This is a genomic window from Pseudomonas sp. Pseu.R1, from assembly GCF_045764065.1.
GTDB lineage: Bacteria > Pseudomonadota > Gammaproteobacteria > Pseudomonadales > Pseudomonadaceae > Aquipseudomonas.
In genome coordinates this window covers 2,569,738-2,626,518 of record NZ_JBJGEE020000001.1, presented here as the reverse complement: position 1 = coordinate 2,626,518, position 56,781 = coordinate 2,569,738, and the positions used below count along the sequence as shown (strand labels likewise).

The following is a 56,781-nucleotide window of genomic DNA, read 5'->3' as shown; positions in this document are numbered from 1 at the left end:
AGTTGGCGTGGCCCGCGCTGTTGCGCAAACTCGACCAGTTCTCGCCTGGGTATTCGCAGTAATGAGGCCTGGCGAGATTCCCCTCTGCGTCTGGCGCACGCGCGGGCACGATTTTCAGTTTCGTGGCCGCACTATCCGGTACTGGGTAGCGGGGCACGGGGCGCCACTGTTGCTGATTCATGGCTTCCCCACAGCCAGTTGGGACTGGAATTACCTGTGGCAACCGCTCTCGCGCCAATACCGGGTGATCGCCTGCGACATGCTCGGGTTTGGCGATTCGGCCAAGCCTCGGCGCCATCCGTATAGCCTGATCGAACAGGCGGATTTGCAGCAGGCGTTGCTGGATCACCTGAACGTTCCGAGGCCGGTGCATGTGCTGGCGCATGATTATGGCGTCAGCGTTGCGCAAGAATTGATGGCGCGGCACGGCGAGGGTCGGTTCAAAATGGCCAGTTGTGCGTTCCTCAACGGCGGTCTGTTTCCCGAGGCGCATCGAGCGATACAAGCGCAGAAATTGTTGCTCGGTCGGGCGGGTTGGTTGGTCAGTCGTCTGTTTGACCGTGGCTGTCTGGATCGGGACTTCAGCCGCATTTTCGGGCCTGACACGCGCCCCAGTGAAAGCGAACTGGACGATTTCTGGAGCCTGATCGCGGCTCATCGAGGGCATCGAATTCTGCATCGCCTGATTCACTACGTCCCTGAGCGGAGGCTGCATCGCGAGCGTTGGGTGCAGGCCATGCAGCAGAATCACGTGCCGATGCGCTTCATCAACGGGGCCGCCGATCCGGTTTCCGGTGAGCACATGGCTGAGCGATATCGGGAGCTGATCCCCCACCCTGATGTGGTTTCCATCCCTGGCATCGGTCACTACCCGCAAACTGAAGCACCTGAGCAGGTGTTGCGCCTGTACGCCGCCTTTCGTGCCGCCGCCGCTGATTTCAGACCGGCCGTCCTTGCGCCGCGAGTGGTCCCCGGTAATGAGCCGCTCAATCATCCCTTTGTGTTATCGAACACCATTCAGCCTGCTTCGTGTTGATTGTGACTCGCAAGTGACTAGTTGAAACTCCTGTGACTGTTTAGCCGCTCCCGGCCCTGAAGAGGGCTTAGAGCGAGCATCATCATCGGGGAAAGTGGCATGAGCGAATCCGTACGTTTTGAGGACAAGGTGGTGATCGTGACCGGCGCGGGTGGTGGCCTGGGGCGCGCGCACGCCCTGTTGTTCGCCCGCCATGGTGCGCGCGTGGTGGTCAACGATCTCGGCGGCTCGGCACACGGCGAAGGTGCCAATGCTTCAGCGGCGGACCGTGTGGTCGCAGAAATCCGCGAAGGGGGCGGCGAAGCGGTGGCGAACCACGATTCCGTCACTGATGGGGACAAGATCGTACAAAACGCACTGGACGCATTTGGCCGAGTGGACGTCGTGGTCAACAACGCGGGCATCCTGCGCGACAAGAGCTTCGCCAAAATGGAAGATCCCGATTGGGACCTGGTTTACAAAGTCCATGTCGAGGGGGCCTACAAAGTAACCCGCGCCGCCTGGCCACACCTGCGCGAGCAGAATTATGGTCGAGTGATCTTCACGTCATCCACATCAGGCATCTATGGCAACTTCGGTCAGTCCAACTACGGCATGGCCAAGCTGGGACTCTACGGCCTGACCCGCACACTGGCGCTGGAAGGGCGCAAGAACAACATTCTGGTCAACGCCATCGCGCCCACCGGCGGCACCCGCATGACCGAAGGGCTGATCCCGGCCAGTGTATTCGAATTGCTCAAGCCCGAACTTGTCAGTCCGCTGGTGGTGTATCTGGGCAGCGAGCAATGCCAGGACACCTCGGGCTTGTATGAAGTGGGCGGCGGCTGGGTAGGCAAAGTGCGCTGGGAACGTAGTCTGGGCGCCGGATTCGACCCGCGTGCGGGCTTCTCTCCTGAAGACGTCGCAGCGCAGTGGGGCGTGATCAGTGATTTCAGCGATGCTGTTCATCCGGCGGATAACGTCGAAGCGCTGAAAGAGATGATGGCGAACTTGCAGAGGTTTGCGGGGTGATGGCCTGACAGTCTGCTCGGAGTGCCCGGTTCAGGGATTGAACGGGCCACTTTTGTAGGAGGGTTATTTGCGGTTTTGTAGGACTAATCTGTTTCTTCGAAAGGGAGCGTTATCGGGGTCAAGCCGCTGAAGCGCCTCCCGATAGGACGAAAGTAATCGTTCTTATCAGGAGGCAATCATGATTCAGAATTTCGTGGAAATTCGTCAGCGGTTGAGTGCGTATACCGTGGCGCCGGATGACCGATTCAGGATGCGGTCGGGGGCCACAGAGCAGGAAGAGAGCATCAAGACGAAAGTGCGTCAGTATTGGGCGGATACCAGCATTTCCAACGCCGAAAAACTGAAGGGTTTCGACATGGACCTCTCGGGGTTTGATCCGAGGAATACGACGAATCGGCAGTTGAGAGAGATAGGCAGTGTTCTTGTGGATATGGGCATTGTTGACTACGGGACATCGGGTTGGTTATCGAGTGTCGATGTTGATTTTGATGCCCAAGGCAGAGAAATTAGTCTTGATAAGAAAGTCAATATGTATGACTACTTCAAACGTGAACTTGATTTTCTGACGGCTCGTGCTTCTGAGGGTAAAGAGTATGCAAAAGACACGCTGACCAAACTTCGGACAGTGATGTCTGTCACTGAGGCTTTGGTCGAACATGCTAACCGGCCTAAACATAAATCGTGGGTCAGCATCCGGACTTAGTCGTTGGACTTAGGCCAAGGCCGTCGGATGAACGGCCTTGGTGTTTATCGTTTCAAAGTGGTACTGAGAAACTGCCTCGATAAGCGATCGGCGCCTTTCCGTTCATGTTATCCAGAATCACCCGAAAGTTTCCCCCGCCCCAATTTACCGTCGGATCATGCGCGTCTCTAGCGACAGTGACCCAACCGCCTCCGTCATTGCGTTGCACAGTAATGGGCTGTAAAGCACCTCGTTGAGTGCGAACGGTCAAATTGTGCAGTGAAGTTCCACAACTGACCCGGTAACTGTGAATGATCTTGTACTCGCCCGGGGCCGCGATCCCGGGAGCCATCTGCCCGCTGTACCTAAGACAAGGCATTGCTTTGGCTGCAGGTTCTGCCAGTGCAACGTTTGCGATGGGGGCAATACTCATCGCGAGTGCCAAGGCCATCCATTTTTTCTTGTTCATGGTGAATCTCCATTCGTCATTGAATTGTGTATCTCCACTGGACCGCATGCGCAATCCCGTTTCGATGACGGATGTTTAAACATATTCCTTGGTCGGACTGCTCCCAATAATGGTGTGGGAAATTTCTGAAGATTTGACGGTTCTTTAAAATATCAAAAAAAAGCCGCTGCAATGGCAGCGGCTAAACAAGACGTCAGATCCAGGAGCTTGAAAATCTACGCCGGGAAACCCTTTCTAAAAGTATGGAGCCGGTAAAAGCCAAACTCATAAAGCAGGTTTCCAATTCGCGGCGAGGGCGGCCGCGAAGTGAGCCAATGGTAAGTTGTTCGGGCACTTCTAAACAGAGCGGTTTGCGACATGCTGTTTTACTTGAACGGCAACAATGCTGCTGGCCGACCGACATCTTGATATCCGAATTCCTACCCGCTCTGTCGGATCAGCCGCGGTCGATCCAGCAATAGTTACCGCACATTGATCGAGCTGGCGATGTTTCATAGGCGCTCATTTCATCGCTCGTCTGCATGACCGAACGGCTGGATGCCGGGAGGGAGATCAGCGACTTACCCTTGGAGCTACACCTATGAACACTGTAACCGGCGGCCCGTCTGCGTCCGACACCGACCGCATCACGCAACACCTGGCAGCGCTCGCTGAAGCCTGTGCCGGATGCTCGAAAACACTGGCCCGCACCCTGGCGTTACGCGATATGGCCACGGCGCAACTGAGTGCACGGGTCCGTCAGCAGACTCAACTGATCGTTTCCAACCCTGATGCCATTTTTTTCAACTGGCAGGATGAGCGTGGGGTTCTGTTATCCCGGTCGATGACGGATTTGCTCATTGACCTCTTGCGTCGTGCGACACCGGTTCGGGATCTGAGCCATGCGCAGGCTTTTCTTCGACACAACACCTTGGATCCGTCGCAAAAGCTGACCGCCGAAGAGGGCCAGTCGCTGGTTGAAATCATCCGTGATGTCGCTCGGGATTTACCGGAGCGTATCCGTCTCCATTTTGACGAATTCTGGCGTGGGCCTGGCGCTCTCCAACCCCTGCTTCAGCAGCACTTCGATGCTCTGACGAACGAAATCGCGTTGCGCGGTTTTTCAGGAGAACTGTCCGAAACCGAGCAGTCTCGTTTGCTGGCGGTTGTGGATAACTCGATTCCGGCTAGCGTTTTTTCTGTTCATCTGAACATCAGTGATGACGTAGCGATACTTGTGCCGTCTGCTTATGTCGTCGGCCAGTTTGCCGAGGCGACCAACGCCCCGGAAGGCGTTGTGTTTCTACTCATTCCGGGCGCTGGCATCGAGCGCTTCGCTTCGCTGGATGCGCTGCGTGATGCCCTCACCCGACGGGTCGTCGATCCGGCAGATGTCGTGGCAAATCTGTTGCGGCTTTCGGATCAGCATTCAATGAGCGCCCACGAAAACCTAGATCCGCAGATGTGGACGTTCAAGCCCGTGAGCGAGCCGGTCGTGCTTGATCACGTTCGAGCCCTGCAACACAGGCAAATGGAAGACCTTCATTTTGTTCTGGAGGGAGAGTCACCCGTCCTGGATGCGGGTTCGTTTCTGGAGTGTCTTGAGCGTCTGAGGCGTTGTGCTCACCTGGACGACGCCATGGGCCAACGCTTTCGTTCGTTGGCGAATCATATGAGTGAACGTGCCCAGCCGCACTGGCGCAAATACGCCAGTCCCGAGGATCGGGAGCACTTGAATGTACTGGAGGGCGAGCACCGTCGACGTAAAGAAAGGGTGCAGATCGCACTTCAAGGGCTGGAGTCGATCGAGGCGTTCGCCGCCGCTGAGATGATGCGGTACTGCCGCGAACACCTGGGTTGTGAGATCGACCCCGGCGCGATTCAACTGACGCTGTCTGACACGATTCATGTCGGTGGCGGCGACGCCTTGCAGGCGAATTACAGCGGGTCGCTTTTGCATTTTGCGGTAAAAGGGCTGCCTCTTGTCGCCGGGGAAATGTCAGTCTCGCCCGAGCGGGTTCATGTTGATTGGTCCCATGACTTTGTCACCACAATGCTCGATGTGCTCAAGCTGCCTCAGCGGTACGCGGAGCAACTGCGAGATCGCTATCTGGACGAAGAAAACCTTCGTGTCATGGCCCACCATCGCGACAGTGCCATTGAACTGAGTGCGCAGGCGGCGCGAATGCAGGGCCATCTGGTTCAGGACCGTAGCCATGAACTGCTGATGTTCATCCGCGCAGACAAGGCCAAAGAAGGAGCCAGTTACAGCATTGGCAGCCTGCACCTGAAACACGGTAATACGCGCTTCAGGGACTTGATTGTTTTCAGCGAAGAAACTGAGTTCGATGAGCAATTCGTGCTCTACGCGCCCGGCGCGCCGAATGGCCAGGATTTTTATGAGTTCTCTTCGTGGCGACAACTGAGCCTGCACGTGGGTGGATGGCTGGCCAGCGAGTCCGGTCGATCGTTCGTTCACGACCAACTGGCCAGTCCTGCACAGCAGAGCATTAATACGCTCCTCAATAACATTCAGCTCAAACCTTCACTGTGGGGGCCTGATAGCTGTGTATTCGAGCGTTGCCCCAATGAAACGTACGAAGCCAACCTTGCTCTACTTGTGCTGTTGAAAGTCGTGGCGCTCGTCAAGGGCGAGAAGATCGCGTTGTGGCAAATGGACGCCGAAACATTACGTTCCACCCTGTCGGGGCTGGCAACGGTCGAGTCCCGTATCGAAGCTCTTAACACAGAGTTTGCAAGGCTTAGTCCGGGCCTTATGAACTTGAGGGATTATGTCCATCAGCAGACGTCAGCACGCCTTCAAGAGTTCTTGCGCAGTCAGGGCTACCGACGTCCTGTCGATCCGGACACGCTTTATCTGGGATTGGGCCAACCCTATTTCGACAGCCCTGACTTTGGCGAGCATTCACCGTTGCAATCGTTGACCGATTTAATGATGCACGGAGCCGAAGACATTCTGTCTTACCGGCCTGGCATTCATCTTTATTCCTCTACTGGTCTTGATGTCTCGCAACTTCCCAAGACGCTGATTCCGTTTCTGGATAAACAGATTCGAGAGGCTGACTTGGGCGCCCGTTACATGAGCCATCTGACCAATGACTTTCTGAAGAGGAATAACCCGATTTATGTTCGCCGCAAAGCGTTGATCGCCACCCGTTCCGAATACGAGATGACGCGTGGCGTCATGTTGCAGTATCTAGAGGGGGACCTGCATGACCGACAGTACTCTTGGCTCCGTGCGGCCATCCATGCATTTGGCCGTCGCACCCCAAGCGTAGGGATTGTCAAAAACACCGGAGTGTCGGCATTCAAAATAGCGGGTCAGATCATCGAGGGCGTTTTTATCTTCCGTGATTTTTCTACAAGCGATCCTGACTACAACATGCTCTATACCCCTAATGCACCGGATGGTGTGCATTTCAGACCCCTGACCGACTATGGCGCACTCCTGAATTCCGCGCCGATGCAAAGCTACTTCTACGGGCGAGTGGCATACGCCGGACAGCGCAGAGTGGGGACGTTCATCGAAAACTTCGAACGAGGTGGTAAACATGATCCGGCGTTTTTGACCATCGTCAATCGTATGGAGGACCGGATCTCCAGCTCTGAGCAGCTTTACGGCGAGATGTTCGAACGCATGATCGCGGACGTGGATGAGCGGATCGAAACGTCGGCCGAGAAACATCTTTCGCTCGCGTGGAATGTCATCAGATGGACCGGAACAATACTGCTCTTGCCTTTTCCTGGCGCAAGCTTTGGCTGGACGGCGCTGACCAGTACGGTCAATTTGATAAAAGCTTACGAGGCGTATTCATCCGGAGACCGGGCGACAGCATTGCCATTGCTGATCTTTGGTGTGATGGGGATGGTGAGCGGTGCCGATGGCGTTCGGGCGTTTATCCATGGCTCCCAGACGGTACTCAAGGGCATTGGCCTCAGCACAGGGCTATGGGCATGGCGCAAACTTGAGCTGAGTCGGGTGTATCAGGTTGCGGCCTAGTGCACCGCCCGCCCCGAGGGCAGTTGCACGAGGCGCTGGGTCAACCTGATGCGCTGCACGGGGTCATCACTCAACAGCAGCGCATGCTCAAGGTCGTAACGCTCTGCCTGCGGGCATTCCAGTGTCTGATACAGACTGGCACGGGCGAGGTAATCGCTGGTGTTGGCTTGCCCCAGTTCCAGAACCCGGTTGGCATCCTTCAAGGATGCGATGAGATCGTCGTTGATCTGATGCAAATGACGCAAATTGCGCGATAAACGCTGAAGCATGGCTTGAGGCGTGGCGGTACGCATGTGTTCGGCCTTGAGCGGCATGTCGGGGCCGAACTGGCGAAGTAACAGTTCGCGGCAATCCTTGGGGTAGAGCCTGCGGCCGTCACAGGGGTCAAGTGTGTGATCGGCGCCGGGAACACGAAGTAGAAAGTGCCCCGGAAAATTCACGCCTTCCAGCGGAATGTCCAGCCGACGCGCCAGTTCCAGCGCCACCAGCGCCAGGCCCAAAGGCTGGCCACGGCGGCGCTCGACGATCTTGTGCAGCAAGGCCACCTGAGGTTTGGGTTGGGCGACATCATCTTGCTGGAAACCGATCGTCGCCATTTGCCGTAGCAGAGGCTGGGCGAGTTCGTTGGCAGGCAGTAAAGGCAGCGCTGCGCTGAGGCGACGCTGAAGTTGATCCATCAGATCGTGGGTGTGCCGAAGGTCGGCCTGAGCGTCGTGCTCGACCGAAATCCACAGTGCCGCCTGGAAGGTCAAAGGCGGGGTGTGGTGCAGACAGTCAAGGCAGAGTTGGCGTGGATTCATCGACTTCTCCAGTAGGATCAGGCGTCTGAAACGGTGTCTTGGGAAGTTTCGTTTTAGCGCTGGCGACGATGTTCGTCCAGTGACGAATGCTCGCGGACATGTTCTGTCAGAAATCTGCCGATTTCTTGTCGAGATGTGTCCGGCGCAGCCGTCGTTTTTTTTGCCAGCGCCTATACTCGCAATACAAAAAACCGGGAGCACGACCTATGTTCGCTCTCATGCAAAGCGCGCGCGTTCAATCGTTGCATCTGATCGTCGATTCACACACCTGCCTAAAAGCCGTGATCGCGATCCACAGCAGTCAGAAAGGCCCTGCTCTGGGTGGGGTTCGCTACCTTTCCTATCCAAATGAAGAGAGCGCCGTTGAGGATGCCATTCAACTGGCGAGGAACATGAGCTACAAGGCTGTTCTGGCAGGCTTGCCGCTGGGCGGTGGGACCGCAGTCATTTTGCGGCCTGCCCATGTGCCTGATCGCGCTGCCTTGTTCGAAGCCTTTGGACGTTTCATCCAGACGCTGGATGGTCGCTACATCGCGGCCATGGACAGTGGCACGTCCGGCGAAGACATGGACTGTATTGCGCAATACACCCAACACGTCACCAGCACCACCGAATCGGGTGATCCTTCTTCTTATACCGCCATGGGCCTTTACGCTGGCATTCGTACTACGGCCATGGCGCGGCTGGGCAGCGACAATCTGGAAGGGTTGCGCGTTGCGGTTCAGGGCTTGGGCCATGTGGGCTGGGCGCTGGCCGAGCAACTGCACGCTGCGGGCGCTGAACTGCTGGTCGCCGACCTGGACAGTGGCAAGGTGCAATTGGCCATGGAGCAAATGGGCGCCAAGCCCATCGCCAGCGAAGCCTTGCTCAGCACCCCGTGCGACATCCTCGCGCCTTGCGGACTGGGCGGCGTGCTCAACAGTCACAGCGTGACCAAACTGCGTTGCGCTGCCGTGGCCGGTGGCGCCAACAACCAATTGAGCTGCGCAGCCATCGCCGATCAGCTCGAAACCCGAGGCATCCTCTACGCACCCGATTACGTCATCAATTCCGGCGGGCTGATCTACGTCGCGCTTCAGCATCGAGGAGAAAACCAGAACACCATCACCGCACATCTGTCCCAGATAGGAACACGGCTGACTGAAGTATTTGCCCATGCCCAGGCCGAGAAGCGCTCACCCGCGCGGGTAGCCGATGCATTGGCAGAACGCCTGTTGAACCTTGAGTGAGTGCCTTACCGGCGCTGCTCTATTGAAGCTCGCGACCACAAGTGGCGAGTCGAGACCATCACGCGCGGCAGCGCGTGTCAGGAGTGTGCAATGTCCAATAACAAGATCGATCTTGCGTACACCCGTTATCTGTCCCCCGACGGTCGGCTGACCGGAGCGCTTCCCAACTGGGCCGATGACTTCAACCTGCTGACCCGCCTCTATCGCCAGATGGTCCTGACCCGGCTTTTCGATCAGAAAGCCGTCGCGTTGCAGCGTACCGGTCGTATTGGCACCTACGCGCCCACACTGGGTCAGGAAGCCATCGGCGTAGCGATTGGCAGTCTGATGCACCCCGAAGACGTGCTGATTCCCTACTACCGCGACACCGCCGTGCAGCTAATGCGTGGGGTGCGCATGGAAGAAATCCTGCTGTATTGGGGCGGCGACGAGCGGGGCAGCGATTACGCCGAGCCTGCCGTCGCGCAGGATTTCCCTCTGTGTGTTCCCATCGCCACGCAGGCCCTGCATGCGTGTGGTGTGGCCAGTGCGTTCAAAATTCGCGGCGAACACCGCGTCGCTGTAACCACCTGCGGCGATGGCGCCACCAGTAAGGGAGATTTCCTCGAAGCGTTGAACGTCGCGGGGGCCTGGCAGTTGCCGGTGGTGTTCGTGATCAACAACAACCAGTGGGCGATCTCCGTGCCCCGGCGCATTCAGTGTGGTGCGCCGACGTTGGCGCAAAAGGCCATTGGCGCTGGCTTTCACGGTGAGCAAGTCGATGGCAATGACATGCTCGCCGTGTACGACCGCATGCAGGTCGCCCTGGAGCGAGCGCGCAAAGGGAAAGGCCCGGTGTTGCTGGAGTGCTTGAGTTATCGGCTCGGCGATCACACCACCGCTGACGACGCGACCCGCTATCGCGCCGCCGATGAGGTCAAGCAGGCTTGGCAGGAGGAGCCAATCAAACGCCTGCAATCGTTCATGGCCAGTCAAGGGGTGTGGGACGAAGGTCGTGAACAGGCGTTGATCGCCGAATGTCAGGGGCTGGTTCAGCAGTCTGTGGATAACTTCGAACGCGCAGGCAATCAGGCGCCGGCATCAGTGATTGATCACGTCTACGCCCGCTGGCCTGCACCATTGGCCGATCAGCGAGAGTGGTTTCTGGAGCGCGTGGCCCGTCGTCAGGGAGGTGCTCATCATGGCGAATGACCTTCCCGTCGATAAAAAGCTCAGCTTGCTTGAGGCCGTCAATCTGGCGATGCACCGGGCCATGAGTGAAGACGAACACGTCGTGGTGCTCGGTGAGGACGTCGGCGTCAACGGCGGTGTTTTTCGTGCGACCCAAGGCTTGCGCGACACCTTCGGCTTCAAGCGGGTGATCGACTCACCGCTGGCGGAAACCATGCTCGGCGGACTGGTCGTCGGCATGGCCGCGCAAGGCCTGAGACCTGTGGTTGAAATCCAGTTCATGGGTTTCATCTATGCCGCGATGGAGCATCTGGTATCCCATGCCGCGCGCATGCGCAACCGTACGCGGGGGCGGCTGAGCTGCCCGATGGTCATGCGTTCGCCCATGGGTGCGGGCATTCGCGCACCCGAGCATCACAGCGAAAGCACTGAAGCGATGTTTGCCCACGTGCCAGGATTGCGGGTGGTGATTCCGTCTTCGCCTGCGCGGGCTTACGGCCTGTTGCTGACGGCCATCGACGATCCCGATCCGGTGATCTTTCTTGAACCCACACGCCTGTATCGCATGAACCCGCAAATCCTCGTCGACGATGGCAAACGCCTGCCGCTGGACACCTGCTTCACCTTGCGCGAAGGCAGTGACATCACCCTTGTCAGTTGGGGCGCCAGCGTTCACGAAACCTTGCAAGCCGCCAGCGCCTTGGCCGAGCAAGGCGTGTCGGCGGAGGTGATCGATGTCGCCTGCGTCAAGCCGCTGGACCTCGACACGCTGGAAGCTTCGGTCCGCAAGACCGGGCGCTGCGTGATCGTTCACGAAGCGCCGCGCTCCGGTGGATTGGGCGGGGAAATCGCTGCAAGCCTGTACGAGCGCGTGTTGCTGGATTTGCAGGCGCCGATTCAGCGCGTCACCGCGCCGGACATTCCACCGCCGCTGTACCGGCTTGAGCAGCTGTACATCCCCAGCGTCGAAGACATTCTTCACGCGTGCGACAGCGCTCTGAATTTCGCCTGACGGCCGAGGAGGCTTGCGATGAAATATTTCAAACTGCCCGATCTGGGCGAAGGGTTGCAGGAAGCGGAAATCGTCGAGTGGCATGTCAAGGAAGGCGACACCGTCAAGGCTGACCAACGGGTGGTGTCCGTGGAGACAGCCAAGGCCCTCGTCGACATTCCCGCGCCCTATGATGGCGTAATTGCAAAGCTGTACGGTGGCGATGGCGACATCTTGCACGTTGGCGAACCGCTGATGGCGTTCGAAGGCGAGGGCGACGCGGGCACGGTGGTCGGGCGTCTGGAAGGCGGGGGCAGCAGTCAGGACGATCAGTTTTTCGTCGGTGCTGCGCCCTCGACCCGCGAACACATGTCGACCCGTGCAACGCCCGCAGTGCGACAGCTGGCCCGGCAATTGGGTGTGGACCTCAACGCGCTCAGCGGCACAGGCAGCGCAGGTCTGATCACCCGCGCTGACGTAGAGGCCGCTTCTCAGGCCGAGCGCGACAGGTTCGGTGGTGAGAAACTGCGCGGCGTGCGGCGCAGCATGGCGCTGAACATGGCCAAGTCCCATGCCGAAGTGGTGCCGGTGACGATCTTCGGTGATGCCGATCTGCATCGCTGGGGCGCGGCTCGGGATCCGTTGATTCGGATTGGCAAGGCCATGGCGGCGGCGTGCAAGGTGGAACCGGTGCTCAACAGTTGGTTCGACGGCAAGTCGTTGTCGATCAAACACCACGACAATCTTGATCTGGGGATTGCCGTGGACACGCCGGACGGGCTGTTCGTGCCGGTGTTGCGCGACGTGGGCAATCGCCAATCGGCAGACTTGAAAGAGGGCATGAGCCGTCTGCGGGCCGACGTGAAGGCGCGTTCGATTCCGCCAAAGGAAATGATGGGCGCGACCATTACCCTGTCCAATTTCGGCACCTTGTTCGGGCGCTATGCGAACCCGGTGGTGGTGCCGCCACAAGTAGCGATCATCGGCGCGGGGGGCATTCGTGAAGAGCCGGTGGCGATGGACGGACAGGTGGTGATTCATCCGATTCTGCCGCTGTCGTTGACCTTCGATCATCGGGCGGTCACGGGCGGTGAGGCGGCCCGGTTCTTCAAAGCGCTGGTGGAGGCCTTGGAAAAGCCAGAGTAATTGGCTTGCTGATGGTGTTGTCAGACCCATTGCCTTCGTCGGCAAGCCGGCTCCCACAGTTCAGCGTCGATCTGGATCAGACGCAACCCTTGTGGGAGCCGACTTGCTGGCGAAGGTGGCAGATCAGACACACAGGCGTTGTCTGACACTGCGCAATCGCAGGCAAGCGCGCTCCTACGACGTATCCATACGCAGCACATTCGGTTTTATTTCCTGTGACTTTGTATCGCACTGTGTATCGCCCCCCGAGAGATACATCTGCTCAGCCTTCGCCCCGCTCTGTGACACAGACGAGATACAGCCCCGCGATTAAATCTGCTCACCGAAAGGCGCTGCCGGTTTCAACGTTGAGACCTGGCAAGGATGCCGGATTCGGTCCCCATTCCGAACGAGCAGGAGTTACACATGAATCGCAAATACGCTGCCCTCGCTGCAACCCTCGCGCTGTCCCTGACGGCACTGGCCGGTACGGCTTCCGCTGCCGATCAGGTAACCCCCAAAGAGAAGTGTTACGGCGTGTCGCTGGCTGGGCAAAACGATTGCGCAGCGGGCCCTGGCACTTCGTGCGCGGCCACTGCGTCTGCGGATTATCAGGGGGACGCCTGGGTGCTGGTCGACAAAGGCACCTGCACCTCGATCAAGACACCCAAGGGCTACGGCTCGCTGACGGAACAGAAGTGATGCGCGGCTCGATGCTGGCGCCTTCGCTGCGGGCGGCGACGCCCAGTGCGTTGCTGCTGGTCGCGCGGGTCGGGATCGCGGCAGTGTTCTTCCTGTCGGGCCGTACCAAGGTCTCCGGCTGGTTGACCCTCAAGCCATCGACCCTGCAACTGTTCCAGTACGAGTACGCGTTGCCCGTTTTACCAACGGACGTGGCGGCATATCTGGCGACCTATGCAGAGCACTTGTTTCCGATCCTGCTGGTATTGGGACTCGTCACCCGACCGGCCGCCGCAGCGCTGCTGGCCATGACGGCAGTGATCGAGTTTTTCGTGTACCCGAACGCGTGGCCGACGCACCTGACCTGGGCGGGCTTGCTGCTGCCGCTGGTGGTGTACGGCGCCGGTCGCTGGTCACTGGATGAGTTGTTCTTTGGCCGGTTTCGCACCGCCCGTCGTTGACGTTTTCGTTCAACCGAACCCTTGAAACCTGAGTGGGGCCGCACCGGCCCCTGGAGAGTCATATGCGTGCTGTTTCCAAACTTGCCCTGGGCATCATGGCGGTTGCTGCGCCGATCTGGGCATCCGCTGCCACACCTGCGGCTGCACCGGTTCCGGCCATTGGGGCAAAAAACATCGTGATCGTTCACGGTTCCTTCGTCGATGGCTCGGGTTGGCGTGTCGTGCACGACATCCTGATTCACAAGGGCTACAAGGTCACTGTGGTGCAGCAGCCCGCCACCAACCTGGACGCAGATGTCGCCGCGACCCGGGAAATCCTCGATCAACAAGTCGGTCCGGTGGTGCTGGTCGGGCACAGTTCCGGCGGCGGCGTGATCAGCGCAGCGGGTGTGCGCGACAAGGTCAAGGTGCTGGTGTACGTCGCCGCGCTGCAACCGGAAGTCGGTGAAAGCATGGGCCAGTTGATTGCCTCGATGCCGTCGCCCAGCGATGACGTGCGCCCGACTCGCGACGGCCACCTGTTCTTTGATCGCAGCAAATTCGGCACTGATTTCGCCGGTGACCTCACCAGCAATCGCACCGACTTCATGGCGGCTTCCCAACCGGCCGCGACCGCCGCCACTTTCGGCACCCAGGCCTGGGCGGCCGCGTGGCACAACAAACCGAGCTACGGAATCGTTGCCACCGAAGACCACGCTTTGAGCCCTGATCTGCAGCGCTGGATGTACCAGCGTGCCGGTTCGAAAGTCACGGAAATCAAGGCCAGCCACGCCGTTTACATCTCGCAGCCTGAGGCCGTGGCCAAGGTCATCGAAGACGCCGCTCTGGCCGTCAAGTAATCCCGTTTTCACCCAAACGAATCACCTCAAAAACGCAATTGGAGAACACCCGCATGACCACTTCCAGCAAATCCCGTTTCAGCCTCGCTACCGCTGCTGCCCTGATCGCACTGGCCTCGGCGTCCTTCAGTGTTGCCGCTTCGGCCGCCGATGCGGACGCCGACGCCAACAAGCCGGGCCGCTGCTACGGCGTTAACAGCTGCAAGGGCGAAAGCCTGTGTGCCACGGCCAAGCACGACTGCAAAGGCCTGAACACTTGCAAGGGCGAGGGCGTGATCGTCAAGACCAAGGCCGAATGCCTGAAAGCGGGCGGCACCTTGACCGAGCCTAAATAAGTGAGCACGGGCCTGTCAGTTTAAGCGGCAGGCCCGTTATTGATTCCGCATGCAAGAGCAACGAGGGACAGACGATGTCAGCGGTTTTTTCAGGTTATGGGCTGGGGTTGCGCCGAGAACACTATCGCGATTTTCTTGGAACTGACGTGCCGGTGGATTTCGTCGAGGTCATCTCGGAAAACTTCATGATTGAAGGCGGACAGCCGCGCCACATTCTGCGTCAGGTGCGCGAACGTCATCCGGTGGTGTTACACGGTGTTTCGATGTCGATCGGTTCGGCGGACGGGCTGAATCCTGAATACCTCAAGCGCCTGCGCGCTCTGGTGGACGAAATCGAGCCGTTGTTTGTGTCCGACCATCTGAGCTGGTCGCGGATTGGCGGCTTCAACTCCCACGATCTGCTGCCCGTGCCGTACACCTGGGAAGCGCTGGAGCGGGTGTGCGCGAATATTTCCCGAGCGCAGGATGCACTGGGCCGTACGATGCTGTTCGAAAATCCGTCCAGTTACCTGAGCTTTCCCGACGCGGCGATGAGCGAGTGGGAATTCATTGCCGAGATGTCCCGACGCACCGGCTGCGAACTGCTGCTGGACGTCAACAACGTGTTCGTCAGCGCCAGCAACCATGGCTTCGATCCGCTGGCATTTCTCGACGGCGTTCCTGCCGAGCGCGTGCGGCAGATCCACTTGGCGGGCCACAGCCAGGGTCCCGATTTGCTGATCGACACCCACGATAGTCCGGTGTGTCCGGATGTCTGGCAGTTGTACGCCAAGGCCATTTCGCTTCTGGGGCCGGTGGCAACCATGATTGAGCGCGACGACGACATTCCGCCGTTGGCCGATTTGCTTGACGAGCTGTCCACCGCCCGTCATCTGGGCGTGGCCGAAACCCGTCGTCGCATGGGGGATGTGGCATGACACTGGCTCAGATGCAGCGCGATTTTCAATCCTGGCTGGTCGATGCGTCCGAAGATGCCGCCGATCGTCTGAGCTGTCACGACGCCGCAGGGCTGGCGGTCTACCAGAACAACTACCGTGCGCAATTGGTGAGTTGCCTGGAGCACGCTTTCCCGCAATTGCGCCAATGGCTGGGCCAGGACGAGTTTCGCCAGACCGCCATCGCCCACATCGACGGCCATCCGCCTCATGCCTGGACCCTCGATGCGTATGCCGAGTCGTTTGGCGAGACGTTGGGCAGGCGTTTTCCCGACAACCCCGATGTGCACGAATTAGCGTGGATCGAGCAGGCCTTGGGTGAGGCGTTCGTGGCCCGTGATGCCGAACCGCTGGCGCTGGACGCGCTGGCGACACTCGATTGGGACCACGCTCACTTGCGTTTCACCCCGTCGCTGCGTGTGTATACGATGACCACCAACGTCGAGGCGATCTGGTCGGCACTGTGCGAAGAACGCACGCCACCGGAGAGCGAAATGCTGGCTGAGGCAGGCGGACTGGTGGTCTGGCGGCGACAGTTCACTTCACGTCTGCGAGAGGTCGATGCACTGGAGTACGCCGCCTTGGTTCAGCTTCAGGACGACGCCAGCTTCATGGGCTTGTGTGAAAGGCTCGTTGCCCGGCTTGGGGAAGAGGAGGGCGTGGCCAAAGCGGGTGCGCTGCTGGCGAACTGGTTAGGCAGCGAGCTGATTGTCGGCGTCGAAGAGGCGTGAGGCGCTGCTCGATGGGCTTGACCGGTCCGGCAGGTTTCCAGTTTGCGTAAGTAGACTTGCCATTTGAAACATTTGCCCCCCTTTTGAATTTTCCTAGGATCCCTCTCCGGTGATCGATTCAACGTTCGCGATTTCGCACTCAACGTGACAACGGAGAAGGTAAATGTCTGATGCTACCGAGCGCCTGTGGGGGGCGCGGTTCAAGTCTGGCCCGGCTGAAGCCATGGCCAATCTTTCACGCTCACCCTCTGCGTACTTTCGTCTGACGCCCTACGACGTGGCCGGGTCTAAGGCTCACGCCAACGAGTTGCAACGCGCAGGCCTGCTCGATGCGGGCGAAACCCGACGTATCATCGAGGCGTTGTCGTCCATCGACGCTGACTTCGCCGCCGGCAAGGTCCAGCCCATTGCGGCGGACGAGGACGTGCACACCTTCATCGAGCGTTTGTTGACCGAACGTCTCGGCGCATTGGGCGGCAAGCTGCGCGCCGGTCGCTCACGCAATGACCAGTCCGCCAACGACCTGCGCTTGTACCTGCGCGATCAGGTGCGCCGCTTGACCCTGGCCATTCTTGAGCTGCAAAAAGCGCTAGTCGGGCAGGCCGAGCAACACCTCCACACCATCGCGCCGGGCTTCACCCACTTGCAGCAGGCGCAGCCCATCGTCTTCGCTCACCATCTGATGGCTCACGCCCAGGCGATTCATCGCGACATTCAGCGGCTACAGGATTTCGACAAGCGTTTCAGCCTGTCACCGTTGGGCGCGGCGGCGTTGGCAGGCTCGGCGATTGCGCGCGATCTGCAACAGTCAGCGGCTGAAATGGGTTACGCCGGGCCGTGCGAAAACTCCATTGATGCGGTCGCCAGTCGTGACCACGTTGCGGAGTTTCTGTTTTGCAGCAGCATGCTGGGCATCAACATTTCGCGCATGGCCGAGGAATTCTGTCTGTGGACCTCGCGGCAGTTTCGCTGGGTCGAGCTAGACGACGGCTACGCCACCGGCAGCTCGATCATGCCGCAGAAAAAGAACCCTGATATCGCTGAACTGGCGCGGGGCAAGTCGGGGCGCATCATCGGTTCGCTGACCGCCATTCTGGCGGTGCTCAAGGCCCAGCCGCTTTCTTATAACCGCGACTTGAGCGAAGACAAACACGCGGTCATCGACACGCTGGAAACCTTGCATTTGGTGCTTCCAGCGTTCGCGGGTATGGTCGCGACGATGAAAGTGCGTAAAGACGAGATGCTGCGCCAGGCGCCGTTGGGTTTTACGTTGGCGACCGAAGTGGCGGACTGGCTGGCGATGCGCGGCGTGCCCTTCAAGGAAGCCCATGAGATTACCGGGCAGTTGGTGCAATTGTGCGAAGCGCAAGACATCGGACTGGAACAGCTCACCCCCGAGATGCTGGCTCGCACCGATGCGCGGCTGACGCCAGACGTGCTCGATTGCCTGACACTCGAAGCGGCGTTGGCCGCGCGCAGCGGCTGGGGCGGCACCTCCCCGGTTCGCGTGGCCGAACAGATCGAGCGGTTCAAGGCGCAGTTGCAAGTGCAGGAGAAATGGGCGCTGGCGTACGCCGGGCCAAGGGGGTGATTTTCGGTGGGCGCCCATTGCAAAGAGTAGCCACTGTCAGGACGCCATTCCTTCGGGAGCTTCTATGTTGGCTGGGCAACTGCTTTCGCCAGCAAGCCGGCGCCCACAAAGGCTGCATGGGATTCAGATCTTTTGTCCGATGCTGAATCTGTGGGAGCCACCTTGGTGGCGAAGGCAGTCCGTCAGTCAGCTCATCCGTGGCTGGCCAACGGGTGGCGAATGCAAAAAACAAAAGCCCGCGAAGGATCAGAAGATCACTTCGCGGGCTTTTTCGTTACCGGATGGATCAGTTCAGGTGAGCTTTCAGTTCACCGGCCGCCTGACGCATCGCAGCCTTGACCTCTGGAATGTTGGCCAGTGGGTTCAGCAGGCCGTAGTCGTGAACCATGCCGTTGTAGCGCACGGCGGTCACATCGACACCGGCGGCATCCAGTTTGCGGGCATAAGCCTCGCCTTCGTCACGCAGCACGTCCAGTGCAGCGGTCTGTACCAGAGCAGGTGGCAAGCCTTTCAGTTGCTCGGTGGTTGCACGCAGTGGCGAGGCGTAAATCTCGGCGCGCTGTTTGGCGTCGGTGGTGTAGCTGTCCCAGAACCACGTCATCATGTTTTTGGTCAGGAAGTGGCCTTCCGCATACGCCTGATACGAACCGGTGTCGAAGTTGGCGTCCGTCACAGGCCACAGCAGCAACTGGAAGCGCAGTTTCGGTGTGCCTTGCTCCTTCGCTTTCAGAGCCACGACCGCCGCCATGTTGCCACCGACGCTGTTACCCGCTACAGCCAGACGCGAGCTGTCGACGTTGATCTCTTTACCATGTTCAGCGACCCATTTCGTTGCCGCGTACGCCTGATTGATCGCAGTCGGGTAGTGCGCTTCAGGCGATGGGGTGTAATCCACGTAGACCGCCACCGCACCGGAACCGACCACCAGATCACGGATCAGACGGGCATGAGTCGGGTAGTCGCCCAGTACCCAGCCGCCGCCGTGGAAGAACATGAACACTGGCAGCTCACCCTTGACCCCGGCTGGACGCACGATGGTCAGTTTGATGTCCTGGCCGTCAGCCTTGATCACTTTGTCGCTGACCTGAATGCCCGACATGTCCACTTTCACCGAGTTCTGCGCGCCGGTCAGAACGGCCCGAGCGTCTTTAGGGCTCAGTTGTTCCAGTGGGCGACCACCGCCAGCGGCCAGCGCATTCAGAAACGCTTGGGTCTGGTGCTCAGGCACTGCGGTTTCAGCGGCGAAAGCGCTGCCGATGGACAGGGCGAGAACGGTGGCGGTTACGGCTTTCTTGATGGTTTTCAGAGTGCGAGTAGTCATTTTCATGTTCCTTCGGATTCGATTGGGTCTTTAAATTTGGGTCGCCACTGTCAGCGTCGTCGCTGTGTCTTGGCTGGCTTGGGAGTAAATTTACGGACTTGTCGATGATGAAACAATTTAGCTAAATAGAGACTCATTGTTTCTATTTTGGGGACGATTACTGTCACTGTTATTCGCCCATAAAAAAACCTCCCGAGGGAGGTCGTTTTGAAGGGGGCAAATCAGCTCTCGCTGTCGACCTCTCCAGGATTGGAAAGCTCGTTCAGGGCCGTGGCGTTGTTCTTGAACGCTGCCGCGAACACGGCGCGGTTCTTGGCCATGTAAATACTCGCGTCTTCTGCATGCTTTTCGGACAGACCCGGCACGTTCTTCATCAGCACGTCGGTGAGGAGCTCGGCCAGCTCAAGCATTTGATCATGCGCATCGGCGAGTTTGCGGTCCACGAACGTAGTCTCCAAATCGCGGGTACTGCGGTAAAGGGTTTCAACAGCCATTTTGGCCTCGTCGTTGTATGCAGTGGTGAGGTTGGCCCTGCGAGGCGGGGCCTGGTGGCCAACAGTAAAACCATTGTGGTTACTGTGTATTTATACAGTGCGCAGCATAAGGGAATCGACGCAGTCTGAATAGTGGCAATTCACATTCATTTTCAACGCCAATGCCGTGACTTGCGACAACCGGTCACGTTCTCAACCCTAGCCGATGGCTTTATTAATGCAGCGAAAATGCAGTTCTTTTGACGAAACGACCAGTTGTGGGGAGTGAAAACGGATGAAATGGGCAGACCGGATGCGTATCAGGCTACATGCCGGAGCGAACAGTCTCGGCAACCTTGGGGTGGAGCTGTTTCACTACCTTGCCCTGTTCGGCATCGGCGCCATTACCGTCTATGCGGGTATTACAGCGTTCGTCGAAATGCTTCATCAGGACAAAATCAGCGTTGACGATATTTTGCTGCTGTTCATCTACCTGGAATTGCTGGCGATGAGCGGCATCTACTTCCGCACCAATCACATGCCCCTCAGGTTTCTGTTGTACATCGGGGTAACGGCGTTGATCCGTCTGCTGATCAGTGATGTGTCGCACCACAAGTCGCCAGATGAGGGCATTCTTTATCTGACGGGGGGCGTGGTGCTGCTTTCTGTGTCAATCCTGGTCGTGCGGTACGCCTCTGCCCGGTTTCCTTCGGTCAAAGAAAAGGCTGATTGACGGGGCCGACGTTAGAAATCTTGAGAGGGCTGCGAAGGGGAGGCGATTCATTGAGTCGCCTCCTTTCGTTTCGCGTCATGTGGGGAGCATTCGGTTTAGAGGGCTGATGTTCAGATGCCGACGTTCAACTGTGGGCGATTGATGAACGCTTCGTTGCGCGCCGGTGGCGGGGCCAGTTGTTTGAGGTCGCCATCGGTCATGGCGGCGAGAATTTTGATCGCGCTGTGACCCTGTTCGATTGCAATGCCGAATTGCACGCTTTCGATCAAGCGACGCAGACGTTTGGGTGAATTGCGTTGCTCGGGGCTGATCAAGCGTTTGGCGACCACGCCTGACTCGTTGGAGAGCGTCAGCATGATGGTGCCGTCGAGGCCCTGGATACTCAAATTGACCCGGTAGTCTGGGTGAAACGCATCAGTGATCTGTTGAAAAGGATTGTCCATGGCCTGATACCTGATTATCGATCTGCATAAGTTGACTTGGGGTTAGTCCCTTTAGTTCTTGACGCTGGATGGACGGTAGCAGTCGATCTGCATCGGGTGTATGAGTCAGCGGCCCGTCGAGCCATGAAAAGCGGGGCCTGCAGAGGTGGAGGCTCGACGCATTGATACTTGCAGGGTTCGGGCCATTTGGGACAAATGGCGCTTTTAAAAGGATCACGAATCCTTTCAGCGATAAAACTGCGAAGTGGTTTGTTGTTTTGGATTAATGCTTTAGTGCTAGCCAGATGCCGCCTTGGTAGCGGGTGAGCACCATTACTGCGCTGGCTGCCTGATTTGTGTGCGCGTTTGCGCTCCTACAGGGATCACGAGTCTGTTATCGCAGGACACAAAAAAGGGCGGGCCTGTCTCCACAGGCCCGCCCTTGTTGTTTGGATCAGTCGCTGAGGTCAGCCAGCCAAATCAGCCGTGCCGTGCCTGATCATTTTCGAGGAATTCTTCCTGTAGCAGGGCGTCGGGGTCTTCCGTAGTGCGGCTGCGGGCGTTGCTGATGGCGTACACACCACCGCGTTTGCTGCGCAGTTTGCCGAACAGGTGATCCAGCGCGTGATCGAGTTTCAGCGCGGCACCGTCTACGGCCTGATCCAGCGAATCGGCCTTGTGGGTCACGGAAATGGGTTGGTGTCCTTTTGGCCGGGCTTCCATCTGGCAGCGGATGTCATGCGGGCCGGGCTTGTCGCCGTTTTCGTCGCGGATGTGAACTTCGACGCGGGTGAGGTCTTCTTCGTAGCGGTCGAGCGTGCTTTCAACGGTGGTTCGTACCCACTCCTCCAGTCGGATGCTGCTTTCGATGTGGTTATCGCTGTTGACCTGGATTTGCATAGTTCTTCCCTTACTTTGGCTTGCTCGGGCTTGCGCTTGCTAGCGAGGGATTCGACGAAGGTGGATTTTCGTCTGCCCTCACGCACAGTGTTGGCGCCGATCGAAAAACAATTCAACCCCCAAACGAAAGAAATATTTCATTGCAGAAATCTTTTTGCAGCATCGCACGCGCCGTTGTAAGGGGGCTGGTCCCGCAGTCAGCTGCGCGGCCGTGGTGAAAGACGTCGAAGCCGGACAGCAGCGGACTCGACTCGTCGAGCACGTAAACGTCGTCGAGATGAGCCAATAAATGCTAGGGATTCGGTCAGACTCTTTTGCATATGAGAATATTTATCATTAATATTGCATTCTTTTGTTTGCAGGCTACGGACCGGGCCTGTCCGCTTGTTTGATTTCAAGAAGATCACCGCCATGCCGATTCGCTCAAGCTGCTGCGAAAACACCTGCGCTACCCTCGGGATTCGCCCGTGATGGAGGCTGCATCGGTGAGCGCGCCCGTGTCCGAGAAGCGGGCAAAGTGTGCGAAAAAGCGCGGCGGCGTTTGCTTGCGCCTGCGTTTGGCGGTGGCCTCTCGCGTGGCCGCTGCCTTGATCGGCGGTTACCTGCTGGCTGCATTGGCCAGTGTGTGCATGGCGCAATTTCTGCCGCTGCCTCGCGCTGAAGCAGCAGTATTGTCGATGACCCTGTCGTTTCTGGTTTATCTGCCCGCGGTGCTCTGGTGTTTTGCCTGCCGCACGGCGTGGCGTGCCTGGTACGGCCTGTTGTTGCCCTGCGCGGTGCTCGGTGCGGTTTACGCCAGTGCGAGGTGGCTGCTGTGAAAGAGGGCTTCCGTCAGGCGATGGCCTGGTTGCACACTTGGGCCGGGCTGGTATTTGGCTGGCTGCTGTTTGCGATTTTTCTGACCGGCACGCTTTCGTACTTCAAGAATGAAATCACCCAATGGACTCAGCCGGAAATCGTGCCCCATGAGGTCTCGGCAGCGGACAGCGTCAATCGGGCGCAGAACTGGCTGCAACAGAATGCCGCTGACGCCAAACGCTGGTTCATCCGTTTGCCGGACGAACGCACCCCAGAGCTGGGTGTGAGCTGGACCACCGCGAAAGGCGCTTTTGAAGACAAATCGCTCGACTCGCTGACCGGCGCTCCGGTTCAAGCCCGCGAAAGCATGGGTGGCGAGTTCTTCTACCGTTTCCACTTCCAGTTGCAGATGCCCTATCCCTGGGGCCGCTGGCTGGCGTCGCTGGCCGCGATGGTGATGTTCGTCGCGCTGATCAGCGGCATCATCACCCACAAGAAAATCTTCAAGGAGTTCTTCACCTTCCGCCCGCGCAAAGGCCAGCGCACCTGGCTGGACGGCCATAACGCGGTGGCGGTGCTGGTGTTGCCGTTTCACTTGATGATCACCTACAGCAGCCTGGTGATTTTCATGACGATGATTATGCCGGTGAGCATTCTCACGACGTATGGCAATAACACGCAGGGTTTTTTCGAGGATCTGTTTCCGGCGTTCAAGACCGTGCCTGCCGCCGCTGAGCGGGCGCCTATGGCACCGATCGCGCCGATGTTCGACATCGCCGCAGACAAATGGCCCGGCAGTCGCGTCGGCCTGATCACCGTGAACAATCCGGGCAGCGCCAGTGCGTCGGTCACGCTGACGCGCCATGGCGCCGATCACATCCCAAATGAGCCAGGCACCGTGCTGGTGTTCGATGGCGTCAGCGGCGCGCTGAAAGATCAGAGCACCATGAGCGCGGCTTCACTGCTGCTGGCCGGTGGGCTTTACGGATTGCACATGGGGCATTTCGCGGGGCCGTTGCTGCGCTGGTTATATTTCTTCGCGGGCATCGGCGGCACGGCGATGATCGGTACAGGGCTGGTGATTTGGCTGGGCAAACGCAAGCTCAAGCACGCCAAATCCGGAGTCATGCCCTTTGAGTTGCGGCTGGTGGAAGCATTGAACGTGTCCAGCATGTCGGGGTTGATGTTGGCGATCATCAGTTTCTTCTGGGCCAATCGGTTGTTGCCGATGAGTTTTGCCGCGCGCAGCGACTGGGAAGTGAAGGTGTTTTTCTACGTGTGGGGCGCGGCGTTGCTGCATGGCTTTGCGCGGGTGTTTTTCCGCGACGGTCGCACCGCGTGGCGCGAGCAACTGACCCTCGCCGCGTTGCTGTATTGCGCGCTGCCGATTCTGGACATGCTGACGGCAGGCAGTTATCTGCTGGCGTCGTTGAAACAGGGGTACATGACCTTGGCAGCGCTGGATGTGACGGCGTTGGCGACGGGGATTTTCCTGGCGTGGGGCGCGTTCAGGTTTCGTGGGGAGGGCAAAATCGCTATCGCGAGCAAGCTCACTCCTACAGGTTCGCGTCGTATGAAAGACAGTGTCCTGGCCCAAAACTGTAGGAGTGAGCTTGCTCGCGATGGCGTCAGTCCTACTGCTGAAGCCCGGGAGGCCAACTGATGTTTCTGGCCACCTTGCTCTGCTACGTCGGTTTCACGGCCCTGTGCCTGTCGATGAGCCGCCACTATGAGGATATTGTGGGCGGCGCGTTGTCCGACTCACGTGGCAAATGGCTGAGGCTGGTCGGCTGGGTCGCGCTGCTGGCGTCGCTTTGGATCGCCAGGGTGTCGCTCAGTATCGGGCAGGCGCTGGTGCAATGGTCCGCTGCGCTGATGGTCAGCGCGGTGGTGCTGGTTTTTGTGATGTCTTACTGGCCAAGGCTGGCCTTGTCGTTGGCAGGAATCGGCGTGCTTCTCGTGCCGGTCGCTGCTTGCATTCAACTTCTGGCCTGAGCCTGACATGATCGACCTCACCCCTCCGACCTCGACCTCGACCTCTGTCGACGCCGACCCCGATGCTCCGAAGGCGGCACGCGCACATTTTCTGAAAGTGTTCCTCTCGCAACGCCCGCAAATGGAAGCGCTGGTGAGTCGCCGTGTGGGCTGTCGTGCGACGGCAGCGGATCTGGTGCAGGACCTGTTCGTCAGGTTCTGGCGGCGTCCGCTGGTGCAGGTCGAAGAACTCAACACGTACTTGCTGCGCTGCGCGGGCAATATCGCCATTGATCATTTGCGCACCGAAGGTACACGTGCGCGCCTCAATGAAGAGCTGATGCCGGACGAGCATGATCTGCGCAATGACGAGCCGCAGGCTGCCGTCAAGGTCAGCAACGATCTGCGCCATATCGAAGCGGCGCTGCGTGGGCTGCCCGAGAAGACGCGGCAGATTTTTCTGCTTAATCGCATTCACGGGCGCAAGTACGGCGAGATCGCCAAGGCCATGGGGCTTTCGCAAAGCGCGGTGGAAAAACATATGATGCGCGCCTTGCAAGCCTGCAAGGCGAGTCTGGGTCAGGACGCCGCGCGGGTGATTCCCTTTCGTGCGAAGTCCGAGGACGTTCGTCGATGAAAGCGCCGACGGACCCGATCCCGATGATAAGCCCCGAACAACACGATGCCGCCTTGCGCTGGCTGAGCTTGCTGCATGACGAACCGAGCGCGGCTGATCAGGCGCGTTTCAGCCGCTGGTTGCAGGCCGATCCGGCCCATGCCGAGGCGTATGCGCAGGCCCAGGTGATCTGGGAGATGAGCGAAGAGCCCGCCGCGAAACTGGCAGCCGAAGAGTCGGCGTCCCTCGACGCGTTGCTCAAAGCCATGGACGCGTCACCAAAGCGCTCCCTGCCTCGATGGGGGGCGGCGCTGGCGATGGCGGCGTGTCTGGTGATGATGATTGGCGTGGGGCTGGGCTGGCAGCCGCAGCGCTGGATCGACGACGTGGGCGCGGATTACGTGTCCGCGCCGGGGCAGGTGCGCACCGTGACTCTGGCGGATGACTCCCAAGTGACCCTCGACGCCGACAGCGCCATTGCCGTGAACTTCGCCAACGGCGAGCGCCACGTGCAGTTGCGTCGAGGCGCGGCGTTCTTTCAGGTCACCCATACCGGTGAGCCGTTCGTGGTCGATGGCGGGCAGGGTGAAACCCGCGTGCTGGGCACCCAGTTCGAAGTGCGTCTGCAGCCTCAAGGGGCACAGGTCACGGTGCTGTCCGGGCGCGTGGGCGTGACGGCGGGCGCTGATCTGCCGCAACAGATTCTCACGGCGGGGCAGCGGGTCAGCTATGACCAGACCCACACCACCGATCCGCAGCCCGTCGACAGCGAAAACCAGTTGGCCTGGCGTCAGGGTTGGCTGAATTACTACCGCACACCGCTGGCGGATGTGATCAACGACCTGAGCCGTTATTACCCAGGTCGCATCGTGGTGCTCAACGATCAACTCGCGGCGAAGAAGGTCAGCGGCAGTTTCCCCAGCAAAGATCCGGTGGCGGTGCTGGCCGCGTTGAAATCGGTGGTGGGGTTTGAGCAGTACGAAGCGCTGGGGCGGGTGATTGTCATCCGTTAAGTGATTGCGGTGGATGGCTGATTTGTGGGAGACGGCCGGGCAGCGCTCCGTTTGCTGGCGAACGCAGCGTGTCAGTCAACGTTTATGCTGCTGACATAACGCCTTCGCCAGCAACCCGGCTCCCACCGTGATACGTGTTGAACCCTGGATTTGTGATTGACGCTGATTCTGTGGGAGCCGCCTTGGTGCGGGCGGCGTTCCGACGAAAGCGATTGACCAGCCAACATAGAATCTCCCAAAGGGAGTGTATTCGTCTCAAGCGCCTGAGATCGATATTAAGAGGTTTTCCAGGGTGAAAGTCTGGCTCGGCATTTCCATGTTCACTGTCTGGAGCGCATGCGTTCAGGCGGCGGAGCCTGCTTTTGACTTTTCGATGCCTGCCCGACCCTTGCCTCAGGCCCTGAGCGAGTTCAGTCGCATCACCGGGCAGAGCGTCATTTACACCCAGGACGCCCCTTATGGCGTCGAAGCCCCGGCCATCAAAGGATCGTTCACAGCCGAGCAGGCCTTGTGGCGATTGCTGGGAGCATCGGGGCTGCGATTTCGTCGCCTGACCCCAGACACCTTCACGCTGGAACCGGCATCGAGTGACGGCGCTATTTTGTTGGGGCTGACCCAGATCGACTCAAAGCGTAACGCTTCCGAGAGCTGGCAGCCGCCGTTTACCCGTTCCGTCATGCGCACCTCGACCCCCTCGCTGGAAAACCCGCAATTCGTCAGCGTGGTGCCCGCGCAAGTCCTGCGGGACAAAGCCCCGCGCAATCTCGATGACGCCTTGAGGAACATCAGCGGCGTGACCCAAGGCAACACACTGGGCAGCACTCAGGACACCCTGATGAAGCGCGGCTTTGGCGACAACCGCGACGGCTCGATCATGCGCGACAGCATGCCGGTGGTGCAGGGGCGCAGCCTCAACGCGACGGTGGAACGGGTGGAAGTGCTCAAGGGGCCGACCTCGCTGTTGTATGGCATTCAGGACCCAGGCGGGGTGGTCAACGTGGTCAGCAAACGCCCGGAGTTGCAGTCGTACAATGCGCTGACGGCCCGAGGATCGAGCTACGGGGCGGGAAAAAACGGTAGCGGCGGGACCCTCGACAGTACCGGCGCATTGGGCGATTCAGGGCTGGCGTATCGGCTGATCGTGGACCATGAGGACGAAGATTACTGGCGCAATTTCGGCGTGCATCGCGAGTCGCTGGTGGCGCCGTCACTGGCCTGGTACGGCGACGCCACGCAAATCGTCGCCAGCTACGAGCATCGGGAGTTTCTCTCGCCGTTCGACCGGGGCACGGCTATCGATCCGGTCACTAATCACCCGCTGAACATCCCCGCCACTCGCAGGCTCGATGAGCCGTTCAACAACATGGAAGGGCGTTCGGACCTGTACCACCTCGAAGTCGATCATCAGTTCGACGACACCTGGAAGGGGCATCTGGGTTACAGCTACAACCGCGAAACCTACGACGCCAGCCAGGTGCGGATAACGGCCGTGAACGCGGAAAATGGCACGCTGACCCGTTCGATGGATGGCACCGGAAATTCCCTGAGTACCGACCGCTTCACCACCCTGACGCTCAACGGCAGCGTTGACGTTGCGGGCATGCAGCACGATTTGTTGTTCGGCCTCGACGATGAATACCGCAAGTTCTATCGCGGTGAGTTGATCCGGCAAAAGAGCCTGACCACGTTCAGTTACCTGAATCCGGTTTACGGTCAGGAAGTGGAGGGTACGCAGGTCAGCGCACCGGACAGCAATCAGTTGGACATCCTGCGCAGTGACTCGCTGTTCTTTCAGGATTCGGTGCACCTGACGGATCAGTGGATTTTCGTGGCGGGGGCGCGTTATCAACGGTTCGATCAGCAGGCGGGCAAGGGGATTCCGTTCACCCGCAACACGGATCTGAATGGCGAAAAATGGATTCCCCGGGCGGGGTTGGTGTATCGCTATAACGATGAGCTGTCGCTGTATGGCAGTTACACCGAGTCGTTCAAACCCAACTCCAGCATTGCCGCACTGACGGGCGGCACAGTACTGGATTCGGGCACTCCGCCCGAGCAGGCCAAGGCCTGGGAGCTGGGGGCGAAGTGGGATCTGAACAGCGGCATCAGCGGTACGCTGGCGTTGTTCGATATCAAGAAACGTAACGTGCTGGTCGCCAACTTCGATTCGTTGACGAGCAACACGGTGTACACCACCGCCGGGGAAGTGCGCTCTAGGGGCCTGGAACTCGACATGAGCGGGCAGTTGTCGGAGCGCTGGAGCGTGATCGGTGGCTATGCCTTCACCGATGCCTGGGTGGTGGAAGACCCGACGTTGAAGGGCAATCGCCTGCAAAACGTCCCACGGCACAGCGGATCGTTGTCCGCGGTGTATGACGTGGGTGCTGTATCGGGCGGCGATCGGTTGAGACTGGGTGCCGGGGCGAACTACGTGGGCGATCGGGCGGGTAACCCCGATAACGATTTCACCTTGCCGGGCTACACCGTCGCCGATGCCTTCGCGACCTACGAAACGAAGCTGGACGGGCAGAAGGTCAAGTTTCAGCTCAACGTGAACAACCTGTTCGACCGAACCTATTACAGCTCGGCGGTGAGCCGGTATTTCGTTTCGGTGGGGGATTCGCGGCAGGTGGTGTTGGCGACGATGCTGGAGTTTTGAAGAGCGCTTTATCTTTGTAGGAGCGCGTGTTGGCCTACTGAAACGCCAACCGATACGTCCCCGGCGTCGCGCCCATCGCCTGCTTGAACGTGTTGTTGAAATGGCTGGCACTGGCAAACCCGCATTCCAGTGCAACCTCACCAAAAGCCAGACGGGTCGTGCGCAGCAATTCGCGGGCGCGGTTCATGCGTCGAGCCAGTAAATACTGGTGTGGCGGCAGGCCGAAGCTTTCGCGGAACATGCGCGCAAAGTGGTACTCGGACAACGCACACATCCCCGCCAATTGCCCAAGACTCAGCGGCTCGGCGAGGTTCAGCTCGATGAACTCCACTAGCTGACGACGCAGATGCGGCGCCAAACCGCCCTTCAGCTTCAGACCCTCGCGCAGCCCGACCTGATTGAGCACCACGTGAGCGAGCAGTTCGTGGGCCAGGCTGCTGGTTTGCAAGCGTTCCCCCGGCTCGTTCCAGTTCATGCGAATCAGGCGATGGAAACGCTCGGCCTGGAGCGGGTCGTCGAGGAAGGTGTCTTCCCGTAGCGCCATCTCCCGAGGTTCGCGGTCCAGCAACGTGACGCAGTTGAGTGCGAACTGTTCCGGGCTGATGTAAAGATGCGCCAGCCGGATATCGCCATTGATTACCCACGACGACTGATGCCCGGCAGGCAATACGCAGAGCTTGTCTGGCGCGCCTTTGCGGTCTGGCTGGTCACGGCGGTAAGTGCCGGTTCCGCCGCCGATGTAGCAGGACAGGGTGTGGTGGGTCGGTGCGTGATAGTCCTGCGAGTCGTGGCGGTTGTTCCACAAGGCAGCTACCACACCGTCGCCAAGGGATGCACTCTGCTCCAGCTGCGCGTGGGGCGAGCTGTTGAGGGATTGGAAGACCTGGATGGTTTCGAGTGATGGCATGGCGGTCTCGTTGCGACTATACGACGGCGTACTGCTTTCTGTGGGAGCCGGCTTGCTGGCGAATACGGTGAGTCCGCTACGAATGAGTTGGCTGACAGATCGCATTCGCCAGCAAGCCGGCTCCCACAGGTTCAGCGTCGAACGAAAAATCTGGATTCGACGCAATCACTGTGGGAGCCGCCTTGGTGGCGAAAAAGGCTGACCAGCCACCATAGAATCCCAAAGGGGAAACAGGCAGCATCGGTTTTCCGTGCCTCGCATCCTACCCCGTAGCGCGCCTGCTGCCAGCGCTACGGCGATCAAATGCGCAAGTTTTTGCAAGTGACGTTCACCGGCCGCGCTCAGACTGGGGCCTCAATGAGGAGCCTGCCATGAACATCTCGCTGTATCTGCTGACCGTCCTGATCTGGGGCACCACCTGGATCGCCCTGAAGCTGCAACTGGGCGAGGTGGCGATTCCGGTGTCCATTGTTTACCGCTTCGGGCTGGCGGCGCTGATTCTGTTCGCGATGCTGCTGATCAGCGGCAAGCTGCAAAAGGTCAATCGTCGCGGGCAGTTCATCTGTCTGGCGCAGGGGCTTTGCCTGTTCTGCGTCAACTTCATGTGCTTCTACACCGCCAGCCGCTGGATCCCGAGCGGGCTGGTGGCGGTGGTGTTTTCCACGGCCACGCTGTGGAACGCGCTGAACGCGCGGGTCTTCTTCAAACAGAAAGTCGCCCGCAACGTGCTGACCGGCGGCGCGCTGGGCCTGTTGGGGCTGGGGTGTCTGTTCTGGCCTGAACTGTCAGGGCACAGCGCCAGCCGCGAGACGCTGATCGGCCTGGGCCTGGCCTTGCTCGGTACACTGTGCTTCTCGGCGGGCAATATGCTGTCGAGCCTGCAACAGAAGGCCGGTTTGCGCCCGCTGACCACCAATGCGTACGGCATGCTGTACGGCGCGGCGATGCTGTGCGCGTATTGCCTGATCAGCGGCACACCGTTCGCGTTCGAGTGGAATGCGCGTTACATCGGTTCGCTGCTGTACCTGGTGATTCCGGGTTCAGTGATCGGGTTTACCGCTTACCTGACACTGGTGGGCCGCATGGGGCCTGAGCGCGCAGCGTACTGCACGGTGCTTTTCCCGGTGGTGGCGTTGAACGTCTCGGCTTATGCCGAAGGTTACCAGTGGACCCTGCCTGCGCTGATGGGGCTGGTGTTGGTGATGGTGGGGAATGTGCTGGTGTTCCGGAAGCCCAAGGCGGCGGTGCCTGTGGCCGCGAAACTGGCGTAAAGATGATCGTGCCCACGCTCTGCGTGGGAACGATCAGGGACCGCAGAAGATCAGCCCTTCCACACCTGCTGATTCACCAGATCCTGCGGCTTCTCGCCCAGCAGCGCCGAGCGCAAGTTGGCGCACGCACGATCGGCCATGGCTTGGCGGGTTTCATGCGTCGCGGAGCCGATGTGCGGCAGGGTCACGGCATTGCTCAACTGGAACAGCGGCGATTCGGCCAGTGGCTCTTTCTCGTACACATCCAGACCTGCGCCGCGGATGGTGCCGTTCTGGAGCGCCTCGATCAGTGCCGGTTCATCAACGATCGGGCCACGGGCGATGTTGACCAGAATCGCGCTTTTCTTCATCAGCGACAGTTCGCGGGTGCTGATCAAGTGCTTGGTCTTTTCGCTCAATGGCACGACCAGGCAGACGAAATCCGATTCAGCCAGCAACTGATCCAGCGTGCGGAATTGCGCGCCCAGTTCCTGCTCGACCGCCGTCTTGCGCGAGTTGCCGCTGTACAGAATCGGCATGTTGAACCCCAGACGACCACGACGCGCAACCGCTGCGCCGATGTTGCCCATGCCGACGATCCCGAGGGTCTTGCCATAGACATCGGTGCCGAACTGCGGCGCTTCGATGCTGCGAGTCCATTTGCCCGCCTTGGTGTAGGCGTCCAGCTCTGCGACGCGACGAGCACTGCTCATGATCAGCGAGAAGCCCAGGTCGGCGGTGCTTTCGGTCAGCACGTCCGGGGTGTTGGTCAGCATGATGCCGCGTTCACTGAGGTAGCTGACGTCGTAATTGTCATAACCGACCGAGATGCTCGACACCACTTCCAACTGTTTCGCGCTTTCCAGTTGCTCGCGGCCCAGCTTGCGACCGGCGCCGATCATGCCGTGGACGTGGGGCAGGGCTTCGTTGAACTGCTCGTTCAGATCACCCTTTTTGGGGTCGGGGATGATCACGTTGAAGTCTTGCTGCAGGCGCTCGGCCATTTCCGGGGACACGCGGCTGAAGGCAAGGACGGTCTTTTTCATCGGATAGCTTCTCTCGGGCGGTTCGGTTAGACGATGCGTAGCACGCTAACATTCTTGTTGGGGGGAGGGCTACGGTTCGCCGGAACCTGTAGGAGTGAGCTTGCTCGCGATGACGACATCTCTAACGCTGGGGATGTGGCGGCCATACCGGCCTCATCGCGAGCAAGCTCACTCCTACAGAATGGGGTGTGTATCCAAGGGCCTTACACCAACTCCGGCAACACATGAGTCTGCAAATCCGCCTCATGGGCCGCCATGATTTCCGGCAGCGAGCCGCGCAGGTATTCGACCCAGGTCTTGATCTTCGCGTCCAAGTACTGGCGCGACGGGTAGATCGCGTACAGGTTCAGTTCGTTGGAGCGGTACTGCGGCAACACGCGGCTCAACGAACCGTTGCGCAAGCCTTCGATGGCCGAGTAGATCGGCAGAATGCCCACGCCCATGCCGCTGCTGATCGCGGCCTTCATGGCGTCAGCCGAGTTGACCTGAAACGGCGAGGTGCCAATGGTCACGGTCTCCTGGCCATCGGGGCCATCGAACGCCCATTTCTCCAGCGGGAACGCCGGGCTGACCAGGCGCAGGCACGCATGGTTGAGCAGATCCTCAGGCTTCTGCGGCAAGCCAAAGGTCTTGATGTAGGCGGGAGACGCACAAACGATGCTGTACGTGATGCCCAGGCGCTGCGACACGAACCCCGAATCCGGCAGCTCGCTGGCCAGCACGATGGACACGTCGTAGCCTTCTTCAAGCAGATCCGGCACGCGGTTGGTCATGGTCAGGTCGAACGACACATCCGGGTGGTTGCGGCGATAGCGGGCAATCGCATCGATCACATAATGCTGGCCGACGCCGGTCATCGAATGCACCTTTAGTTGCCCAGCCGGGCGTGCATGGGCGTCGCTGGCCTCGGCTTCCGCTTCCTCGACGTACCCCAGAATCTGCTCGCAACGCAGCAGATAGCGCTTGCCCGCTTCGGTCAGGGCAATGCGTCGGGTGGTGCGGTTGAGGAGACGGGTTTGCAGATGCGCTTCGAGATTGGAAACAGCGCGTGAAACGTTAGCGGTGGTGGTATCCAGTTGAGCTGCGGCAGCGGTGAAGCTGCCTGCCTGTGCCACGCAACTGAAAGCGCGCATGTTTTGCAGAGTGTCCATGGGCCGTTCTCTGGTGAGATAGCAAATTGTGACATGAAGTTACTGATCCATGTCAGCCATACCAAAGGATTATCTTCCGTTCGGTAACAAAGATTCACAGAAGTCCCGGCTTATCGCCGAAACAGACGCATCCTAGAATCGCGGCTCGATATCCACTCTTCTCCAATCATTCCTCCCATTTCAGGTAATTGCAGCTGTGCCGCGTCGCATCGTCAGGGGACTCAAACCCCTCAGTGTCTGGGCTTTAACGTTACTCATCAGCGGCTGCATCGGAACCGGCGGAATCGCCCCTCAAGGCAACTCGTTGTCGCCAGACGCCCTGGCCACCGACGACGCCATCAAGGAAGCAGCCAAAGACGCCCATTGGCCCGACGGCCAGTGGTGGCGCATTTACGGCGACGATCAGCTCAATCACTGGATCGAACTCGCAGCCCTGGGCAGTCCGAGTCTGGCCATTGCGGCTGCTCGCGTGCGTCAGGCCAAGGCCATGGCCGGGATTGCCGAGTCGGCTGAATCGCTGCATGTCACGGGTGACAGCACCCTCAAACGCCACAACTGGCCGACCGACCAGTTCTACGGGCCGGGCGAGTTGTCGAACACCAGCACCTGGGACAACAACGCGTCCATCGGGCTGAGTTATTCCCTCGACCTGTGGGGCAAGGAAAGTAACACCACCGAGCAGGCGCTGGACATGGCGCACATGAGTGCTGCCGAAGAGCGTCAGGCACAACTGGAATTGCAGGACAACATCGTCCGCGCCTACATCCAGTTGTCGCTCAACTACGCCCAGCGCGACATCGCCGAAGCGACCCTCGCCCAGCAACAGCAGATTCTTGAACTGGCGCAGCGTCGTTTGAAAGGCGGTATCGGCACTCACTTCGAAGTGAGTCAGGCTGAAACCCCGCTGCCGGAAACCCATCGTCAGATTGACTCACTGGACGAAGCCATCGCCCTGAGCCGCAACCAGATTGCCGCGCTGGCGGGCAAGGGGCCGGGCGACGGCGCAAGCCTCAAACGCCCGACGCTGTCGTTGGGTGCGCCGCTCGCCTTGCCTTCTGCATTGCCTGCGCAGCTTCTGGGTCAGCGTCCTGACGTTGTCGCCAGTCGCTGGCGGGTCGCGGCGCAGGCGCGTGGCATCGATGTCGCTCATGCCGGTTTTTATCCCAACGTCGATTTGATGGGCAGCCTGGGTTACATGGCGACCGGCGGTGGGATGCTGGAGTTTTTGACCGGCAAGAAATTCAACTACAGCGTGGGTCCGGCGATCAGCCTGCCGATCTTCGATGGCGGTCGCCTGCGTTCTGAGCTGGGTGTGGCTTCGGCGGGGTATGACGCTGCGGTGGCGCAGTACAACCAGACGCTGGTGACGGCGCTCAAGAGCATTTCCGATCAGTTGATTCGTCGCGAGTCGATGAACAAGCAGCAAGTGTTTGCCGATCAGTCGGTGGCGGCTGCGCAGAAGACGTACGACATCGCCATGGTTGCCTACAAACGCGGGCTGACCGATTACCTCAATGTGCTGAACGCACAAACCCTGCTGTTCCATCAGGAGCAGGTTCAGCAACAGGTTCAGGCCGCGCGTCTGACCGTGCATGCCGAACTGGTGGTGGCGCTGGGTGGCGGGTTGATGGCGGGGAATGATTCGCCTGCGGCGGACAAGGTTGCTGCGCCGAAAACGCCGATTTCATTGGATGTGCTGGGGCGGTGAGCAGGATGAGCAGTTTTCAGCCACGCCCACGATGGCGTCGTCTCAGCCAACACAGGTCTTGAATTGAAATGAACCAAGCCCTGACCTGGCTCAAATCCCTCGAATTTCGCCGCGAACTCAACGGCTGGGCGCGCAGCGACGGGGTGACCTGGATCTACATTTTCAAGGTTTTGATCGCGGCCTTCCTGACCTACTGGATCGCCATGCGGCTGGAATTGCCACAGCCGCGCACGGCGATGATCACGGTGTTCATCGTCATGCAGCCCCAGAGCGGGCATGTGTTCGCCAAGAGCTTTTATCGCTTGCTTGGCACCCTCGCGGGGTCGGTGGTGATGGTGGTCCTGATGGCCTTGTTCCCTCAGGACAGCGCACCGTTTCTGGGTCTGCTGGCGCTGTGGGTCGGCTTCTGCTGCGCCGGTGCTGCACGCTATCGCAACTTTCGCGCTTACGGGTTCGTGCTGGCGGGCTACACCGCTGCCTTCACAGGCCTCCCAGCGCTGGCGCACCCGGAAACCTCGTTCATGGCGGCGGTCTGGCGGCTGCTGGAAATCTCGTTGGGCATCATCTGCTCGACCCTGGTCAGCGCCGCGATCCTGCCGCAAAGCTCCGGCGCGGCCATGCGCAACACGGTGTATCAACGCTTTGGTGTGTTCGCCCAATTCGTGATCAACGGCCTGAGAGGCCAGAGTGACCCCGCGACGTTCGAGGCCAGCAACGTGCGCTTCATCGCTGATGCCGTGGGCCTGGAAGGTCAGCGCGCCGTCACCGTGTTCGAAGACCCGCACATGCGTCGCCGCAATGGCCGTCTGAATCGCCTGAACAGCGAGTTCATGACCATCACCACGCGCTTCAATGCCCTGCATCAGTTGCTGGAGCGGTTGCGTCGTCGTGGTGTAACGCCTGCGGTTCAGGCCATCGAGCCTGGTCTTGATGCGTTGGGCGCGCTGCTTGAAGACTTTGCCGGACGAGCGCTGACCGACGCCGACGCCGCGAAGCTGGCCAGCCGCTTGAGCACGTTCAAAGCCGATCTGCCCGAACAGGTTCGCAGTCTGCGGGCTGCGTTCGTCAAGACCGAGCCGAGCGACGACGACCTGCTGGATTTCCACACCGCCTACGAATTGCTCTATCGCTTCGTCGACGACATGCACGATTACGCCCAGACCCACGCTTCGCTCGCCGACCACAGCCATGCTCGGGAGAAGTGGGTCGAGCCGTTCGTGTCCACCACCAACTGGACGCTGTCGCTGGCCTCCGGCTTGCGCGCATTGTTGATCATGGCTGCGATGGCGTGGTACTGGGTCGCCACGGCCTGGCCGAGCGGCGCAACGATGATGCTGGTATCGGCGGCCACGGTTGCGCTATCGGCGACGACGCCCAACCCGCGACGCATGTCGTTTCAGATGGCTTGCGGCACCTTGCTCGGTGCGCTGCTGGGGTTCTTCATCACGTTCTTCGTCTTGCCGCGCATCGATGGTTTTCCGTTGCTGTGCATGGTGCTGGCGCCCGTGTTCGCGTTGGGCGCGTTTCTCACCACGCGTCCACAGTGGACGGGATACGGGCTGGGCCTGTTGATCTTCTTCAGCATTGGTTCGGCACCGGACAACCTCACGGTCTACAACCCGTACGCGTTCATCAACGATTACATCGGCATGGTCATCGGCATGCTGCTGTGTGCGGCAGCGGGGGCGATCATCTTGCCGCCCAACAGCCGCTGGTTTTGGCGGCGCCTTGAGGATGACTTGCGTCAGCAAGTGAGTTTCGCCATCGGTGCGCCATTGCGCGGGATTCGTTCCAGCTTCGAAAGCCGCACCCGTGATCTGATGCACCAGGCCTATGGCCTGGCGGCGGGCAAACCCGAGGTGCAGCGCAACCTGCTGCGCTGGATGTTCGTGGTGCTGGAAATCGGCCACGCGATCATTGAGCTGCGTCGCGAGCAAGACGACTTGCCGGTGCATCCGAGCTATGCCGAATCCCAGCCCTGGCGTCAGGCCATTCGTGCCATGGGGCGTGCGCTGGTGCGTCTGTTCATCCAGCCCGATCACCACAACCTGGCGCGTTGTTTGTACGCCGTGGACCACGCGATCATCTGCGTGCAGAACACCGACGAGCCGTTCGCCCCGCATTTCGACACTTCGGCGTTGCGTCGGGTGAAGAGCTACCTGCACTTCATCCGCACGTGCCTGCTCGACCCGCAATCACCGCTGGCCGCCTTCGCGCCGGCCCAAGCTGATGCGCAACTGGCGCAAGGACTTTCCCATGCCTCGTGAAGTCGCCTTTCACGGCGTTTACATGCCGACCGTGACCCTGATGTTTCTGGTTGCGATGGTGTTGTCGTGGGCGCTGGACCGCTTCATGTCCGGGCTCGATCTTTACCGTTTTTTCTGGCACCCGGCGCTGTTGCGCATGGGGCTGTTCAGCTGCATTTTTGGCGCGATGGCGCTGACCGTTTACCGTTGAGGCACATGTGAATTCGAGATGAAAAAGCTCATCAGTCTGATCGCGACGTTATTGATTCTTGCCTTGGCCATCTGGATGGGCCGCCTGCTGTGGATTCACTACATGGACACCCCGTGGACCCGTGATGGCCGAGTGCGCGCTGACGTGATCAACGTCGCCGCGGACGTCAGCGGCGTGGTCATCGACGTGCCCGTCAAGGACAACCAGCCTGTGAAAAAGGGCGACCTGTTGATGCAGATCGATCCCGAGCACTACCAGTTGGCGGTCAAACAGGCCGAGGCGATGGTCGCTTCACGCAAGGCCACGTGGGAGATGCGCAAGGTCAACGCCGCCCGCCGCAAGGACATGGACGCACTGGTGATTTCGGCCGAAAACCGCGAAGACGCCTCCAACGTCGCGAACTCCGCTCAGGCCGATTATCAATTGGCCGTCGCGCAACTGGAGGCCGCGCAATTGAACCTGCAACGCACCAAAGTGCTGGCGGCGGTCGATGGTTATGTGACCAACCTGAACGTGCATCGCGGCGACTACGCGCGCATCGGTGAAGCGAAAATGGCCGTCGTCGACAAGAACTCGTTCTGGGTTTACGGCTTCTTCGAAGAAACCAAGTTGCCCCACGTCAAAGTCGGCGACCCCGCTGACATGCAATTGATGAGTGGCGAAGTGATGAAGGGCCACGTCGAAAGCATCGCCCGTGCGATCTACGATCGCGACAACCCCGAGAGCCGCGAACTGATCGCCGACGTCAACCCGACCTTCAACTGGGTGCGCCTGGCCCAGCGCGTGCCGGTACGCATCCATTTGGATAACGTACCGGACAGCGTGGTGTTGGCGGCGGGGATTACCTGTACGGTGATTGTGAATCCGGTTCCGTGATTACAACGGCCCACGCAGCTTGAAGCGCTTGCTGAGGACGCTTTCCAGCAGCGCTTTGGGCAACAGTCGCGCCATCAACGGCAATGCGCGGCTCCCATTGCCAGAGCGCAGCAAACGAGGCGGGTTAGGCTTTTGCACCGTATTGAGCACATCGCGAGCAAACTCGCTGGCGGGAGTAGGGTTGGTCTGCGAGGCATTGGCGCGGGCGCGAATGCCCTCGCGCAACGGCCACCACGGCGAGCCCTCCTGAATCGTCTGTTCGGCTTCATGGCTCGCGTTTTTTGCGAACTGGGTGTCGATAGCGCCAGGCTGAACCTCCATCACCCGCACGCCAAACGGGGCCAGTTCCATGCGCAATGCATCGCTTAACGAACTGACGGCTGCCTTGGAGGCGCAATATGCACCGCCGAAGGGCGTCGTCAACACGCCGGAAACGCTGCCGATATTGACCACTAGGCCCCTGTTGCGGCGCAGCAAAGGGAACAGCGCGCGAGTGACGCCGACGATGGAAAACACGTTGGTTTCGAATTGCCTGCGAATCGCCTCGACACCGCCATCGAGCAGCGGGCCGATGCCGCCGTAACCGGCGTTGTTGATCAGCACATCGAGCCCTTTGCCGTGTTGGTCGAGTTCGTTAGCCAGTCGTTCAACGGCAGCACTGTCGTTCACGTCCAGCTCCACCGCACGAAAACCGGCGGCCGTCAGCGCTTCGACATCGGCGACCTTGCGTGCCGTGGCCCAGACCTCATGGCCAGCGGCCTTGAACGCATCCGCCATGGCGCGGCCGATGCCGCTGGAGCAACCGGTGATCAGAACGACAGGCATGGTGATTCATTCCTTGAAAGGGGGGTGGGTTAGCCTGAGAACGTACCTTGCAGGCGTTCGGCACGGAATTCCAGTGTCTGCGGACGATAGCCGTTACGCAGCGGCGGCACAGGCAAGCAATCCTGCCACTGGCTACCCGGCAGCAACTCACCGGGGCCGCGATAGCGCGGCGCGGTGTAAGTGTCATCGGCGAGATTCACGGTATCGCCTGGCGCATAGGCTGCGACTTTCCAGCGCAACTCCTGCAACGGCACATCGTTGCCGTTATCGATCAGCACCAGCAAAGGGCGCCCGACCGGGCACTGCTGAGGGGCGTAGTTCACACGTAACTGCAACCGCTCCAACCGCTGGGCATCGCGCTTGTCTTCCCAGACCACGAACCCTGCGACGATCGCCAGGCCAATTGCTGCGGCCAGCGAAACCGGCAAGGCCTTGGCCGGGTAACGCAGCAGAAGAATCAGCCAGGTGAAGATCAGTACGGCGCCGATGATCATGAGTTCGGTCTCGCGAGGGCAGATAGAGCGCATCGTACCTAAAGGGGCGAGAGAGACCAATCGGCGTTTGGGTGACGCACGCAGTAACGGGCTCATAAAAAAGCCCCTGCCCGTCGTCTGCGGATGGGGATACGCAGACGATGGGCAGGGGCACTGCAACGGGGTGTTAGAGGTTTATCAACGCGCGATGGTCTGGGTTTTTACACCCACATCGATACCCGGCGTCGAGCGGCCATACACATCCTCGAAACGCTCGATGTCGTCTTCACCCAGGTAGCTGCCGGATTGCACTTCGATGATTTCCAGCGGGATTTTGCCCGGGTTGCGCAGGCGGTGGACCGAGGCGATCGGGATGTAGGTCGACTGGTTCTCGGTGAGCAGGAACACGTTTTCGTCACAGGTGACCTGTGCGGTGCCCGACACCACGATCCAGTGTTCAGCGCGGTGGTGGTGCATCTGCAACGACAGGCTGGCGCCCGGTTTGACCGAGATGCGCTTGACCTGGAAGCGGCCCCCCATGTCCACGGAGTCGTAGGAACCCCAAGGGCGATAGACTTCGAGGTGGTTCTGGGTCTCGGTGCGGCCCCGCTCGTTGAGGGTGTTGACCAGTTGCTTGACGCCCTGAACCTTGTCTTTGTGGGCGATCATCATGGCGTCCTTGGTTTCGACCACCACGATGTTGTCCAGGCCGATCACGGTGACCAGTTTGCCGTTGCCTTGAATCATGCAGTTGCGGCTGTCCTGAATGACCACGTCGCCTTTGGTGACGTTGCCTTGATCGTCTTTGTCATGCACTTCCCACAGCGATGCCCAGCAACCCACGTCGTTCCAGCCCGCTTCCAGTGGCACGACGCAGGCGCGTTGGGTTTTTTCCATGACCGAATAGTCGATGGAGTTGTCCGGGCAGCAAGCGAAGCTGGCTTGATCCAGCTCGATGTTGTCGCCGTCGTGCTTGCTGCGTTCCAGGGTCAGCAGGCAGTTGTCGTAGATGTCCGGATCGTGCTTTTTCAGCTCTTCCAGATAGCGGCTGGCACGGAACAGGAACATACCGCTGTTCCAGAAGTAACCACCGGCTTCGACGAATTCCTGGGCGCGTTTTTCGTCCGGTTTTTCGACGAACTGGGCCACGCGATTCACGCCTTCCGGCAGCAGGGCGTCGGCGGTGGAACGGATGTAGCCGTAGCCGGTTTCCGGGCGAGTGGCCGGTACGCCGAACAGCACCATTTCGCCACGCTCGGCGGCGACGGTCGCCAAGGCCAGCGCGCGTTGCAGGGCCTTCTGGTCGTCAATGACGTGGTCGGCTGGCAGCACCAGCATCAGCTCGTCACGGCCTTCGTTGGCCAGCATCATGGCAGTGATGGCCACTGCAGGCGCGGTGTTGCGGCCGAACGGCTCCATGATGATGGCCTGAGTGTCCAGACCCAGACCGTCGAGCTGCTCGCCGACGATGAAGCGGTGTTCCTTGTTGCAGACCACGATGGGGTGCTGCATGCCCTCGAATTGCAGGCGTTCGAGGGTCTGCTGGAACAGGGTGTGTTCGCCGGTCAAGGCCAGGAACTGTTTGGGGAACTGTTTACGCGAAAGAGGCCAGAGTCGGGAACCGCTGCCACCTGACAAGATCACTGGAATCATTTTGTTTCTCCAAAATTTCGATAGCGTTTGTTTGGGCTATACGTCGGTTGTTGTCTGTCGTTTCGGGTGTTTCTTATTGGGTGTGTCACACAACCTGGGGGAGCCGGCTTGCTGGCGAAAGCGTCGGTTCAGACGCTGCGATGTTGCGTGATCGTCAGCATTCGCCAGCAAGCCGGCTCCCACAGATGAAATGCGTTACTGGGTCGACGTAGGGCGCTTGACCCACACGGGCGACAGGTTGCTGCCGTTGCCGGTGACGTACAGCACCGCTGCCTCACCGCGCTCGAGGGCGACCGGCTTCAGGTCGCTGACTTTCTTGTCGCCGTCGAACAGCGCGAAGCTGACCTTGACCGGGTTGATTTCACGCTCGCCGGTGCCCTTGGCCTTGACCGAATCCACCACGGACGTCTTGCCGTCTGCGGTTTTCAGGGTCAGCGCCTTGTCGCTCAGGTTCTGCACGCGCACCAGCGACTTCTGCTTGTTCTTGAACGGCGGCTCTTCCACCAGTTGTGGTGCGCCCGAGGTGTTGTTGACGATGGTGTAGTAGTGGTCGCTCGCCAGCTTCACCGGCAGGGTGTTGCTGCCAATCTTGGCGCTGTAGTCGCCTTGCGGCATGAAGCTGAAATCGCTGCTGGCCAGCGGGCCGATTTCGTTGAGGCTGGTGTTGCCGACGCTGGCGCTGATTTCGGCGTTGCTGGCGTTGTAGACACGCACGAAGGTCGAGCCCTTCGGTGCGGTCGGGCCGTACAGGGCGGCGTCGCCACCGGCGAAGGCCGAGAGAGAGACAAAGCTCAGGCTTGCGGCCAATACGCAGGTTTTCAGCAGGCCGGATTTGGTCGAACGGGTAGGCATGTGAGTGGTGGTCTGCATAGTCATGTGAGGAGTCCTCTCAGTTTTGCGCCCGGCTGGGCGATTCGTTGTTGGCGTTCTGCGCCAGATTTTGTTGTGGGTCGCGAGCCTTCTTGAGTTCGGCGATCCACTGCGGATCGAACTCGGTCAGGTCGTTGTGTGCAGGCAGGTAGCGCTCCGGGAATTCCCAGATCAGCACCTGCGGCGGGTTGCTCTTGAAGGCGTCGGTCTGCAGGTACTTGAGCATCGGCAGGATCGGGCCATGGCCGTCTTCGGCGTAATTCACGACGTCGCTGTGCAAGGCTTGCTTCAGGGCACCTGCGAAGTTCCAGTTGGGGTTGGCGCTGTAGCTGGTGCCCACCAGGCCGACCGCTACCGAGTTGTCGGCGAACAGTGCGTCGCCGCCTTCACCTTCGGTTTGGGCCGGATGGGTGCTGCGCTGTTGCAGATCATCCGGCTTGGGCAGCAGGTTGCTGAACAGCGGGTCCAGCGGCAGGAAGTTGGTCAGGTCACCCTTGTACGGCGCGGTCGACTTGGCTTCGGTGACGAAGTTTTGCGGATCGCCACTGAGCGGGGTCTCTTTCGAGATCGCTTCGCCCAGTTGCTGCGCGACCACCTCGGCGCCCATGGGCGTCCAGTGGGTGTCGGTGCGAAGGAAGACCTGGCCCTTGTTCTTGGCGTTTTGCAGAGGCGCCAGCAGGTCAGGGGCGAAGATGCCGGCCTGGCTCACTTGCGCGTGGAACTGCTGGTACAGGTCAGTGTGCAGCGCTGTGGGTTTGGTGTCGCCGATGTGCTCGGGGTACAGACGGGTCTTGGCCGGAACGATGGCCAGCACCAGTTGCGTGCCCTGTTTCTTCAGGGTGTCGCGCACGCCTTCGATGATGGCCAGGTTGTCGGCTTCGTTTTGCTCGCCGTTGACCACCGCGTCGAATTCCTCGTCGGTGTACAGCCACTGGTCCTTGCCCAGAATCACGCCCGGACGGCCTTCGTTGAACACCTTGTAGTCCAGCGCAGCCCAGAGATTGGTGCCCAGACGCTTGATCGGGAACTGGTCGTCGTAGTGAGTTTCCACCGCTTTGGTCCAGTGACCGTTGAGCACGGTGGTTTCCTTGGACGTCGAGAAGCCGATGAAGCTGCGCAGCGACCACAGGCCCAGCGCCAGCAGGATGGCGAGGAACAGGAAGATGTAGATGAAACGCAATGAGCGGGTCATGTCAGGCGCCTCAGAACTGGAAGTACAGGAACGGCGAGAAGCTGGCCGCCGAGAGTTTGAGAATCGAGGCGATGAACATCAGCAGGATCAGGGCGCGCATGGCATAGCGTGACCAGTCGACGGTCCAGTAGGCAGGCTGAACCTGCGCCTCGGTGCCGACGATGTAACCCGGTTGATGGATGCTGCCCGGTTTGTCGCCCGGTACGGCTTTGATCAGGCCTGGCTGCGCGGTGGCAGGGCCGTCGGCTTGAACGTTGGTTTCGGTTCTGGGCTTCTCGGGTGCACGGTTGCGGTAGAAGTCGCGCAGACCGAAGAACGCCAGCGTGATGTACGCCACGATCAGGGTTGCGACTTGCAGGCCGGTGAGGCTGGCGCGATTGAGGTCCGAGAGCTGCCAGTCGCTGAAGCTGAACATCGCACCGTACATGCGAGCGGCAACGTGCAGGTTTTCTGCACGGAAGATCACCCAGCCCATCACCACCAACAGGAAGGTGAAGGCCCAGCGCACGACGTTGAAGGTTTTCGGCGCGGTGTTGATGCCCAGTGCTTTCTCAATGGCCAGCCACACACCATGCCACGCACCCCAGACGATGTAGGTGATGTTGGCGCCGTGCCACAGGCCGCCCAGCAGCATGGTCAGGAACAGGTTGCGGTAGGTTGCGACCTTGCCGCCACGGTTGCCGCCCAGGGTGATGTAGAGGTAATCACGCAGCCAGGTCGACAGGCTGATGTGCCAGCGGCGCCAGAACTCGGTGATCGACTGGCTGATGTAAGGCTGTTTGAAGTTTTCCATGAAGCGGAAACCCATCATCAAGCCCAGGCCGATGGCCATGTCGCTGTAACCGGAGAAGTCGAAATACAGCTGCGCCGTATAGGCCAGTGCGCCCAGCCAGGCATCGCCTGTGGTCGGGTTTTGCAGGGCGAAGCAGTGGTCGGCGACCACGGCCAGAGTATCAGCGATGAAGACCTTCTTGATGAAGCCCTGCATGAACCGGGTACAGCCTTCGGAGAACTTGTCCAGCGTGTGGGTGCGGTTGTTGAACTGGTCCACCAGGTCACGGAAACGCAGCACGGGACCGGCGATCAGGTGCGGGAAGATCGCCACGAACGCTGCGAAGTCGATCAGGTTGCGCGTCGCCGGGGTGTCGCCACGGTAGACGTCGATGATGTAGCTGATGGACTCGAAGATGTAGAACGAGATGCCGATCGGCAGCAGTACGTGGGTCAGGATGAACGGCTCAAGACCGAACGAGGTCATGATCGCGTTGAGGCTGTCCACGCCGAAGTTGGCGTACTTGAAGTAGCCGAGGATGCACAGGTCTACCGCGACGCCCAACAGCAACCAGCGCTGCGCCGGTTTGGTCTTGACCCCGGCCGCGCCAACGCGCAGGCCGATCCAGTAGTTCCACAGCGTCACGGCTGCGAACAGGGCCAGGAAGTCCACACGCCACCAGGCGTAGAACACGTAACTGGCAACCAGCAGCAGCAGGTTGCGGTAGCGGTTTCCGCTCACGTAGTACAAGCCGAGAAACACCGGCAAGAACAGGAACAGGAACACGTTGGATGAGAAAACCATCCTTATCTCTCCGTTAGTCCAGCACCAAGGGCCACAGCCCCCCCAAACCCCCCATGGAAATGGAGGGGTGAAACATGAATCTCACTGCCAACGCCGAACTCTGTGGGAGCCGATTTGCTGGCGAATGCGGTTATCCAGCTACAGAGACGTCTCTGATCCACCGCTTTGGCCAGCAAGCCGGCTCCCACAGAAGGCATCACCAGACAGGACAGTGGTGTCGTGTCTGTGAATGCCGTCGTGGTTAAGAACCGCCTTTCTCACCCTTCTCATGGCTTGGGTCGTAGGTCCGGGTCATGTCCCCGCCCAGGCGGAAGTTCTTGAACGGTTGCATCTTGTGCTTGCGTTCGAGCACATCCGGGCTGCAGTCGTAGAGCGAGCAGTAGGGTTCCAGCCAAGCGAATTTCATGTCGGTTTTCAGATCCGTCATGTCTTGCTGCTGGCCGTCGCGCGCCTGGAATTCGCTACCGGAGTTCTGCACGCCCGCAAGCACTCGATCACCCAGACGCTTCAGTGCGCCGTTGTTTTCCTGACGCAAATCGACACCATTGGCCTGGGCGAAACTGGCGATCATTGCCAGCGGCGGCAGGGCGTAGTTGTGGTACGCCAGCGCGCGCTGTTTGCGCTTGAGTTCGTTAGGCAAGAAGCCCTGCGGATCGACCTGATTGGCCGCTACCTTGAACTCCTTTACCGACCAGTCGAACAGGTCACGTCGGTTGGTCGCCACGGCGGTGGACATCACCGACCAGGCCGCCCAGTACGAGTGGTTGTTGGTCTTGTCCAACGGCAGGTTGTTCCAGTCGCTGACCACCTGATCGGCCAGCTTGCTGAACCAGGCTTCGATCACTTGCGCATCCTGCTGACGGGTGGCCAGCGGGTGCGATTCGGAGAACTTCAGGCGCAGGTAGGACGACGACATGCTGCCCAGCGCCCATTTGCGCATCGACTTGCCGGTATGGTTGAAGTCTTTTGATTCCAGCGCGTCGGCCTTGGCCCACGTCGTGAGCATGCCCAGTGCGCAATCGAGCTGTTCAGGACGACCATCACGCATGTACTGCATCACTACCTTGGCGGTATTGCGCTCCATGGTGGTGATGTCCTTGGTCGTATCGCGGAATGCCTTGTCGGATTCTGCGTTGAACGTCGAACGGGATTTGTCAGAGCCTTCGTACTTGCTGCGGAACTGCAGCGCGCCGGTGTAAGGCTGTGGCGTGGCATCACAGGTGAACTTGTTGTCACCGGTCTTGAATTTCTCCACGCTCTCGTAATAACCCTGCGGCGGCACCAGGCTTGATGCGGCGCTGACGCTGGTGGCGAATGCGGTCGCAGACACCATGGCCAGCGACAGAAGGGTAGGGAGCATCAGTTTTGGCGTGTGCATAAGAGCCTCATAACCCGGCTTGCGCGGTTTGATGCGCGACATTCGGGAACACGTTGCGTTTGCATACTTTCGCTTCGACTTCCTGCGGCGGGGTCCCGGCTTCAGGACCCTGAATTTCCAGCGCGAGCAGTTGCAGGTCTGCCCAGTCGCCGTCGTTGCGCAGTTCGAAGGAGAAGCGCCCGTCGGTTTCAGATGTTTCAGGTTTCTCGATCTTCAGGTCTTCGTGGCGGCCGTTCATGTACCAGAGGCGCGCCTGAAGGGTTTTCACCGAGGTGTCGGCGAACTTGATGTCGATCTGATTACTGCCGTTGCGCACGTCCTTGATGCCGTTTTTGCCGTTGACCAACAGTTCGTTGATGCCAGGTTTCAGTGAGGTTTTGGTACTCATCAGCGCCGGTTTTGCTTCGCAGCCGTTATCCAGCAACGACATCATCTGGCGGTAGATGGTCTCCTGGTCCAGGCGATACAGCGGCGAGAATTCCCAGATGAGAATCTTCGGCGGATGCTTCTGGAAGTCGTCGCTGCCCAGGTACTGGAGCATTGATCCTTCAAGGCCGCCGCCGGGAAAGGCGACGTTCAGCACGTCAGCACCGATGTATTCCTGTAGAAAGCCGGCGAAGTTGTAGTTCTTGCCGCTGTGGCTGGTACCGACCAGGGTGATTTCCGGGTTGCCGGAGTCACCGAACAGGTCGCCGTCGGCCGCTTCGCCCTTGGGTTCCGTCTCGAACTGATCCATGTACTGGATGGCGTAGCTGGTGCCACACAACTGACCGGCCATGTTGTGCAGAGTGCCCTTCTTGCCCATGCGGCCTGACAGATGGGTCTCGAATTCACGTTTGGGAATGTCCGCGAAGGCCGGCATTTTCTTCACCGACTCCGCAACGATTTTCGCCGTGCGCTGAGCACCGTAGGGCGTCCAGTGCTGGTCCCCACGGAAATAGAAATCATGAGCCTGTTGCTCGTTGGTCAGCGGCGACAGGTCTGGCACGGTGTAGCCCATTTTCGCGAAACGACCGAGCATGGCCTGGTAGTTGCGCAGGGCCGTGTTGTAGTCGAACTTGTCGCGGTCCGCCGGGAACAACTTGTTGCGGTCCACCAGACCACGGGTCGGCTGATAGACGATAACCAGTTCGACGCCCTTGCTCTTGAAGGCATCGTGCAGTTGCTGCATGCGACGGTAGCCCTCGGGCGTAGTGTCGAACTCGGTACGCAGGTCTTCGCGAGTCCGGAACAGCCAATCACCCTGAGCCTGCACCAGTGTGGTGAAGTTCTGTTGGTAGCGCGTGACGTAGTTCTTCGCGTCATGGGCTTCCGGGCACAGGCTGCAGCAAGGTTCTGCGGTGAAGCTCGGTGCTGCGGCGTCGGCGGCAGATGCCGTGTTGCTGGCCGCGAACAGAGCGGCGGCGAGTCCCGAGAGGGTCAGCAATTTGATCAAGTGTGCGTGCATGAATTTGGCTTCCTCAGTCCCGGAGTTGTTTCTGGCTTTCGACCGGGTCGATCAACACGGCTTTTTGTTGGCGCACCAGCAGATCAAGGATTTCGTCCTGACGATCACCGAGCACGCCGTTGAAGCTGATTCCGCTGCTCTTGGTCGGCGCGAGCATCGACACCTTGTAGAGCTCGACGCTGAGCGGCGAATCGATGGACAGCGGGCCTGAGCCGTTGGAGGTCAGTTCGCCACCGACCATGATCAGCGACACCTCGGCGTCGAACGGGTCGAGCTTGATGTCGCGGTCGGTGTCAGTCAGATCCTTGATGTGGCCGTACACGCCCATCAGACCGTTGCCGATGGCCAGGTTCTCGTACAGCTTGATGTTGGTGCTGTTGCGAACGCGGATGCCGTGGCGTTTGTTGGCGAATACCCGGTTGCCCCACAGCAGGTTGTCGGCGCTCTCGTACAGCGTGATGCCGTCGGTGTGGTTGCGGTAGATCTGGTTGTAGGCCACCAGGTTGTTCACGCTGTTACGGTCCAGCACGATGCCGGACAGGTGGTTTTCGTAGCTCTTGTTGTTGATGATGAAGCTGTCGTTCACCTCACGGGAAATGATGATCCCGTGCTTCTTCTTGGTCCCGTACACGGTGTTCTCGGCAATGATCAGGCCGTGGGAACGGTCATGCGGGTCGATGCCGTAGATGATGTTGTCGCGGTAGGTGTTGCCCTTGACCACGAAGTCCCGGGTCTCATAGCAGTAGTAGCCGTACCACATGTCCGAGAACTCGGAATTGACGATCCAGCCGGTCGGGTCCGGGCGGTTCATCTGTGCCTTCATGTTCGGCGTGTACTGGGAAATACTGATGCCGTACGACTTGCTGTTGTTGTAACCCAGGCTCGCGACCTTGGTGTTGTACATGTAGGTCTGGGTGCCGCCCCAAGACAGCAGGAACGGGCGGAATTCCTTCGGCGCCTTGAATGTCGACGGGCCGTTGGCTTTCTCGCTCCAGCCGGTCAGCTTGGTGTCCTGCACGAATAACTGGTTGTCGTTGATCAGGAAAGCACCAGCTTCCTGCGACAGGCGCAGCTCGGTGGTTTTCTTGTCGACTTCGAAGATGCCTTTCTGCCCGACCACAATCGGCAGGCGCGCCAGAAACACGCCTGGCGAGGTTTCGCTCAGGTACTGCTTGGGCACTTTCTTCGCCAGGTCCTGCAGGTTCATGTAGCCGTCGTCAACGAAGATCGCCTGCGGGATACCGTGTTGACGGGCCACCCATTCGGCCATCTTGTTGTCGCCACCGATGAATTCCTTCAGCGAGTCTTCCTGCATCATGCGGCGGATCGATACCTTGGCGACCTTGCTGCGCACGATCTTCTTCTGCATCGCCTGCTGGGTGTAGCCCGACAGGTCTGGCAGTTTCGGTTTGTCCATCAACAGCGGCTCAACCGGCGGGCTGGTGATGGTGTAGGTCTTGGCCTCATGCAAGTCCTTGACCGTGCCGGTGTCGGCGGATGTCTGCGCAGCAGCAGGCGTTGCTTTGGTGACCGGTGTGGTGTTGGCCATCGCCGACGTTCCGGACAGCAGCAGGACGCCACCGAGCACCGCACTCCTCAGCGCGGCACTGTCCAACAGGGCGTGGGACCAGGCCCGGTGGCGCAAACTCAAACTCATCGTTTGGCTGTTCATGTCATTGCACTCCTATCGCGGCTTGCATCAGAAGCGCCAGATGACGTCGACGATGGCGCGGTGCATGTAGTTGTCCACACCGCTGCCATACGCATCCCCGGGCTTGAACACGCCCGCACGCAGACGAATCAAAGCCGACGGCTCGTCAAAGGACTGACTGACCGACGCGGGCAACAGGCCTTGCTTGAAATACTTGGTGACGACCAGGTCCATCTCCTGACCCAGATCCTTGTTGCCGTCTTCCAGCGGCAGCGACGTGAAGGTCGAAACGCCATCGGCGTCGACGCTTTCGCTGGCCGGGTTGATGCCCGCGCCGCCGATGCCCGCATGACCGTCCACGCGGCGGAACTTGTGGTAGATCAGCGAGGCGTCGTACTCGTCCTGCAACTGCCAGGAGGCGAACAGCGAGCCGGACTCCACGTTGGCCATTTCGCCCTGGAAGGCTTCACCGAAGCGATGCACGCGCGAGCGAGTGCCGGTCCAGTTCGAGCGGTTGCTCTCAAGGCCGTTCTGCTCGTAGTTCTTGCTGGCGCGGGAATAAGCGCCGCCCACTTGCCATTGCGGATCGAGACGGAAGCGCAGGCCCAGATCAGTTGCCCAGCCGTTGACGTGACTGCTGTCTTTCTGGCCGGCCAGGTACTGGTCGGTGGTGGCATCGTAGGTGCTTCCGATCTGATCGCGGTTACCCGTCAGCCAGGTCACGCTGCCCCAGTAGTTGATGTTGTTCAGGTTGCGGTAGTTGTACGCATCACTGTTGGCCTGAAGGCCGAGCCAGGTCAGGTCGCCGCGGCTGGTTTTGTCCAGATCGTCGATGGACTCGCCTTCGTGTTTCAGGCTGCCGCCGTCGTGGCTGTGGTGAGCGCGGATGCCAGCCCACTGGCCCGGTGTCCACTGGTACGCCACGTCACCGAAGACGTGCATGCGGTCCTTGTCCTGGGCCGACAGTTCGGTGAGGTCGGTGCGGTATTCGCTGAAGCGTTGCGCGGCGCCGACTTCGGCTTTGAGCAGCGTGGTGTCGAAGGTCCAGTTGAGGGCTTCGATGTTGGTGTCATGCCACTGGCCGTCGTCGTTGCGCAGGCGCTGGCGACCGAATTTCAGGATCTCGCCAGGGTAGGGCGTGAAACCGCTGTAGCCGATCCAGAATTCGCGCAGGGCGGCATAGCTGTCGTCCACTTCGCGGCTGCTCGAGGTCTTGCGCGCACGCTGGGCGCTCTGGCCGTTGGCGTCAGTGACTTGCTGATCCAGCGGGTCGGTCTGGATGGTGTCGGTGGCGGTGACCACCTGGCCCATCGCATAACCGCTCCAGTCGCCCCATTGGCCATAGGCCCATGGGCGCAGATCCAGACCGATACCGTTGACGTCGCCACCACCACGGGTGCCCAGGTCACGGTCGTCTTCCATCTGGCCGGTGACCTTCACTTCGATACCGAAATTGTTCGGGGTGTCGGTCAAGGCAGCCAGGGTCGGCGTGGCCCACATCAAGGTGAAGCCCAGGCCCAGCCCGGCTGCCACCAAAGGATTCAACGTAAGCTTCATAGAGGTGCGTCCTCGCCGTCTTTTTCTTCTTGCAGGGTTTGCAGGGCCAGCGCGTTTTGCGCAGTGGTGCCCCGAACCTGCTGTTCGCGTTGCAGGAGGCTCTGGGCCTCGGCGCGTTTCTCAGGCGGCAATTGATCGTTGAGTTGTTGCATCAGGTCTGCTGCTTGCGGCGTGCCTTGCGCCTGAGCAAGCGTGCCGAAGACCCAGGCGTTGACCGGATCGGGCTTGATGCCCTTGCCCTGCGAGAACAACTGCGCGAGGGCGAAGTCGGCGCTGTTCTGGCCGCCACGTGCGGAGGTCAGCAGCTCGTTGACCGCGCGTTGCGGGTCGGGATTGCCGAGGTAGCCACGGCGATACAACTGGCCCAGGTAGTAGTGCGCGGAGATCTGCGTCGGCGCAGCTTTGCTTAGGTGCTCTTCGGCTTTCTTGGCGTCAGGCAGTACCAGCTTGCCTTCGTAATACAGCTTGCCCAGCAGCAGTTCGGCGCGGGGTTGGTCCGCGGCACGGCCGTTGTCCAGGTACTCCATCATCTTGTTGACGTCGCCCAGTTCGGGGTAGTCGTAGAGCAGTTGCGCGAGGCTCACCCAGGACGCTGGGTAACCGGGAGCCACCTTTTCCAGCAGTTGCTGCGCGGTTTTTTCATCCGGCTTGCCAAGGGTCGAATCGGCCAGCACACGGGCAACGGTGTCGACGCGCATGGCCGGAACGCTACCACTGGCGTAGCCGCTTTCCATCTGCTTCAACAGCGCCGCCTGTTTGTCGGCCTCACCACGTTTTTGATAGACCGTCGCCAGTTCCATGTAGCAAACGTCATTGGCGCGCAGCGCCTGTTTGCAGATGCTTTCGACTTCGCCCAAATGCTGGTCGTAGGTGCCTTGGGTGCGATACAGCACCACCTGGGCGAGACCGGCTTCGGGGTAACCCTGAGCGCGCCACTCGTTGATCTTCTGCTGTGCATTCACGTTGGGGAACGTGTGCGGATATTGCAGGTAGAGCATGGCCAGCGGGATCAGCGTACCGGCTTCACCATTTGCGAATGCCTTCTTCAACAAACCCTCGGCTTCACGTTGCTCGGCCTCGGTGGAGTTGGGTTTGACCGCCAGCAGTTTGCCCAGACGGGACTGCGCCCGTGGCGATGTTTCGGCGGCGGCGCGGTACGTCGCTTCGGCCTGTTTGATCAACTCGGGGTCGCGAGTGCCAACCTGAATGTCTGCCAGACCCACTTGCGCGTCGGTGTAACCCATGTCCGCCAACTGGCGATAGTTCTGCTCGGCGAGGTTGGTGTCTCCTCGTTGCAGCGCTTCGTTGGCCAGGCGCTGGTCGGGCAGGTTGAGGCCGCAGCCGCTCAGCCCGAGGGCGATGCCAACGGCGATGGCTAGGTTCAACACTGCCGGGGCAGAGACGTTTCGTAGAGGGCCCGTCATGATCAGAGACCTGCTGCAGTGGCTTTGTCGATGAACCAGTTCAGCGAAGGGCCACGATCGCTGACCACTTCCACCGGCAGGCCTGCGAGGTTGCTGCTCAAGGATTCGTCAGGCTTGATTTGCACGCGAATGTCGGAAGAGAGGTCGGCCGGGCTCAAGGCCGTGGCGCTGACGATTTTGCCGGTATGAGTGGTGTCATCACCGGCCACTGTGAAGTTCACGCGGGCGCCCGGTTGAACGTCGTTGAACTGACGATAGGTGAAGCGGGCATCGACATTGGCGGCGGTGTTACGCGGCACCATCTGAAAAATGACCTGACCTTTGCTCGCATATTGACCGTCGGCGACCAATTGCTTGCTGACGATGCAGTCACACGGACTGGTCATGGTTCCGGCCAACTGGCGACCGAACAGTTCTTCGATCTTCGCCGGTTGCATTTCGTCCGGGTCCAGGTTGCCTTTGAGCATATCCAGCATGCTGGTGTTGAAGGTGGCCAGTGGCGCACCCTTGGCGACTTCACCGTTTGGCGCGACAAGGCTGGTCATGGTGCCTTCGCGCGGCATGGTCACTTCCATGGTCGGCACGCTCACCAGACCCGAGGTGGAGTGGCTGACGAAGTACATGCTGTAGACCGATTTGGCGACGAAACCGAATGCGGCCAGACCCACGACGAAAATGCCGGCGCTGAACGTCACCGCACGCAGGCGGCCGAACGCGCTCAGACCGCTGCCGCTGTCCTTGACCTTGCGCGCCTTGGTGAAGTTGTCGCGCTGCAAGGTGGCGAGCACTTCGCCCATGCTGACGATCTCGCCGGACAGGTGAGACGTGATCAGGTGGCGCAGGGTCGCGATGTCCTGGGCTTCCAGGTGCTGGAACTGGCAACCCACGCGGCCAGTGGACGGATCGATGGCGCGGACCAGCAAGTCGACGTCCATGGCAAGGCCCAGGTTGTCGATCAGGAACTGCATGCGGCCTTTGATCACGTCACCCACGGCGGGCTTCTGGCTGGCAGGGGCGATGTAGCTCAGGCCACCGGCTGACAGGTCTTCGATGCGCACCAGTGGGGCGTTGGGCTGGCCGTTGAGCAGGCGCAGTTTTGCCGGGATCTTGATCCGGGCGTGCTGGCGCTGGGCTTCGGATTCATGGACGACGTTTGCATTCACGGCTGTGTTCATGGTGTGTAGTTTCCTGATTAATCGATTTGATCCATACCTGCTGTCAGAGCGCAGCTCATCAGCCTTTTCATACCAACGTCAGCAGCACGGCAACGAAGATGCTGCCCGCCGAGAAAGTCATGGTTCGCGAGGACCAGGTGTTGAACCATTGTTGAAAACTGGCCAGGTCGCGCTTCAGGGCGGTGGGCTGGCGGGTCCAGGACTGCTTGTCGAGGCGGAAGAACACGTAGATCTTCATGAGTGCGCCGACGATCTGGTTGTAATAGAGAATGATCGGATAGGCCGGGCCGATACGGTGCCCCGAGCACGACAGCAGCAGCGTGAGGATCAGACGGGTGATACCGATCCACAGCAGGTAAGCGAGCAGGAACTGGATGCCGTACTTGAGGCTGGCCAGCAGTGCGACGGTCAGGCCCAGGATCGAGGTCCACATCGACACGCGCTGGTCGAACAGCACGATGCTGGTGAACACGCCGAGGCGGCGAATGCCCAGTCCCAGTGCGCGAGAGTTCTGGCGCAGGTTGTTGCCGTACCAGCGATACATCAGTTTGCGGCTGGCCTTGAGGAAGCTCTTTTCGGGCGGGTGCTCGACGGTATTGATTGCGGCATCCGGCACGTAGAAGGTGTCGTAACCCAGACGCATCAGACTGAACCAGCTGGACTTGTCATCGCCGGTCAGGAACTTGAAGCGGCCCAGACGCCAGTGGTGCAGCGAATCGCTTTCCACATCGGCAATGAAATCCGGGTCGGTGACCACGGTGGCACGAAATACCGACATGCGGCCGGTCATGGTCAACACGCGCTTGGAAAGAGCCATCGAACACATGTTGATGTGGCGCTGGGCGAAGCGCAGCTTGTGCCACTCACTCATGATGTAGCCGCCGCGCACTTCGCAGAATTCGTTGGTGGTCAGACCGCCGACGTTTTCGAAGAGCTGAAACCACGGCACGGTTTTCTTCACCACACCTTCAGCCAGAACGGTGTCACCGTCGATCACGGCCACCACGGCACGGTCATCAGGCATGTGGCGGGAGATTGCACGGAAACCGTAAGCCAAGCCGTCGCGCTTGCCGGTACCGGCGATGCGCACGAAGTCCAGGGTCACGTGCTCAGGCGGGTTGTATTTGGCCCAGAGCGCCTTGACCAGCAACTCGTCGGACCTTTCCACCAGCGAACAGACAACGGTGGTCGGGTAGCCACAGGCGATGGCTTCTTCGATCACCGAGCTGTACACCTGAGCGGTGGTCAGTGCGTCGATACGGAAGCTGGTGACCATCAGGAACACGTGGGACGGGTCCGCGGCCTTGCCCAGCTTGCGCACCTTGCGACGCAGGTACGGGTAAACGAAGTAGAGAAAGATCATGCCGCGCACAAAGTGCGTAGCGCCCATCGAGTAACGCCAGATACCGACGAGACCGACGAGGAAAATAAAGTCTTTCGACTGCGAGTCGAACAGCGACGCAGGCAAGGCCATGGCGATGGCCGCCAGCAAACATAAATAAAACAGCCAACCGGCGGCTTGTAGAAAGCCGTGTTTCAGCCTGTCCATAATTCGCACCTCTAGATCAGTTGCAAGCGGCAAGCTTCAAGCCGCAAGTCCAGGCAGAACGCGTTGGACTTGGGGCTTGGAGCAGGCTCTTACGTGTCGCTTAAAACGTGCAGCTTGCAGCTGCTGTCATCCGCTGCTGTTACCAGCAGATGCCTTCGGTCTGGCCGTCTTCGGTCGTGGTGCCTTTCATGAAGCCCACCAGATCGATGACCTTTTTGCCGGCTGGCGCGTTGTTGGCCAAGGTGCGGAAGCGCTCGTCACGGTTGCCCAGGATGATCACGTCGGAGTTGTCGACAACCGCGTCGAAATCCGAGTTGAGCAGGGAGGAAACGTGCGGGATCTTCGACTCGATGTAGTCTTTGTTCGCACCGTGAACGCGGGCGTATTCGACGTTGGCGTCGTAGATGCTCAGGTCGAAACCTTTGCCGATCAGCATCTCGGCCAGTTCCACCAGCGGGCTTTCACGCAGGTCATCGGTGCCCGCCTTGAAGCTCAGGCCCAGCAGCGCGACCTTGCGGGTGTCGGCGGCGGCGACGATGTCGAATGCGTTCTGCACTTGGGACACGTTGCTGCGCATAAGCGAGTTGAGCAGCGGCGCTTCGACATCCAGGGAGCTTGCGCGGTAGGTGAGGGCGCGAACGTCTTTCGGCAGGCAGGAACCGCCAAACGCGAAGCCTGGGCGCATGTAGTACTGGGACAGGTTCAGGGCCTTGTCCTGGCAGACCACTTCCATCACTTCGCGGCCATCGACGCCGACCGCCTTGGCGATGTTGCCGATTTCGTTGGCGAAGGTGACCTTGGTCGCGTGCCAGACGTTGCAGGTGTACTTGATCATCTCGGCGACGGCGATGTCCTTGCGGATGATCGGTGCATCGAGTTCTTCGTACAGCGATTGCAGAACGTCACCGGAGGTTTTGTCGAACTCCCCGATGACGGTCATCGGCGGATGGTCGTAGTCCTTGATCGCGGTACTCTCGCGCAGGAACTCAGGGTTCACCGCGACGCCGAAATCAACACCGGCCTTCTTGCCCGAGCAATCTTCCAGAATCGGGATAACGACGTTGGCGACGGTGCCTGGCAGTACGGTGCTGCGCACGACGATGGTGTGGCGCGAGGTCTTCTCTCGCAGCACGAAGCCGATTTCGCGGCAGACGGATTCGATGAAATCCAGCTCCAGGTCGCCGTTTTTCTTGCTTGGCGTGCCCACGCAGATCATCGACAGATCAGTGGCGCGAATCGCTTCGGAAAAGTCTGTGGTACCGCGCAGCTTGCCGGTCTTGATACCGTTTTCCAGAAGTTCCCCCAGACCTGGCTCCACGATGGGAGACTTGCCCTGATTGATCAGATCGATCTTGGCGCTGGAGATATCCACACCGACCACGTCATGACCACGCGCCGAGAGGCAACCAGCACATACTGCACCGACATAGCCCAAACCAAAGATGCTGATATGCATCGTAATCTCCTCGATTTTTACGCCATTTAGTTGGCTGGATATAAGAACTTTCTTACATGTTTCGCGCACTCGTCCGCACGGCAATTAATGTCGTGACACAAGCACAGGCAGAATTTAAAAGTGAGCGGCCTGATTCCGTAGGCGGGCTCTAATATTTATTAACGG

General features: G+C 59.8%; 51 protein-coding genes (1 of these 51 only partly in view). 28 read left to right on the top strand and 23 right to left on the bottom strand.

Going from position 1 to position 56,781, the window contains the following annotated elements; all coding sequences use genetic code 11:
• The 4 genes from ACI5GA_RS12080 to ACI5GA_RS12065 form a co-directional block, all read left to right on the top strand.
• Positions 1-62 carry the end of a class II aldolase/adducin family protein gene (locus ACI5GA_RS12080; RefSeq protein ID WP_404634355.1) on the top strand. 700 nt of this gene lie to the left of the window's left edge, so the window shows 62 of its 762 coding nt (coding positions 701-762); its start codon lies off the left edge, out of view; it ends in the stop codon at positions 60-62.
• Positions 62-1,036 carry an alpha/beta fold hydrolase gene (locus ACI5GA_RS12075; RefSeq protein WP_404633837.1) on the top strand — a complete coding sequence of 325 codons (975 nt, stop codon included), beginning with the start codon at positions 62-64 and terminating at the stop codon, positions 1,034-1,036. Before ACI5GA_RS12080 ends, ACI5GA_RS12075 begins: the two co-directional genes overlap by 1 nt.
• 99 nt (positions 1,037-1,135) lie before the next feature.
• A complete protein-coding gene (locus tag ACI5GA_RS12070; protein WP_421422871.1) occupies positions 1,136-2,047 on the top strand; it encodes an SDR family oxidoreductase in 912 nt (303 codons plus the stop codon).
• A gap of 178 nt (positions 2,048-2,225) precedes the next feature.
• On the top strand, positions 2,226-2,750 hold the full coding sequence (locus ACI5GA_RS12065) for a hypothetical protein (protein ID WP_421422870.1): 525 nt from the start codon (positions 2,226-2,228) through the stop codon (positions 2,748-2,750).
• Positions 2,751-2,802: 52 nt separating this feature from the next.
• Here the strand turns inward: ACI5GA_RS12065 and ACI5GA_RS12060 are convergent, their stop codons facing one another.
• Complete coding sequence (locus ACI5GA_RS12060; protein WP_421422869.1) at positions 2,803-3,198, bottom strand: hypothetical protein; 396 nt, start codon at positions 3,196-3,198, stop codon at positions 2,803-2,805.
• Between the two features lie 580 nt (positions 3,199-3,778).
• On the opposite strand from ACI5GA_RS12060, the gene ACI5GA_RS12055 reads away from it, so the two are divergent.
• Positions 3,779-7,198 carry a dermonecrotic toxin domain-containing protein gene (locus ACI5GA_RS12055; protein ID WP_421422868.1) on the top strand — a complete coding sequence of 1,140 codons (3,420 nt, stop codon included), beginning with the start codon at positions 3,779-3,781 and terminating at the stop codon, positions 7,196-7,198.
• Here ACI5GA_RS12055 and ACI5GA_RS12050 read toward each other — a convergent pair.
• Positions 7,195-7,998, bottom strand: a complete 804-nt coding sequence (locus ACI5GA_RS12050) for a SirB1 family protein (protein ID WP_404633827.1) — start codon at positions 7,996-7,998, stop codon at positions 7,195-7,197. The two genes, ACI5GA_RS12055 and ACI5GA_RS12050, sit on opposite strands and share 4 nt — an antisense overlap.
• A gap of 206 nt (positions 7,999-8,204) precedes the next feature.
• Here ACI5GA_RS12050 and ACI5GA_RS12045 point away from each other — a divergent pair, with 206 nt between their 5' ends.
• The 11 genes from ACI5GA_RS12045 (at position 8,205) to argH (ending at position 18,086) form a co-directional block, all read left to right on the top strand.
• A complete protein-coding gene (locus ACI5GA_RS12045; RefSeq protein ID WP_404633825.1) occupies positions 8,205-9,227 on the top strand; it encodes a Glu/Leu/Phe/Val dehydrogenase family protein in 1,023 nt (340 codons plus the stop codon).
• 90 nt (positions 9,228-9,317) lie between these two features.
• Positions 9,318-10,418 carry a pyruvate dehydrogenase (acetyl-transferring) E1 component subunit alpha gene (gene pdhA / locus ACI5GA_RS12040; protein WP_421422866.1) on the top strand — a complete coding sequence of 367 codons (1,101 nt, stop codon included), beginning with the start codon at positions 9,318-9,320 and terminating at the stop codon, positions 10,416-10,418.
• Positions 10,408-11,409: an alpha-ketoacid dehydrogenase subunit beta gene (locus ACI5GA_RS12035; RefSeq protein ID WP_421422864.1), complete on the top strand. Its 1,002-nt coding sequence runs from the start codon at positions 10,408-10,410 to the stop codon at positions 11,407-11,409. The genes pdhA and ACI5GA_RS12035 overlap by 11 nt, the downstream gene beginning before the upstream one ends.
• 18 nt (positions 11,410-11,427) lie before the next feature.
• Positions 11,428-12,534 carry a dihydrolipoamide acetyltransferase family protein gene (locus ACI5GA_RS12030; RefSeq protein ID WP_404633819.1) on the top strand — a complete coding sequence of 369 codons (1,107 nt, stop codon included), beginning with the start codon at positions 11,428-11,430 and terminating at the stop codon, positions 12,532-12,534.
• Between the two features lie 405 nt (positions 12,535-12,939).
• On the top strand, positions 12,940-13,215 hold the full coding sequence (locus ACI5GA_RS12025; protein ID WP_421422863.1) for a DUF2282 domain-containing protein: 276 nt from the start codon (positions 12,940-12,942) through the stop codon (positions 13,213-13,215).
• Positions 13,215-13,655: a DoxX family protein gene (locus ACI5GA_RS12020; RefSeq protein ID WP_421422862.1), complete on the top strand. Its 441-nt coding sequence runs from the start codon at positions 13,215-13,217 to the stop codon at positions 13,653-13,655. Before ACI5GA_RS12025 ends, ACI5GA_RS12020 begins: the two co-directional genes overlap by 1 nt.
• A 62-nt stretch (positions 13,656-13,717) precedes the next feature.
• Positions 13,718-14,494 (top strand): alpha/beta fold hydrolase, encoded by a 777-nt coding sequence (locus tag ACI5GA_RS12015; protein ID WP_421422861.1) that lies wholly within the window; start codon positions 13,718-13,720, stop codon positions 14,492-14,494.
• A gap of 53 nt (positions 14,495-14,547) precedes the next feature.
• Entirely contained in the window at positions 14,548-14,829 is a 282-nt protein-coding gene (locus ACI5GA_RS12010) for a hypothetical protein (protein ID WP_404633811.1), read from the top strand.
• A gap of 74 nt (positions 14,830-14,903) precedes the next feature.
• A complete protein-coding gene (locus ACI5GA_RS12005) occupies positions 14,904-15,746 on the top strand; it encodes a DUF692 domain-containing protein (RefSeq protein ID WP_421422860.1) in 843 nt (280 codons plus the stop codon).
• Positions 15,743-16,495, top strand: coding sequence for a putative DNA-binding domain-containing protein (locus ACI5GA_RS12000; RefSeq protein WP_421422859.1), 753 nt, complete (start codon positions 15,743-15,745; stop codon positions 16,493-16,495). Before ACI5GA_RS12005 ends, ACI5GA_RS12000 begins: the two co-directional genes overlap by 4 nt.
• Positions 16,496-16,658: 163 nt before the next feature.
• Entirely contained in the window at positions 16,659-18,086 is a 1,428-nt protein-coding gene (gene argH, locus ACI5GA_RS11995) for an argininosuccinate lyase (protein ID WP_404633805.1), read from the top strand.
• Positions 18,087-18,372: 286 nt separating this feature from the next.
• On the opposite strand, the gene ACI5GA_RS11990 is transcribed toward argH, so the two are convergent.
• Both ACI5GA_RS11990 and ACI5GA_RS11985 read right to left on the bottom strand, forming a co-directional pair.
• Complete coding sequence (locus ACI5GA_RS11990; protein WP_404633803.1) at positions 18,373-19,407, bottom strand: alpha/beta hydrolase fold domain-containing protein; 1,035 nt, start codon at positions 19,405-19,407, stop codon at positions 18,373-18,375.
• A 221-nt stretch (positions 19,408-19,628) separates the two neighbouring features.
• Complete coding sequence (locus ACI5GA_RS11985; protein ID WP_404633801.1) at positions 19,629-19,901, bottom strand: YebG family protein; 273 nt, start codon at positions 19,899-19,901, stop codon at positions 19,629-19,631.
• A gap of 274 nt (positions 19,902-20,175) precedes the next feature.
• Between ACI5GA_RS11985 and ACI5GA_RS11980 the strand changes: the two genes are divergently transcribed.
• The gene (locus tag ACI5GA_RS11980) at positions 20,176-20,613 is read left to right on the top strand and encodes a phosphate-starvation-inducible protein PsiE (RefSeq protein ID WP_404633799.1); all 438 of its coding nucleotides are present in this window, start codon (positions 20,176-20,178) and stop codon (positions 20,611-20,613) included.
• 110 nt (positions 20,614-20,723) lie between these two features.
• Here ACI5GA_RS11980 and ACI5GA_RS11975 read toward each other — a convergent pair whose 3' ends face one another.
• Together ACI5GA_RS11975 and ACI5GA_RS11970 are read right to left on the bottom strand one after the other, a co-directional pair.
• The gene (locus tag ACI5GA_RS11975; protein WP_404633797.1) at positions 20,724-21,056 is read right to left on the bottom strand and encodes a DUF3509 domain-containing protein; all 333 of its coding nucleotides are present in this window, start codon (positions 21,054-21,056) and stop codon (positions 20,724-20,726) included.
• A 459-nt stretch (positions 21,057-21,515) separates the two neighbouring features.
• Positions 21,516-21,935: an HPF/RaiA family ribosome-associated protein gene (locus ACI5GA_RS11970; protein ID WP_404633795.1), complete on the bottom strand. Its 420-nt coding sequence runs from the start codon at positions 21,933-21,935 to the stop codon at positions 21,516-21,518.
• A gap of 470 nt (positions 21,936-22,405) precedes the next feature.
• Here ACI5GA_RS11970 and ACI5GA_RS11965 point away from each other — a divergent pair, with 470 nt between their 5' ends.
• The 6 genes from ACI5GA_RS11965 to ACI5GA_RS11940 all read left to right on the top strand — a co-directional run bounded on the left by ACI5GA_RS11965 (position 22,406) and on the right by ACI5GA_RS11940 (position 28,995).
• Entirely contained in the window at positions 22,406-22,753 is a 348-nt protein-coding gene (locus ACI5GA_RS11965; RefSeq protein ID WP_421425473.1) for a DUF3649 domain-containing protein, read from the top strand.
• Positions 22,750-24,396 carry a PepSY-associated TM helix domain-containing protein gene (locus ACI5GA_RS11960; RefSeq protein ID WP_421422858.1) on the top strand — a complete coding sequence of 549 codons (1,647 nt, stop codon included), beginning with the start codon at positions 22,750-22,752 and terminating at the stop codon, positions 24,394-24,396. Before ACI5GA_RS11965 ends, ACI5GA_RS11960 begins: the two co-directional genes overlap by 4 nt.
• Positions 24,396-24,728: a DUF3325 domain-containing protein gene (locus ACI5GA_RS11955; RefSeq protein WP_421422857.1), complete on the top strand. Its 333-nt coding sequence runs from the start codon at positions 24,396-24,398 to the stop codon at positions 24,726-24,728. Before ACI5GA_RS11960 ends, ACI5GA_RS11955 begins: the two co-directional genes overlap by 1 nt.
• 7 nt (positions 24,729-24,735) lie before the next feature.
• Positions 24,736-25,344 (top strand): RNA polymerase sigma factor, encoded by a 609-nt coding sequence (locus tag ACI5GA_RS11950; RefSeq protein ID WP_421422855.1) that lies wholly within the window; start codon positions 24,736-24,738, stop codon positions 25,342-25,344.
• Positions 25,341-26,336, top strand: coding sequence for a FecR family protein (locus tag ACI5GA_RS11945; protein WP_421422854.1), 996 nt, complete (start codon positions 25,341-25,343; stop codon positions 26,334-26,336). The genes ACI5GA_RS11950 and ACI5GA_RS11945 overlap by 4 nt, the downstream gene beginning before the upstream one ends.
• A gap of 316 nt (positions 26,337-26,652) precedes the next feature.
• Positions 26,653-28,995, top strand: coding sequence for a TonB-dependent siderophore receptor (locus tag ACI5GA_RS11940; protein ID WP_421425472.1), 2,343 nt, complete (start codon positions 26,653-26,655; stop codon positions 28,993-28,995).
• 34 nt (positions 28,996-29,029) lie between these two features.
• On the opposite strand, the gene ACI5GA_RS11935 is transcribed toward ACI5GA_RS11940, so the two are convergent.
• The gene (locus ACI5GA_RS11935) at positions 29,030-29,902 is read right to left on the bottom strand and encodes a helix-turn-helix domain-containing protein (protein WP_421422853.1); all 873 of its coding nucleotides are present in this window, start codon (positions 29,900-29,902) and stop codon (positions 29,030-29,032) included.
• Between the two features lie 371 nt (positions 29,903-30,273).
• Between ACI5GA_RS11935 and ACI5GA_RS11930 the strand changes: the two genes are divergently transcribed.
• Positions 30,274-31,173, top strand: coding sequence for a DMT family transporter (locus ACI5GA_RS11930; protein ID WP_421422852.1), 900 nt, complete (start codon positions 30,274-30,276; stop codon positions 31,171-31,173).
• 50 nt (positions 31,174-31,223) lie between these two features.
• Here the strand turns inward: ACI5GA_RS11930 and ACI5GA_RS11925 are convergent, their stop codons facing one another.
• Complete coding sequence (locus ACI5GA_RS11925) at positions 31,224-32,198, bottom strand: 2-hydroxyacid dehydrogenase (protein ID WP_421422851.1); 975 nt, start codon at positions 32,196-32,198, stop codon at positions 31,224-31,226.
• Between the two features lie 203 nt (positions 32,199-32,401).
• On the bottom strand, positions 32,402-33,349 hold the full coding sequence (locus tag ACI5GA_RS11920) for a LysR family transcriptional regulator (protein ID WP_404633779.1): 948 nt from the start codon (positions 33,347-33,349) through the stop codon (positions 32,402-32,404).
• Positions 33,350-33,545: 196 nt separating this feature from the next.
• Between ACI5GA_RS11920 and ACI5GA_RS11915 the strand changes: the two genes are divergently transcribed.
• From ACI5GA_RS11915 to ACI5GA_RS11900, 4 genes are all read left to right on the top strand, one after another.
• Positions 33,546-35,057, top strand: coding sequence for an efflux transporter outer membrane subunit (locus ACI5GA_RS11915; protein ID WP_404633777.1), 1,512 nt, complete (start codon positions 33,546-33,548; stop codon positions 35,055-35,057).
• Between the two features lie 68 nt (positions 35,058-35,125).
• Positions 35,126-37,324 (top strand): FUSC family protein, encoded by a 2,199-nt coding sequence (locus ACI5GA_RS11910; RefSeq protein ID WP_404633775.1) that lies wholly within the window; start codon positions 35,126-35,128, stop codon positions 37,322-37,324.
• The gene (locus ACI5GA_RS11905) at positions 37,314-37,514 is read left to right on the top strand and encodes a DUF1656 domain-containing protein (protein ID WP_404633773.1); all 201 of its coding nucleotides are present in this window, start codon (positions 37,314-37,316) and stop codon (positions 37,512-37,514) included. Before ACI5GA_RS11910 ends, ACI5GA_RS11905 begins: the two co-directional genes overlap by 11 nt.
• An 18-nt stretch (positions 37,515-37,532) precedes the next feature.
• Complete coding sequence (locus ACI5GA_RS11900) at positions 37,533-38,390, top strand: efflux RND transporter periplasmic adaptor subunit (protein ID WP_421422850.1); 858 nt, start codon at positions 37,533-37,535, stop codon at positions 38,388-38,390.
• Here the strand turns inward: ACI5GA_RS11900 and ACI5GA_RS11895 are convergent, their stop codons facing one another.
• From ACI5GA_RS11895 to ACI5GA_RS11830, 14 genes are all read right to left on the bottom strand, one after another.
• Complete coding sequence (locus ACI5GA_RS11895; protein WP_421422849.1) at positions 38,391-39,215, bottom strand: SDR family oxidoreductase; 825 nt, start codon at positions 39,213-39,215, stop codon at positions 38,391-38,393.
• A 29-nt stretch (positions 39,216-39,244) separates the two neighbouring features.
• A complete protein-coding gene (locus ACI5GA_RS11890) occupies positions 39,245-39,709 on the bottom strand; it encodes a multidrug transporter (protein WP_404634349.1) in 465 nt (154 codons plus the stop codon).
• 177 nt (positions 39,710-39,886) lie between these two features.
• Positions 39,887-41,341: a mannose-1-phosphate guanylyltransferase/mannose-6-phosphate isomerase gene (locus ACI5GA_RS11885; RefSeq protein WP_421422848.1), complete on the bottom strand. Its 1,455-nt coding sequence runs from the start codon at positions 41,339-41,341 to the stop codon at positions 39,887-39,889.
• Positions 41,342-41,536: 195 nt separating this feature from the next.
• Entirely contained in the window at positions 41,537-42,193 is a 657-nt protein-coding gene (locus ACI5GA_RS11880; protein ID WP_404634347.1) for an alginate O-acetyltransferase AlgF, read from the bottom strand.
• Between the two features lie 37 nt (positions 42,194-42,230).
• A complete protein-coding gene (locus ACI5GA_RS11875; RefSeq protein WP_421422847.1) occupies positions 42,231-43,403 on the bottom strand; it encodes an alginate O-acetyltransferase in 1,173 nt (390 codons plus the stop codon).
• Between the two features lie 10 nt (positions 43,404-43,413).
• Positions 43,414-44,979 (bottom strand): MBOAT family O-acyltransferase, encoded by a 1,566-nt coding sequence (locus ACI5GA_RS11870; protein WP_404633763.1) that lies wholly within the window; start codon positions 44,977-44,979, stop codon positions 43,414-43,416.
• A 241-nt stretch (positions 44,980-45,220) separates the two neighbouring features.
• Positions 45,221-46,357: a mannuronate-specific alginate lyase gene (locus ACI5GA_RS11865; RefSeq protein WP_404634345.1), complete on the bottom strand. Its 1,137-nt coding sequence runs from the start codon at positions 46,355-46,357 to the stop codon at positions 45,221-45,223.
• Positions 46,358-46,364: 7 nt separating this feature from the next.
• Positions 46,365-47,804, bottom strand: a complete 1,440-nt coding sequence (locus ACI5GA_RS11860; RefSeq protein WP_404633761.1) for an alginate O-acetyltransferase — start codon at positions 47,802-47,804, stop codon at positions 46,365-46,367.
• A gap of 13 nt (positions 47,805-47,817) precedes the next feature.
• Positions 47,818-49,476: a mannuronan 5-epimerase AlgG gene (algG, locus tag ACI5GA_RS11855; protein ID WP_421422846.1), complete on the bottom strand. Its 1,659-nt coding sequence runs from the start codon at positions 49,474-49,476 to the stop codon at positions 47,818-47,820.
• 27 nt (positions 49,477-49,503) lie between these two features.
• Positions 49,504-51,012 carry an alginate export family protein gene (locus ACI5GA_RS11850; protein ID WP_421422845.1) on the bottom strand — a complete coding sequence of 503 codons (1,509 nt, stop codon included), beginning with the start codon at positions 51,010-51,012 and terminating at the stop codon, positions 49,504-49,506.
• Positions 51,009-52,436, bottom strand: a complete 1,428-nt coding sequence (algK, locus tag ACI5GA_RS11845) for an alginate biosynthesis TPR repeat lipoprotein AlgK (RefSeq protein ID WP_404633755.1) — start codon at positions 52,434-52,436, stop codon at positions 51,009-51,011. Before algK ends, ACI5GA_RS11850 begins: the two co-directional genes overlap by 4 nt.
• Positions 52,437-52,438: 2 nt before the next feature.
• Positions 52,439-53,611, bottom strand: coding sequence for a PilZ domain-containing protein (locus ACI5GA_RS11840; RefSeq protein WP_421422844.1), 1,173 nt, complete (start codon positions 53,609-53,611; stop codon positions 52,439-52,441).
• Between the two features lie 67 nt (positions 53,612-53,678).
• The gene (gene alg8, locus ACI5GA_RS11835; RefSeq protein ID WP_421422843.1) at positions 53,679-55,160 is read right to left on the bottom strand and encodes a mannuronan synthase; all 1,482 of its coding nucleotides are present in this window, start codon (positions 55,158-55,160) and stop codon (positions 53,679-53,681) included.
• Positions 55,161-55,299: 139 nt separating this feature from the next.
• Positions 55,300-56,616 carry a nucleotide sugar dehydrogenase gene (locus tag ACI5GA_RS11830; RefSeq protein WP_404633749.1) on the bottom strand — a complete coding sequence of 439 codons (1,317 nt, stop codon included), beginning with the start codon at positions 56,614-56,616 and terminating at the stop codon, positions 55,300-55,302.
• Positions 56,617-56,781: the final 165 nt, after the last annotated feature.

Excerpts from the sequence above, each read along its gene's own strand:
- ACI5GA_RS12070 (WP_421422871.1), top strand. The coding sequence starts at position 1,136 with ATGAGCGAATCCGTACGTTTTGAGGACAAGGTGGTGATCGTGACCGGC.
- ACI5GA_RS12020 (WP_421422862.1), top strand. The coding sequence starts at position 13,215 with ATGCGCGGCTCGATGCTGGCGCCTTCGCTGCGGGCGGCGACGCCCAGT.
- ACI5GA_RS11990 (WP_404633803.1), bottom strand. The coding sequence starts at position 19,407 with ATGACTACTCGCACTCTGAAAACCATCAAGAAAGCCGTAACCGCCACC.
- alg8 (WP_421422843.1), bottom strand. The coding sequence starts at position 55,160 with ATGGACAGGCTGAAACACGGCTTTCTACAAGCCGCCGGTTGGCTGTTT.
- ACI5GA_RS11865 (WP_404634345.1), bottom strand. The coding sequence starts at position 46,357 with ATGCACACGCCAAAACTGATGCTCCCTACCCTTCTGTCGCTGGCCATG.
- ACI5GA_RS11860 (WP_404633761.1), bottom strand. The coding sequence starts at position 47,804 with ATGCACGCACACTTGATCAAATTGCTGACCCTCTCGGGACTCGCCGCC.
- ACI5GA_RS12010 (WP_404633811.1), top strand. The coding sequence starts at position 14,548 with ATGACCACTTCCAGCAAATCCCGTTTCAGCCTCGCTACCGCTGCTGCC.
- ACI5GA_RS12065 (WP_421422870.1), top strand. The coding sequence starts at position 2,226 with ATGATTCAGAATTTCGTGGAAATTCGTCAGCGGTTGAGTGCGTATACC.
- ACI5GA_RS11895 (WP_421422849.1), bottom strand. The coding sequence starts at position 39,215 with ATGCCTGTCGTTCTGATCACCGGTTGCTCCAGCGGCATCGGCCGCGCC.
- ACI5GA_RS11910 (WP_404633775.1), top strand. The coding sequence starts at position 35,126 with ATGAACCAAGCCCTGACCTGGCTCAAATCCCTCGAATTTCGCCGCGAA.
- ACI5GA_RS11905 (WP_404633773.1), top strand. The coding sequence starts at position 37,314 with ATGCCTCGTGAAGTCGCCTTTCACGGCGTTTACATGCCGACCGTGACC.
- ACI5GA_RS12050 (WP_404633827.1), bottom strand. The coding sequence starts at position 7,998 with ATGAATCCACGCCAACTCTGCCTTGACTGTCTGCACCACACCCCGCCT.
- ACI5GA_RS11945 (WP_421422854.1), top strand. The coding sequence starts at position 25,341 with ATGAAAGCGCCGACGGACCCGATCCCGATGATAAGCCCCGAACAACAC.
- ACI5GA_RS11840 (WP_421422844.1), bottom strand. The coding sequence starts at position 53,611 with ATGAACACAGCCGTGAATGCAAACGTCGTCCATGAATCCGAAGCCCAG.
- ACI5GA_RS11980 (WP_404633799.1), top strand. The coding sequence starts at position 20,176 with ATGAAATGGGCAGACCGGATGCGTATCAGGCTACATGCCGGAGCGAAC.
- pdhA (WP_421422866.1), top strand. The coding sequence starts at position 9,318 with ATGTCCAATAACAAGATCGATCTTGCGTACACCCGTTATCTGTCCCCC.
- ACI5GA_RS11935 (WP_421422853.1), bottom strand. The coding sequence starts at position 29,902 with ATGCCATCACTCGAAACCATCCAGGTCTTCCAATCCCTCAACAGCTCG.
- ACI5GA_RS12035 (WP_421422864.1), top strand. The coding sequence starts at position 10,408 with ATGGCGAATGACCTTCCCGTCGATAAAAAGCTCAGCTTGCTTGAGGCC.
- ACI5GA_RS11950 (WP_421422855.1), top strand. The coding sequence starts at position 24,736 with ATGATCGACCTCACCCCTCCGACCTCGACCTCGACCTCTGTCGACGCC.
- ACI5GA_RS11975 (WP_404633797.1), bottom strand. The coding sequence starts at position 21,056 with ATGGACAATCCTTTTCAACAGATCACTGATGCGTTTCACCCAGACTAC.
- ACI5GA_RS11885 (WP_421422848.1), bottom strand. The coding sequence starts at position 41,341 with ATGATTCCAGTGATCTTGTCAGGTGGCAGCGGTTCCCGACTCTGGCCT.
- argH (WP_404633805.1), top strand. The coding sequence starts at position 16,659 with ATGTCTGATGCTACCGAGCGCCTGTGGGGGGCGCGGTTCAAGTCTGGC.
- ACI5GA_RS11875 (WP_421422847.1), bottom strand. The coding sequence starts at position 43,403 with ATGACCCGCTCATTGCGTTTCATCTACATCTTCCTGTTCCTCGCCATC.
- ACI5GA_RS12060 (WP_421422869.1), bottom strand. The coding sequence starts at position 3,198 with ATGAACAAGAAAAAATGGATGGCCTTGGCACTCGCGATGAGTATTGCC.
- ACI5GA_RS12005 (WP_421422860.1), top strand. The coding sequence starts at position 14,904 with ATGTCAGCGGTTTTTTCAGGTTATGGGCTGGGGTTGCGCCGAGAACAC.
- ACI5GA_RS12030 (WP_404633819.1), top strand. The coding sequence starts at position 11,428 with ATGAAATATTTCAAACTGCCCGATCTGGGCGAAGGGTTGCAGGAAGCG.
- ACI5GA_RS11890 (WP_404634349.1), bottom strand. The coding sequence starts at position 39,709 with ATGATCATCGGCGCCGTACTGATCTTCACCTGGCTGATTCTTCTGCTG.
- ACI5GA_RS12055 (WP_421422868.1), top strand. The coding sequence starts at position 3,779 with ATGAACACTGTAACCGGCGGCCCGTCTGCGTCCGACACCGACCGCATC.
- ACI5GA_RS11970 (WP_404633795.1), bottom strand. The coding sequence starts at position 21,935 with ATGCAAATCCAGGTCAACAGCGATAACCACATCGAAAGCAGCATCCGA.
- ACI5GA_RS12015 (WP_421422861.1), top strand. The coding sequence starts at position 13,718 with ATGCGTGCTGTTTCCAAACTTGCCCTGGGCATCATGGCGGTTGCTGCG.
- ACI5GA_RS11985 (WP_404633801.1), bottom strand. The coding sequence starts at position 19,901 with ATGGCTGTTGAAACCCTTTACCGCAGTACCCGCGATTTGGAGACTACG.
- ACI5GA_RS12000 (WP_421422859.1), top strand. The coding sequence starts at position 15,743 with ATGACACTGGCTCAGATGCAGCGCGATTTTCAATCCTGGCTGGTCGAT.
- algG (WP_421422846.1), bottom strand. The coding sequence starts at position 49,476 with ATGAACAGCCAAACGATGAGTTTGAGTTTGCGCCACCGGGCCTGGTCC.
- ACI5GA_RS11925 (WP_421422851.1), bottom strand. The coding sequence starts at position 32,198 with ATGAAAAAGACCGTCCTTGCCTTCAGCCGCGTGTCCCCGGAAATGGCC.
- ACI5GA_RS12045 (WP_404633825.1), top strand. The coding sequence starts at position 8,205 with ATGTTCGCTCTCATGCAAAGCGCGCGCGTTCAATCGTTGCATCTGATC.
- ACI5GA_RS11940 (WP_421425472.1), top strand. The coding sequence starts at position 26,653 with ATGTTCACTGTCTGGAGCGCATGCGTTCAGGCGGCGGAGCCTGCTTTT.
- ACI5GA_RS11930 (WP_421422852.1), top strand. The coding sequence starts at position 30,274 with ATGAACATCTCGCTGTATCTGCTGACCGTCCTGATCTGGGGCACCACC.
- ACI5GA_RS11850 (WP_421422845.1), bottom strand. The coding sequence starts at position 51,012 with ATGAAGCTTACGTTGAATCCTTTGGTGGCAGCCGGGCTGGGCCTGGGC.
- ACI5GA_RS11880 (WP_404634347.1), bottom strand. The coding sequence starts at position 42,193 with ATGCCTACCCGTTCGACCAAATCCGGCCTGCTGAAAACCTGCGTATTG.
- ACI5GA_RS12075 (WP_404633837.1), top strand. The coding sequence starts at position 62 with ATGAGGCCTGGCGAGATTCCCCTCTGCGTCTGGCGCACGCGCGGGCAC.
- ACI5GA_RS11870 (WP_404633763.1), bottom strand. The coding sequence starts at position 44,979 with ATGGTTTTCTCATCCAACGTGTTCCTGTTCCTGTTCTTGCCGGTGTTT.
- ACI5GA_RS11965 (WP_421425473.1), top strand. The coding sequence starts at position 22,406 with ATGGAGGCTGCATCGGTGAGCGCGCCCGTGTCCGAGAAGCGGGCAAAG.
- ACI5GA_RS12025 (WP_421422863.1), top strand. The coding sequence starts at position 12,940 with ATGAATCGCAAATACGCTGCCCTCGCTGCAACCCTCGCGCTGTCCCTG.
- ACI5GA_RS11900 (WP_421422850.1), top strand. The coding sequence starts at position 37,533 with ATGAAAAAGCTCATCAGTCTGATCGCGACGTTATTGATTCTTGCCTTG.
- ACI5GA_RS11830 (WP_404633749.1), bottom strand. The coding sequence starts at position 56,616 with ATGCATATCAGCATCTTTGGTTTGGGCTATGTCGGTGCAGTATGTGCT.
- algK (WP_404633755.1), bottom strand. The coding sequence starts at position 52,436 with ATGACGGGCCCTCTACGAAACGTCTCTGCCCCGGCAGTGTTGAACCTA.
- ACI5GA_RS11920 (WP_404633779.1), bottom strand. The coding sequence starts at position 33,349 with ATGGACACTCTGCAAAACATGCGCGCTTTCAGTTGCGTGGCACAGGCA.
- ACI5GA_RS11955 (WP_421422857.1), top strand. The coding sequence starts at position 24,396 with ATGTTTCTGGCCACCTTGCTCTGCTACGTCGGTTTCACGGCCCTGTGC.